The sequence below is a fragment of the Pseudonocardia xinjiangensis genome (genome assembly GCF_050948425.1).
Lineage (GTDB): Bacteria > Actinomycetota > Actinomycetes > Mycobacteriales > Pseudonocardiaceae > Pseudonocardia > Pseudonocardia xinjiangensis.
Window position 1 is genome coordinate 2,057,473 of the sequence record NZ_CP192009.1, and the last position, 55,250, is coordinate 2,112,722.

Genomic DNA, 55,250 nt, shown 5'->3' on the forward strand with positions numbered 1-55,250 from the left:
TGCAGACTGATCACGGTAAACGGAGCCGGGTGCTGACCCGGTTGCACGGAGCAGGTCGCCACGGCGCGAGGACGTAGGGGAAGACGATCCTCGTCGACGTTGGAGGTCTGCAGTGAACGCACGCGGCGTGGTCTTCGTCCACTCGTCGCCGACTGCGGTGTGTCCGCACGTCGAGTGGGCGATCTCAGGCGTGCTCGGGACCAAAGTGTCTCTGCAGTGGACTCCCCAACCGGCAGTGCACGGGCAGATGCGGGCCGAGTGCAGCTGGTCCGGTCCAGCCGGCTGCGGGGGCGCCATCGCGGGCGCCCTCCGGGCCTGGCCGATGCTCCGGTTCGAGGTGACGGAGGAACCGAGCCCGGGGGTGGACGGCGAGCGGTTCTGCCATGTCCCCACTCTGGGCCTGTGGTCCGGACGCACCAGTGCCAACGGCGACATCGTGGTGGCGGAGGACCGCCTGCGGGCCCTTCTCGCCGAGGTGCCGGCCAGCCAGCTGCCCGGCCGGATGCACGATCTGCTCGGTTCGGCGTGGGACGACGCCCTGGAGCCGTTCCGATGGGCCGGGGACGGTGCCCCCGCCACGTGGCTGCACCAGGTGGGGTAGCCGGCGAGGGAGAGCGTTGCCGCGGCCGCCGGGCCGCGGCAACGCTTCCGCTCAGGCGCCGGTGATGACGACGGCGGCGTTGTGGCCGCCGAACCCGAACGAGTCGCAGACCGCGGCGTCGAGGTCGACCTTGCGCGGCTCGCCCGCGACCACGTCGAGCTCGACACCCGGGTCGAGGTTCTCGAGGTTCAGCGTCGCCGGGATGACGCCCTCCTTGATCGAGAGCAGCGTGATGATGCTCTCGACCGCACCCGCGGCGCCGACCATGTGACCCAGCGCGGACTTCGGCGCGGTGAGCACCGGGTGGTCGCCCAGTGCCTTGCGCACCGCCCGCGTCTCGCCCACGTCGCCCGCCACCGTGGAGGTGGCGTGGCAGTTGACGTGTCCGATGTCGGACGGCTCCAGGCCGGCGTCGCGGACCGCCTTCGCGATGGCCCGGGACTGCCCGATGCCCTCCGGCTCGGGGCCCGTGATGTGGTAGGCGTCCGAGGTGAGGCCGGCACCGGCGAGCCTGCCGAGCACCGTGGCCCCGCGGGCCGCCGCGAACTCGGCCCGCTCCAGCACCATGATCCCGGCACCCTCACCGAGCACGAACCCGTCGCGGTCGACGTCGAACGGGCGGGAGGCCCGCTCGGGCTCGTCGTTGCGCTGCGACAGCGTGCGGGCCTGCACGAAGCCGGCCACCGTGATGCCGGTGATGCAGGCCTCCGCGCCACCGGCGATGACGACGTCGACCTCACCTCCGCGCAGCAGGCGCAGCGCCCACGCGAGGGCCTCCGCACCCGAGGCGCACGCCGAGACCGGCGCGTGCACGCCGCCCTGGGCGCCGTACTCGATGCCGACCCAGGCGGCGGGGCCGTTGGGCATGAGCATCGGCACGGTGAGCGGCGAGACCTTGCGCAGGCCGCCGGTCTCGAGCAGGTCGTCCTGGTCGAGCAGGGTGACGGCGCCGCCGATGCCGGTGGCCACCACCACGGCGAGCCGTTCGGGCTCCACCTGCATGTCGTCCCGGGGGCCCAGGCCCGCCTGGGCCCAGGCCTCCTTGGCCGCCACCAGCGCCACCTGCTCGCACCGGTCGAGCCGGCGCGCCTGGACGCGGGGGAGCACCTCGGTGGGTGCGACGGCCAGCGGCGCAGCGATCTTCACGGGCAGCTGGTGGCGCTCCACCCACTCGTGCTCGGCGTCGTCGATGCGCCGCACGCCGGACCTGCCGGCGAGCAGCGCCTCCCAGGTCGAGGCGACGTCCCCGCCCAGCGGCGTGGTCGCGCCGAGCCCGGTGACGACGACGTCGTGAGCGGTGCTCATAGGTCCTCCGGAGGAACGATCGTGATGGGGCCCGTCACTGGTTCTTCGCGATGTAGTCCACCGCGTCACCGACCGTCTTCAGCTCGGCGAGCTGGTCGTCCGGGATCTTGACGCCGAACTTGTCCTCTGCCTGGACCGCGATCTCGACCATCGACAGGGAGTCGATGTCGAGGTCGTCGACGAAGGACTTGTCGACGGTGACCTCGGCGGGGTCGATGCCGGCGACCTCCTCGACGATCTCGGCGAAGCCGCTGAGGATCTCGGTGTTGTCAGCCACGGTGGTTCTCCTTCTGGTGGGACGGGAGTCGTCGGATCGGACGGTCAGGGACAGACGACGACCTGGCCGGCATAGGACAGGCCCGCGCCGAAGCCTACGAGGAGCACGGTGTCGCCGGAGCGCACCCGTCCGTCGGCGCGCATGTGGTCGAGTGCGAGGGGGATCGAGGCGGACGAGGTGTTGCCGGAGTGGCGGATGTCGTCGGCCACCACCATGTCCTCGCGCGCGCCCTTGGCGCGCAGCCGCTTGGCCACTGCGTCGACGATGCGCAGGTTGGCCTGGTGGGGCACGAACACGTCGATGTCGGCGGGGGTGAGCCCGGCCAGCTCGATGGCCTGCAGCGCAACGGGGGCGATCTTCGTGGTGGCCCACCGGAAGACCGCCTGGCCCTCCTGGGCGAGCGCGTTGTTCTCCGGCTTGATGTGGATGGTCTGGGACATGTCGCCCGCGCTGCCCCAGGCCAGCGGGCCGACGCCGACGGAGGCCTCGTCGGGCGCTGCTCCGACGACCGCGGCGCCCGCTCCGTCGGCGAAGATGATGGCAGTGGAGCGGTCGGTCCAGTCCAGCCAGTCGGACAGCTTCTCCGCCCCGATCACGAGCACGTTGCGCGAGCTGCCCGCCCGCACGAGGTCGGCGGCGGCACCCAGGCCGAAGCAGAACCCGGCGCAGGCGGCGTTGAGGTCGAAGGCCCCCGGCGCCGGGATGCCGATGCGGTCGGCGGTCTGCGCGGCCGCGTTCGGGATCGGGGTGGGCATCGTGCACGTGGCGACGATGACCGTGTCGATCTCGTTCGGCTCCAGCCCGGCGTCCTTGACGGCCAGGGCTCCGGCCTCGGTGGCCATGTCGACCAGCAGCGTGCCCTCCTCCGCGATGCGGCGGCTCTCGATGCCCACGCGCTCGCGGATCCACTGGTCGTTGGTGTCGATCCGCTGGGCCAGGTCGTCGTTGGTGACGACGTTGTCGGGCTGGGCGCTGCCCAGTCCGAGGATCCGGGCGCCAGGGGCGGTGGGTGCGAGTCGGAGCTGTGTCATTTGTCTGCCCCCGCATGCTCGGTGATCAGGTCGACGGCCGCCTGGAGGTCGTCCGGTGTCTTCAGTGCCACGGTCGCAGTGCCGCGCAGGTCGCGCTTGACCAGCCCCACGAGCGCGCCCGCCGGCGGCAGCTCGATCACGGCGGTGACGCCCAGCTCGCGCAGGGTGAGCATGCAGGAGTCCCACCGGACGGGCCGCGTCACCTGGGCCACGAGGCGGTGCAACGCCTCCGCGCCGTCGGTGACGACCGCGCCGTCGGTGTTGGACAGCAGCGGCCGGGTGGGGTCGGTGGGGGAGATCCCGGCGGCGTGGATGCGCATGGCCTCCTCGGCCGGACCCATGAAGCGGGTGTGGAAGGCCCCGGCCACCGGCAGCGGCTTCACACGGGCCCGCTCCGGCGGGTCCTGCGCGAGCGCCGCCAGCGCGTCGACGGGACCCGCCGCGACGACCTGTCCGGCGCCGTTGCGGTTGGCGGGGTCGAGCCCCAGCTCGTGGAGCCTGGCGAGCACCTCGTCGGGATTCCCGCCCAGCACCGCACTCATGCCCGTGGGTTCGAGCGCACAGGCCGCGGCCATCTCCCGGCCGCGCACGGCGGCGAGCGCGACGGCGGCGTCCGGGGTGAGCACCCCGGCGACGGCGGCTGCGGCGAGCTCGCCGACGGAGTGTCCGGCGGAGGGGGCGGCCGCGGGAAGCTCGATGTGCGCGGTCAACCGCGCGGCGGCGAGCAGCGCGGCGGCGACGACCAGCGGCTGGGTGACGGCGGTGTCCTTGATCTCCTCGGCGTCGGCCTCCGTGCCGAGGTGGACCAGGTCGAGCCCGGTGGCGGCCGACCATCTGGCGAGTGTCTCCTCCGCCACCGGATCATCGAGCCAGGGAGCGAGCATGCCAGGGGTCTGGGACCCCTGACCGGGTGCGAGCAAGGCGATCACAAGGACCAGAGAACACCGGAGGGACGCTGCGGGGGGATACCGGCACGCACCAATCCCATGCTCCGGAATTGGAGGTTTCCTCCAAAGCGGCGCTGTTCGTCCGTGGAGTAGGCCACGTGATGCGGGCCGGTCGTTGTAGGCCTTCCGCAGCTCACGCCGGTGGTTCCGCGCTCTGCGAGGGGTCCAGCCGGGCCGCGATGACCGCGGTGCGCAGCACCAGCGCGTCCCGAGGGTCGAACGGGCTGCGGCCGGTGATGTCGCAGACCCGCCGCAGCCGGTAGCGCACGGTGTTCGGATGCACGAACAGGGCCCGTGCGCAGGCCTCGAGGGCCCCGCCGCCCTCCAGGTAGGCGGCCAGCGTGTGCAGCAGTTCGCCCCCCGCCGTCTCGAGCGGGGCGACGATCGAGTCCACCAGCATCCGGTGAGCGGCGGTGTCGCCGGCCAGCGCCCGCTCGGGCAACAGGTCGTCGGCGGCGACCGGGCGCGGCGCGTCGGGCCATCCCGGCGCGGCACGCAACGCGGACAGCGCGTCCCGCGCGCTGCAGTGGGCGGCGGCGAGCTCGGTGGCCACCGGACCGACCACCACCGGGCCGGGACCGAACCCGTCGAGGAGCCGGTCGATGTCGGCGCCCACCCCGCTGCCGAGCCGCTCGGGGCCGGGTGGCTCGGAGACCAGCAGGATCAACCGGCTGCCCTGCACCCCGACCAGCACCGACCGGCCCACCCTGGCGGCCTGCCTGCGCAGCTCTCCCAGCCGTTCGGCCGCCGTGTCGGGTGCCGGGCTCCCGGCCACCACCCGTACCGCCGCGTCCGGGTCCCAGCCCAGCGTGGACGCGCGGGACACGAGTGCGTCGTCGGACCCGTCGTCGACGTTCGGGCCGCGCACCACGGCGTCGACGACGAGGGCCTCGAGCCGGGCGTCCCACGCGCCGCGGGTCTCGGCCGCGCCCGCGTACACCGTGGCCGCGGCGAAGGCGATCTCGCGGCCGAAGCGCAGGATCCCCTCGACCAGCGCGTGGCGCTCGGCCTCGTCCGCGGCGAGCGGCGGGAGGTGGCGCTCGAAGACGTCCGTCGCGATCCGGACCAGGTCGACGGTCTGGCGCAGGCTGAGCCGACGGGCGAGGTCCCGGGGAGCGATGCGGAAGGCCTCCGCGGTGAGCCGGATCGACTCGCCACGCTCGCCGAGCCAGGCGACGAAGTTGGCGACGCCGGTCTGGGTGACGAGCAGTACTGCCGAGCGCTGCTCGGCCGGCAGCCGGGCGAACCACGGCTGGTGCTCCTCCATCGACTGCAGACAGGCGATGGCGAGGTCCCCCGCCGCGAGCTCGAGCTTGCGGAGCGTGGCAGGGGAGACGGCGGCAGGACCGTCCCGAACCGCCGCCGTGCTCGCTCCATCGCACGTCACGGGGGCAGCATCGCACGGGGGCAGGAACACCGCGGGCCCGCCGGACGTTCCGCAGGGGTCCCGACAGGAGGCTCGGATGGGCACCACCCCGGCTCCGGCCGTCGAGGTCCGGCGCGCTATCGACCGGATGCGCACGCGCACCGGTTGGCTCGACTCGCGCCACAGCTTCTCGTTCGGCGCCCACTACGACCCCGCCAACACGCACTTCGGGCTCCTCATGGCGAGCAACGAGGACGTGCTGGCGCCCGGCTGCGGGTTCGACCCCCATCCGCACCGCGACATGGAGATCGTCACCTGGGTGCTCGAGGGCACGCTCGTGCACGAGGACGACGCGGGCCACTCCGGCGTGATCCGGCCGGGCACGGCGCAGCGGATGAGCGCCGGCTCGGGGATCGTCCACTCGGAACGGGCCGGCGGCGGGGCGGCCGGGACGCCCGACGAGGGCACGGGCGTGCATCTCGTGCAGATGTGGGTGCTGCCCGACTCGCCGGGCGGGACCCCCGGATACGAGCAGGTCGACATCGGTTCGGCCCTGGACTCCGGCGAGCTGCTCGTGGTCGCCTCGGGCAGGCGGGAGCACGCGGCGGACCGCGCCGTCTCGCTGCGGCAGGAGAACGCGGCCCTGCTCGCCGCGCGGCTGCGGCCGGGCGCCACCGCCGAGTTGCCTGCCGCGCCACAGGTGCACCTGTTCGTGGCTCGCGGCGGCGTTGAGCTGGAAGGGTCGGGGCCGCTCACCCGCGGGGACGCAGCCCGGATCACGGCGAGTGAGGGGCAGCGGACGGTGGCAGGTCCGGACGGGGCGGAGCTGCTCCTCTGGGAGATGTACGCGGAGCTGCGATGACGTCACGCAGCGAGACGTGAGTGTGGGCACGGTTGCGAGGCATCCGTTCAGCTACGGGCATTTGCCGTCGACACACCGCATCACGCGCATGAAGCTGGAGCTCAGGGTCTCGCACCGAGGACGAGACGATCGGCGGAGGAAGGTATGACGGCATGACCGCCGGCAACGGCAGCCCGCGCCAGCGTTATCGGGACCAGGTGCGCGCCGAGATCAAGCAGGCCGCGCTGGCCCAGATGTGCGACGGCGGCCCCGCGGCACTGAGTCTGAACGCCGTGGCGAAGGAGCTGGGCGTCACGGGTCCAGCGCTCTACAAGTACTTCCGCAGCCGCGACGACCTGCTGACGGAGCTCGTCTTCGACTGTTATGCCGAGGCCGCGGCCGCTGTGCACGTCGAGTCCGAGCGCATCGGGGAGCTGTCGCCGCGGGAGCGCTTGCAGCACCTCGCCCACGCCTACCGACGGTGGGCCGTCGCCGCCCCCCACCTGTACCGGTTGCTCACGTCCATGCCCTCGCCGACGCCCGACTCGCCGCCCGAGACGGTCGACCGGGCCAAAGCGGTGCTCGGCCCGTTCCTGCCCGTGCTGGGCAGCGGCCACATCTGGCCCGCCGCCATCGAGCTCCGGGAGCAGGTGCAGGAGTGGATCAAGCGGAACGACAGACTGGCCGACTGGGTGGGCACCTACGCGCCTGACGCCGACCCCGCCACCGCGCTCACCGGCGCACTGCTCGTCTGGGTGCGGATGCACGGGGTGGTGAACCTGGAGGTCCAGGGCAAGTTCACCGGCATGGGACATCAACCGTCCACCCTGTTGACGGTGGAGATGGAGTCCCTCGCCGACCTCATGGCGATACCCGCAACCTGACGCTACGCAGGCGACCGTCCGGCGAGTGGGTGAAAGACCCACCCGCTCGTCGGCCTCAGCGAGCGCATCGCTACCGTCTGACACGAACGGACTGGGGTGCCGATCGCGACCCTCGACCGGAGGCCACGGGCAGTTGCAGGCCCACTGAGGGCGCACGGAGCGCCGAAGAAGGGTGGGCCGGATGCCGTGGACCCGGTCAGGGGCGACGCGAATCGCCGGTGGCCGTACGCGACCAACGGACGTCGGTAGGCGCCTCCGGCCCGGTGATGTCGCGATGGGCGCGGGGGCGATCAGGGCGTGGCGCAGCAGCGCCTGCGATTACCGGGTGATCCCGGCAGCCCGGCTCAGCCGAGCGGGGTGACCTTGGTTGCCTGCGGACCCTTCTGGCCCTGCTCGATGTCGAACGACACGCGCTGGCCCTCGTCGAGGCTCTTGTAACCGTTGGTCTGGATCGCCGAGTAGTGCACGAACACGTCCGCGCCACCACCGTCAGGAGCGAGGAACCCGTAGCCCTTCTCGCTGTTGAACCACTTGACGGTGCCCTCTGCCATTCTTGCTCTCCTCGTACCTGGTGCCGGGGCACTCGCCCCCAGCATCGCGCCGCCTGGCCGCTACGGTCCGCGCCCCGGTCGGGACCCCGATCCCGATCACACGGGCTCGGCGTCGGGCGGAGCGTATCGTGTTCCGGCCCCGCTGCCGAGAGCCAATAACCTGTGTGTTTTCCACGGCGTCGCAGGTCGGGCGCTTACAGGAGCCATGTCAGCACAGGCTGACACGTTGGGGCGACCGAAGTGGACCTGTCCGTGGCGACAACGCCACGCACTGTTCACCGATCATCCCGGCACGCGTCCCGCCCCGGGGCCGCTTCCGGCCCCGGGGCGGGACGACGTCAGGCCACGCCGCTGTCGGTGGTCTGCGGTCCGGCGGCCTGCGGGTCGTCGAGCCGGTACTTCGCCGCGGCCTCGACCATCTGGCCGCGGTCGAACTCGCCACGCTCCACGAGCGCCTCCAGTGCCGCCACCGTGATCGACTCGGCGTCGACGTTGAAGTGCCGCCGGACGGCCGGACGCGTGTCCGACAGCCCGAACCCGTCGGTGCCCAGCGTGGTGAACGGCGCGGGCACCCACTGGCGGATCAGGTCCGGTACGGCCCGCATCCAGTCCGACACCGCCACGACGGGCGCGCCCCCGTCACCGAGCGCGCGCGTCACGTACGGCACGAGCGCCTCCTCGTCGGGGTGCACGAGGTTGTGCTGCTCGGCCTCGACCCCGTCGCGGCGCAGTTCGCCCCACGACGTGACCGACCACACCTCGGCACCGACACCCCACTGCTCGGCCAGCATGTCGCGGGCCTGCAGCGCCCACGGCACCGACACTCCCGACGCGAGCAGCCGCACCTGCGGCCCGTCGGGCCGCGCGCAGCCCGCGTACCGGTAGATGCCGCGCAGCAGGCCGTCGACGTCGAGGTCCTCCGGCTCCGCCGGCTGGACGTAGGGCTCGTTGTAGACCGTCAGGTAGTAGATGACGTTCTCGCCGCCGAGCACCTCCGCGTCGGCCTCGGAGCCCTCCCCGTACATGCGACGCAGGCCGTCCTTGACGATGTGCGCCACCTCGTAGGAGAACGCCGGGTCGTAGGCGAGGACCGCCGGGTTGGTGTTGGCGAGCAGCAGCGAGTGCCCGTCGTTGTGCTGCAGGCCCTCACCGGTCAGCGTGGTGCGCCCCGCCGTGGCTCCGACGAGGAACCCGCGGGCCATCTGGTCGGCCGCGGCCCAGATCGAGTCGCCGGTGCGCTGGAAGCCGAACATCGAGTAGAAGACGTACACCGGGATCATCGGCTGGCCGTGCGTGGCGTACGAGGTGCCGGCCGCGGTGAACGAACCCACCGAGCCCGCCTCGTTGATCCCCTCGTGCAGCAGCTGGCCCTGCTCGGACTCGCGGTAGGCGAGCATGAGCGAGGCGTCGACCGAGGTGTACTGCTGCCCGTTCGGGTTGTAGATCTTCTGCGTCGGGAACATGGAGTCCATCCCGAACGTGCGTGCCTCGTCCGGGATGACCGGAACGAACCGCGCGCCCATCTCCTTGTCCTTGATCAGCTCCCGCAGCAGCCGGACGAACGCCATGGTGGTGGCGACCTCCTGCTTGCCCGAGCCCCGGCGGACCACCTCGTAGACCTTGTCGCCGGGCAGCACGAGCGGCTTGGACCTGACCCGGCGCGACGGTACGTCGCCGCCGAGGACGCGGCGGCGCTCCCGCAGGTACTGGATGGCCGGGTCGTCGTCGCCGGGGTGGTAGTACGGCGGCAGGTACGGGTCGGCCTCCAGCTCCTTGTCCGAGATCGGGATGCGCTGGGAGTCGCGGAAGTTCTTCAGGTCGTCGAGCGAGAGCTTCTTCATCTGGTGGGTGGCGTTGCGGCCCGCGAAGTGCGAGCCGAGGCCGTAACCCTTGATCGTCTTCGCCAGGATGACCGTGGGCTGGCCGTTGTGCTCCAGCGCCGCCGCGTAGGCCGCGTAGACCTTGCGGTAGTCGTGGCCGCCGCGCTTGAGGTTCCAGATCTCGGCGTCCGTCATGGGCTCGACCAGCGCCTTCGTGCGCGGGTCGCGGCCGAAGAAGTGGTCGCGGACGTACCCGCCGTCGTTGGCCTTGTAGGTCTGGTAGTCCCCGTCCGGGGTGTCGTTCATCAGGTTGATCAGCGCGCCGTCACGGTCGCCGTGCAGCAGGGCGTCCCACTCCCGGCCCCAGATCACCTTGATGACGTTCCAGCCGGCGCCCCGGAAGAACGACTCCAGCTCCTGGATGATCTTCCCGTTGCCGCGGACCGGTCCGTCGAGGCGCTGCAGGTTCGCGTTGACCACGAACGTGAGGTTGTCCAGGCCCTCGGTGGCCGCGATCTGGATGAGACCGCGCGACTCCGGCTCGTCCATCTCGCCGTCGCCGAGGAACGCCCAGACGTGCTGGTCGGACGTGTCGGTGAAGCCGCGGGCGCCCAGGTACCGGTTGAACCGCGCCTGCATGATCGCGTTCATCGGGCCGAGCCCCATCGAGACGGTGGGGAACTCCCAGAAGTCCGGCATCAGGCGGGGGTGCGGGTAGGACGGCAGCCCGTGACCCGGACCGCCGTGCGAGAGCTCCTGGCGGAACCCGTCGAGCCGGTCCTCCGAGAGCCGCCCCTCGAGGAAGGCGCGCGCGTAGACGCCGGGGGAGGCGTGGCCCTGGATGTAGACCTGGTCACCCCCGCCCGGGTGGTCTTTTCCACGGAAGAAGTGGTTGAAGCCCACCTCGTAGAGCGTGGCCGAGGACGCGTAGGACGAGATGTGGCCGCCGACGGAGATGCCCGGCCGCTGCGCGCGGTGCACGGTCATCGCGGCGTTCCAGCGGATCCAGCGCCGGTAGGTGCGCTCGACCTCCTCGTCGCCCGGGAACCACGGCTCGCGGTCGGTCGGGATCGTGTTGACGTAGTCCGTGCTGGTCAGTGACGGGACGCCGACGTGGCGCTCCCGTGCCCGCTGCAGCATGCGCAGCATGAGGTAGCGGGCCCGCTGCTGGCCTGCGGCATCGAGCACGGCGTCGAAGGAGTCCAGCCACTCGGCTGTCTCCTCGGGGTCGATGTCCGGCAGGTGCGCAGCGAGCCCGTCGCGGATGACGTGGACGCGCCGCGGCTGCGTCGGTTCCTTCTGGGTGCTGCTGCTGTCGGTGGTCTGCCGGGTCAAGGGGTTCTCCCTGGTGGCTCGTGCTGAGTAGAAGTCGGAGGTATCCCCTATCGTGCCCCTCGGCATGCGATCTCGTAACGAGTGGTTGCGCGTCGGTGAGTCATCGTGTTCGGATTCCGCAACCTGATGAGCAGGACCAGGGCTCTACGCCCGGGTGAGGCACGAGGAAAAGAGGTACACGCGTGGTCGCCGCGGATGATGCCGGACGTGCGTCCGACATCGCGGGCAAGCTCGGCGTCGAGCCGGGCATGGTCGTCCAGGAACTCGGTTGGGACGAAGACGTCGACGAGGCGGTGCGAGACGCCGCCGAGGAGAGAGCCGGGGACGAACTGCTCGACGAGGATGCCGACGAGGTGGTTGACCTCGTCCTCATGTGGTGGCGCGAAGGTGACGGCGATCTCGTCGACGCCTTGGTGGACGCCATCGGCCCGCTGGCCGACAACGGCGTGATCTGGGTACTCACCCCGAAGACGGGGCGCCCGGGGCACGTCGAGCCCAGCGAGATCGCCGAGGCCGCCCCCACAGCCGGGCTGTCCCAGACGTCGAACGTCACGGTCAGCGAGGGCTGGGCAGGCTCGCGCCTGGTGGCACCGAAGGCGGCGAAGTCACGGCGGTGAACAGGGCGCGGCGGCTGCCTGGCGCCGGTCACCACCGGTTGCGCGGGCGGCTGCGCCACGGCCGCCCGTCCGGGTCGTAGACGAGCCGGTACACGGGCACGGCCCACAGCTTCGTGCGTAGTGGCAGGCGTTCGGGCTCGTGACGGCGTAGTCGTCCCGGTGGTCGCGGTCCCACGCGGCCGCCCTGGTGCCAGGCGTCCAGGGCGTCGGCAGCGGCGTCCACGGCCCGCACGGCGCTGTCCGGGTCCACGAGGTCGTCGTCGTCGCCGGGGGCGCGGTCGAGGTGCTCGCGCATCAGCTCGAGCCGCAGCTCGCGGGCGAACGCCCGGGCCTCGTCGCCGCGGCCGCCGGGGTCGGTGGGCTCCCGGTCGTCGCGGGTCTCGTCGAGCACCGCGACGGACAGCTCGCTGTCGTGGCTCCACGAGCGCCGGTTGAGGTTGGCGCTGCCCGCGCACGCCCAGGTGTCGTCCATCACGGCCACCTTGGCGTGCACGTACACCGGGGTGCCCTCGTGGTTCTCGATGTCGAAGACGTGCACGCGGTCGGGTGCTGCCTTGCGGCACACCTCGATCGCCTGGAGCCTGCCGACCTGGTTGGGCGGCAGCGCGAACCGGCCGTCCACGTCGGGGTGGCGCGGCACGACCACCACGATGTGCAGCTGCGGGCTGCGGCGCAGGGCGTCGGCGAGCAACCGGGCGATGTGCGGGGACCACATGTACTGGTCCTCGAGGTACACGAGCCGCTCAGCGCGTCGCAGCGCTTTCGCGTACCCGCGGGCCACCGAGCGCTCCCCCCGGGGCGCGAACGGGTATCCAGGGCGCCGCGCGGGGTACGTCCGCAGCACCTGCACCAGCGCGGCGCCCGCCCGTTCCGGCTCGGGCGGCTGCGCCGGTAGCGGGTCGGCCACGAGATCGGCGTCCGACAGCGCGTCGCGCAGCCGGGCGGCGGGGTTGTGCGGGGCGAGCGCGTGCGGGTCCTCCCACCGTTCGCGGAACAGCCCGTCGAGCATCGCCACGGCCGGCCCGCGCACCTCGAGCTGGACGTCGTGCCACGGCGGCCGCGGCCCGTAGGTCTCGGCGATCGGGAGCGGCTGCGGGTCGCCGAGATGCTGCGCGTCGTCCCGGCGGGAGTGGCACAGGTCGATGCCACCGGCGAACGCGACGTCGCGCTGCGGGTCGTCCGGGTGGCGGATCACCACGAGCTTCTGGTGGTGGGAGCCCGCGCGGCGCACCCGCTCGTCGAGCAGCACCTCACCGCCCGCGGCGTTCACCTCGTCGCCGAGCCGGCGGTTCTCCTCCTCGCTGTAGGACAGGTCGTCGTTGTGCGAGCGCCACATGAGCCCTTTGACGATCACCCCGCGGCGGGCGGCGTCGCTGAACAGCTCTCCGACGGTGGGGCCGTCGGGGCACAGCCGCTCGTCGGCGTCGCCCCGCCAGTCGGTGAAGAAGAGGTGGTCGCCGGCCTTCAGCGCCCGGACCTCCGCCACCAGCCGCTCGAAGTACGCGGTGCCGTGCACCAGCGGCACCACGCGGTTCCCGGCGCACCACGACGGCAGCCGGTAGGCCGGGTTGCCGCGCTCGGCGTCGGTCAGGAACCAGTCCTCGACGCGCATCTCACCTCGTCCAGGTCGAATCGGGGGAAGGCCTGCTCAGCGTTCGGCGGTGCCGGACTAGGCTCGTGGCGTCGGCACCGCTCGAATCGGAGGAGACCAGCTCATGGCGCCCGAGGTCGGCACAGAGGCCCCTGACTTCACGTTGAAGGACCAGAACAACCAGGAGATCACGCTCTCGTCGTTCCGCGGGGAGCGCAACGTGCTGGTGGTCTTCTACCCGTTCGCGTTCTCCCGCACGTGCCAGGGGGAGCTCTGTTCCGTCCGCGACGACCTCCACAGCTTCCAGAACGAGGACGTGCAGATCCTCGCGATCTCCGTCGACCACACGTACACGCTCAAGGCATGGTCGGACGCACAAGGTTACGACTTCCCCCTCCTGGCCGACTTCTGGCCGCACGGCGAGGTCGCCCGGGCCTACGGGGTGTTCAACGAGACCCGCGGGATGGCCCTGCGCGGCACGTTCCTCGTGGACAAGTCGGGCATCGTGCGCTTCACCGAGGTGAACCAGCCGGGTGAGCCCCGCGAGCAGGAGGGCTGGAAGAAGGCACTGGCCGCAGTGGCCGCCTGACCCCTCCCGGGCCCGGATCCTCCAGCAGGACCGGGCTCCGGGCGCGTAGCTCAGCGGAAGAGCACTCGGCTTACACCCGAGCGGTCGCAGGTTCGAACCCTGCCGCGCCCACCGGTCTGACCAGGACATCTGCAGGGTTCTGACCTGCGGGTTCGCTCGCGTGGATCGGTTCGTGGATGATCAAACCGTCCCGAACAACACCGAGGCATCATGATCGCGTGGTCGTCGACGCGCGCCCGGCGGGCGCGCTGGACGGGCCGGCCTACCGGCCGACCGAGCCGTCGATCTGCTCGCGCAGGATGTCCGCGTGGCCCGCGTGGCGGGCCGTCTCAGTGATCATGTGCTGGAGGATCCAGCGCGCGGTGCAGCGAGGACGCGGGCTGTCTGGCGCCGCAACAACATGATCGAGATCGGTCCACGTCGCGATCACCGCGTCGGACTCCTGAATGGCGCGCCGGTAGCCGGCGATCAGGTCCGGCACCGTCGCGCCGGCGTCGAGTTGGGATGCGGCTTCCCATTCGTCGAAGGTCGCTCCGCCGAACCAGAGCCGCTCCGACGCGGTCAGATGCTTGATCAGCCACGCGAGACTGGTGCCGGACGGGACGCCGACGCGGTGCGCAGCGTCGTCGGACAGGTCGAGCGCCTTCCTGATGACGGCTTCCCGCTTGTACCCGAGGAACTCGACGAGCGTCGCGGCCTCACCGCCGACGCCGAAGGCGGGCTGCGAAGCGCCGCTGAGTCCGTCCACGGTGACGAACCTACGGCCGACCCGGCGCAGGCCCTCATCGGAGGCCCGCTGTGCTGAGCATCGCCACGGGGCACTCCATCCGCTACTTCACCGACCCCGTCGCGAAGGGCCGCGAGAGCTACTACACGGGCGCCGTGGCCGCGGGCGAACCGCCGGGCCAGTGGTACGGCGGCGGCGCCGCTGCGCTCGGCCAGGAGGGCGAGGTGGACGCCGACCTGATGGAGGCCGTCTACACCCGGCTGCTCGACCCGCGCGACCCGGCCGCGCACTTGCGCGACACGTGGGACGAGGCCGCGCCGCTCGCGGCCGGACACCGCAGGTACCGCAGCGCGGACGAGGTCTACGAGACGCTACTCGAGGCAAACCGCGACGCCGCCCCCGAGCAACGGGCCGAGCTGCGCGCGCAGGCTAGCGGTCGGCGCGGCAGGCCGTGTCCTCGCAGGTTCGAACCTGCCGCGCCCACCAGCCTCGCCCCGCAGATCACGGCTCGCCGAGCGTCAGTGCGAGTCGGTAGACCAGTCAGTCTTTGTGGGGGTGCCCAGCCAGAATCCGCCGAGGGCTGCGTGGCCGGGTCGGTTGGTGAACTCAACGACGGTGCGTACCGCGCCGGGCGGCAGGGCGGCGGGCAGCGCTCTTCTTCGTGGGGGCGGGTCTGACCGGTGCCGGGGTTGCGTCCCGGCGGGGGGTGCGTGAGCTGTTGACCGTGCGCCCGCGGACGATCCCGATGAACTCTTCCATCAGGTCGGTGTTCTCCGCGTCCGGCCAGGCGAGACCGACGCCCGACCCCGGCGCGTCGGTCAGCGGTCGGTAGACGAGGTCCCGGCGGTGGTGGAGGCGGGCCAGCGACTGGGGGACGACCAGTAGGCCGACGCCCGCGGCGACGAGCTCGATCGCCGCGGCCGTCGTGGCGGGGGTGATCGCCGCGGGCAGCCCCGGCCGGTCACCGGGCCAGGCGAGTGTGTCGTCCTGCGGGCGGAGGACGATCTCGTCGGCCAGGTCCGCGACCGTGGCCTCCTCGGTCGCGGCGACCACGTGTTCCTTCGGGACGACGGCCACCGTGGTCTCGGTGTAGAGCGGGATCATGTGGAGCCCGGTCCGGTCGATCGGCAGCCGGAGCACGGCAGCGTCCACGGCGCCGGTCCGGATCAGCTCCAGCGCCTCGTCCGTGGTCGCCGTGACGAGCTCCAGGGCGACGTGGGGACGGCGCTCGGCCCACATCCGCGCCCACTTGCCCGGCGTGACGCCGGGAACGTAGCCGAGCCTGAACGCTGCGGTGTCGCCCGGCTCGGTCACCGGCCCAGGCTATCGGCCGGTCCGGCCCCGATATCCTGGGTGTATGACGCGGCAGAGGTCGACCCAGACGATGAAGCCCGCGACGGCGGCGAAGAAGCTGGGCGTGCACCCCGACGCGACGCCCGACGAGTTCCGGGCCGGGGTGGTCTCGCGCGACGAGCTCGACGCCCTGCAGGCCGATCCGCCCGAGTGGTTGCGCGAGCTGCGACGCAACGGCCCGCATCCCCGTCAGGTCGTCGCGGACCGACTGGGGGTGTCGATCTCCGGGCTGGCCCGTGCCGAGATCACCGAGCCGCTGACCACCGCCCAGATCGCGGCGTTGAAGGAGGAGCAGCCGGAGTGGCTGCGCCGCGAGCGCAACACCCGGGCCGAGGCGCAGCGCGCGGAGGCCCGACTGCGGGCCGAGCGGTCCGGGCGGCGTCCGGACGATCCGGTCCGGGGATGAGCGGGGCCCCTTTGGCGTCGGTCCGCTGCAGAGCACGAGTCGACACCTGTTATCGCTGGTAGAGGCTAGATGCGGCGCTGGCCGCCCCTCTTGCACCCGAGCGGTCGCAGGTTCGGACCCTGCGGCTCCCACCACACTCGGCCTGCGGTGTCACAGAGGTTCCGGTGCTCCCGGCTGGGCGAGCCGGTCGCGCAGGAACTCCGTCACCCGGGTCCGGGCGGCCAGGGTCGGATGGCCGGGGGTGTCGCGGACCTCCCTCGTCAGTACGGAGTGCGCGTTGCTGGGGAACCCTGCGGCGTTGCCGGGTGACGCGTCGAGCTCGATCACCTCGAACGCCTCACCGAGGCGGCTGCGCAGCCCTGCGAAGCGCTCGGGCGGGGCGAGGCGGTCCCCGCTGAACCGCAGCCCGAGCACGCACAGGCCGTCGGTGGTGGTGCGTTCGGCGACCCGGTCCAGCTCGTCGGCCGACAGGCCCGGGTCGGCGCGGCGCGCCGCGCCGAGCGGGAGCGGTAGGGACGGCTGGCTGAGCACGGAGGCGAGCACCGTGTCGTCGACGGCGGCCGCGAGCGCGAACCCGCCGCTGAAGCACATGCCGATCACCCCGACCCCCGCTCCCGGGGTCCGGCCTGCGAGGTCGCGGGCGAGCGCGCGGACGTAGTCGGCGACCGGGCGGCGGGCGTTGGTGGCGAACGCGCGGAACTCGGCGGCGACACACAGCCTGGCCATCACCGGCAGCGCGTACCCCGTCGTCTCGGTCCGGCCCGGCGTTCCGTACAGGGACGGGACCACGACGGTGAACCCCTCGCCGACGAGGTGTTCGGCCAGGGCGAGCACCTCCGGGGTGATCCCCGGGACCTCGGGGAGCAGCACGACGCCGGGGCCCGCGCCCTTCTCGTAGCACTCGTGGGTGATCCCGGAGCCGGTGAAGGACGTGCGGTTCCATCCGGTCAAATCGGAAACCGGAGCTTTCGAGGACATGGCGCGATCATCCCGGCCCGGACCAGGATGATCCGGGCCGGGCCGGGACTCGGCTGTCGATCAGCTCACCACGGCGGCGAACATGCCGGGCTCGTAGGAGCCGGCGGGGTTGCGCACGATCACGTTGAGCCGGTTGGCCGCGTTGACCAGGGCAACCAGCGCGACCAGCGCGCCGATCTGGTCGTCGTCGTAGTGCTTGCGCACCTGGGCCCAGGTCTCGTCGGACACGCCGTCGTGGGCGTCGGCGAGCCGGGTGCCCTCCTCGGCGAGGGCCAGCGCGGCCCGTTCGGCCTCGGTGTAGACGGTGGCCTCGCGCCAGGCGGCGACGAGGGTGAGCCGGACCGTGGTCTCGCCCGCGGCCATGGCCTCCTTGGTGTGCATGTCGATGCAGAAGCCGCAGCCGTTGATCTGGCTGGTCCGCATCGCCACGAGCTCCTGGGTGGCCTTGGGCAGCGTCGACTGCTGGATCACCAGGCTGGCATTGGCGAACCGCTTGGCGAACTTGACGGCGAGCTCGTTGTCGAACAGGTTGAACCGGGCGTCCATGATGTCGTCCTCACTCGTGGTGGCACGTGCTTCCGCACTGGGCGACCACGAGATGCCGGCGACGCGATCTCTGTGACAGCCTCGCGGCTGTGACGTGCGACATAGCGCTCCGATGTCACAGAACGGCCTGCTCCGGTGTCTGGGGGATGGCACAGTCCAGAGTGAAGAGGAGCTCCCCATGGCCGGCGCGTCGCTGATGAACCAGGACGACCGCCCGGACCCCGCCACCGCGGCGTTCCTCGCCCACCGCAACCTGCTGTTCACCGTCGCCTACGAGATGCTCGGCTCGGCCTCCGACGCGGAGGACGTCCTGCAGGAGACCTGGCTGCGGTGGGTGGGCGTCGACCTCGGCATCGTGCGGGACCAGCGGGCCTACCTGGTCCGGATCGCCACCCGCCAGGCGCTCACCCGGCTGCGCACGCTCGGGCGGCGCAAGGAGTCCTACGTCGGCTCCTGGCTGCCCGAGCCGCTGCTCACCGCACCCGACGTGGCCGAGGACGTCGCGCTGGCCGACAGCGTCTCGATGGCGATGCTGCTGGTGCTCGAGACGCTCGGGCCGATCGAGCGGGCGGTGTTCGTGCTGCGCGAGGTGTTCGACCTGGACTACGACGAGATCGCGGAGGCGGTGGACAAGAGCCCGGCCGCGGTCCGTCAGATCGCGCACCGGGCGCGGGCGCACGTGGCGGCGCGCCGGCCGCGCGGGGTCGTCTCCCCGGCCGAGACCCGAGGCGCCCTCGAGGCGTTCCAGCGGGCGGTCGAGACGGGCGACCTGCAACGCCTGCTCGACATCCTTGCGCCGGACGTCGTCCTGCTGGGTGACGGCGGCGGAGTCAAGCAGGCCGTGCCGCGGCCCATCGTGGGGGCCGACAAGGTGGCCCGCCTGCTGACGGTCGGGCTGGGCCGGGTCGCCCCCGTGGCGTCGTGGCAGCCGGCACAGGTCAACGGCCACCCGGCGCTGATCGTCCGGCTGGACGGTGAGCTCGACACCGTCATGGCGGTGCGCGTCGACGACGGCCTCATCACCGGGCTCTACGCCGTGCGCAATCCCGAGAAGCTGTCGCGCATGGAGCAGGAGACCGCCCTGAGCCGCTGACCCAGGCGCGACATGGACACATCACGCTGTCCTGACGCCGCTGCGGCAGCGACATGTGTCCATGTCGCGGACGGGCCTCAGGCGAGCACCTCCCGCAGCCTGCGCGCGAAGGCCTCCGGTTGGCCCGCGTAGCCGAACTCGCCACCGAGGAAGCCGCCGTGATGGCTCGGGAACACCGTGGCCCGCTGACCGAGCAGCTCCGCGACCGCCACCGCGGTGCGTCCGGTGACAGTGCCCTGGGACTCCTCGCCCACGGCGACCACGATTCGCGTCGGCGCCGCGGCCAGCGCGTCGACGTCAGGACGGTAGCCGGTGACGGCCGAGGACCGGTCGGAGAGCAGTGGGTCGTCACGCGAGCCGTCGTCCTCGGCCGGCATCCCGAACGCGGCGGGATCCGGCGCGGGCCGGGCGAAGTAGTCGTCGGTGAACTCGCCGACCCACGACGTCATGGTGATGAAGGCCGCCATGGCGGCACCCCACCCCTTGGCCTCGTAGGTCTCCCGGATGTCGGCACCGGCGCGCGCGGCGGCCCGGGCGTCGGGGAGCAGGGTGATGAGCGGCGGCTCGTGCGCCACCAGGGTGACCACGTCACCGGGGTGGGCCGTCACGAGGGCGAGGGCGGTCACCGCGCCACCGCTGCTCGCGAACATCTCGACCGGGCCCGCGCCGAGCGCCTCGATGACGGCGTGCACGTCGGCCGCCTGGACGTCGGGCACATGGTCGACGCGGCCGTCCTTGCGGATGCTGCGCCCGAGGCCGCGTGGGTCGTAGGTGACCACGGTCCGGTCGGGGAAGTGCGACCGCAACGCCTCGAACCCGCGGGCGTCCATGGGCTGGGCGATCATGACCAGGGGCGGGCGTCCGTCGGCGGCCGGCAGCGGGCCGTGGACGTCGTAGGCGAGCGTGACCTCGGGGGTCTCGAGCAGGTGCGTCGGCATGACCGTTCCGACTCCTCCCGAGCCGGGAACTCAGCGGTTCACCTCTAGGGCCGGACCCGCAGGCCCGGGGCGATGGTGGCGGCGACGAGCAGGACACAGACGGCTGCGGTCGCCGCCACCACGGCGGCCACTCCGAGCGGTGCCGCCCCGAGCGGCAGCAGCAGGATCACGACGACGCAGCTCACGAGGACGACGGGACGGATGACGGGCTGCGCGACGAGGCACACGTGGACCGCCCGGAGCAAGGCGATGAACACGGCGACCGGGATCGCGACGGCGTAGCCGATCACCAGCGGTGATGCCGCGAGGGCGTGCCCGCTCTGCTCGACCGCGACCTCGAGGCCGGCACCGAGGGCTGCCAGGCACGCGAAGATGCCGTAGTGGCCGTAGCCCCACAGGTAGGACCGGTGGCGGCGATCGCTCAGACCTTCCCCCGCCGGCTGGAGGAAGTAGAGCCACCACAGGGCGAACAGCAGCACGAGACCGGAGAAGGCGACGGTGACGAAGGACCCGCTGACGCCGCCCGCCGCGAGCGCTCCTTCGACCGCCGTGGTCGCGGAGAGGACGCTCTCTCCGAGCAGGATGATCGTGAACAGGCCGTAGCGCTCGCCGATGTGGTGCGGGTGCCACGTGGTGGCCCCGGTCCGTTCCGCCCACGGCGGCACGGCGAGCTCCAGGACGACCAGGCCGACGAAGAACAGCAGCAGGGCGGACCAGGACGTCAGGACACCCGTCTCCACGATGACGAGCCGCAGCACCCAGCCCGCCTGCAGGATCGTGATGCCGGCGGCGTAGCGCAGCGCGGTGCGCCGGCGCGGCGGATCCTCGACGGCCGCCCGCAGCCACTGGGCGACGAGCCCGATCCTCATGATGAGGTAGCCGAGCGTGACGATGCGGAAGTCGTCGTGGTCGGCCGCGGCGGGCACGCCGGCGGCGAGGACCAATACGCCGGCCATCTGCACCATGGTCAGCAGCCGGTAGGGCACGTCGTCGGTGTCGTAGGACGAGGCGAACCAGGTGAAGTTCATCCACGCCCACCAGATCGAGAAGAAGACCAGGAGGAACAGCACGAGCCCGTCCAGGGCGTGACCGGCGGCGATGCTGTGCGCGAACTGGGCGGTGACGGCCGCGATCGCGACCACGAAGGTGAGGTCGAACAGCAGCTCGAGCGGGCTGGACACGCGGTGCGGCTCGTCGATCGGACGGGCGGTCATCCGGACCCGGATGCGGCCCGGGATACCTGCTGGTGGCACGAGTTCGCTCCTGTCGGTCCGAGAGTCCGTCCCCCGGAAGGACAGCACAGCGGCCCCGTTCGTGACAGGAAGGCGAGGATCGTCCGCCGGACTCAACACTGCGACGATCGAGGTGAGCCGGCCACCGCACTGTCCGAACCGCCCTCCCCGGTGAACCGGCGCAGCTCGGGGCTGGTCGCGGCGCCCGCGGCGGTGAGCACCAGCGCTGCGCCGAGCACCACGAGCGTGCCCGCGGCGCCCAGCGTCGCGGCCAGCGCGCCACCGAGCACCGGTTCGAGCGGGGCGAGCCCCCGCGCCACGGTGGTGAGGCTCCCGTTCATCCGGCCGAGCATGTCCTCCGGCACCAGCTGGGCGTTGACCGCGCTCACCACCACGTTGATCGACGGGGTGGAGAGCGCGATGACGATCAGCGGGACCATCGGCCACCACGGGCCGAACGGCAGAGCCATTGCCGCCACCGCGGTGCCGAAGACCGCGACGATCGTGATCATCATCGCGCCGACCGGAAGGAGCCGGCCGATCAGGGTGGAGCCGAGCGCGCCGACCAGGCCGCCGATCCCGGCGCCGGCGAGCACGGTCCCGGTGCCCAGCGCCCCGCCGCCGCGCTCGCCGACGAGCACGATCAGCGGGATCATGAACGCCCCACCCAGCAGGTTGAGGGCGGTGAGCACGCCGTAGACCTCGCGCAGGCCCCGTCGGTGCCACAGCCAGGCGAGCGCGCCGCCCACCTCCCGCCGCATGCTCGGCCGGGTGGGCTCGCTTCCCGGTCCGTCATCCGACGGAACCGCGGACGCCCGCCCGGGCCGCCGGGGGACCTTCGAGAGAACGCCGCTGACGAGGGCGACCACGAAGGTGACCGTGTCGACCACGAAGGGAACCGCCGGGGCCAGCCCGTAGAGCAGGCCGCCCAGTGGCGGTCCGGCCAGCCTTGCCGCGTGGCTGCGCGACTCCTCCTGCATGTAGGCGGTGCGCAGCTGGGCCACGGGCACCAGGCCGCGGATCGCCGCGTACCGGACCAGGTCGGTGAATGCGGCGCAGACGCCGTCGACCACGCCGAACAGCACGAACTGCCACACCTGCACGTGGCCGGAGAGGACCAGAGCGGACAGGCATGCGGAGTTGACCACCCGCAGCGCCTGTCCGGTGACCAGCGTGCGGCGGCGGTCCCACCGGTCGACCCAGACGCCGGCCGGCATCAGGACGAGGATGCTCCCGGCGACACCCGCGCCGGCGATGATCCCCGCCCAGGCCGGCGATCCGGTGAGCGCGAGCACGAACAACGGCACCGCGAGCTTCGTGATCTCCGTGCCCAGCTGGGAGACCGTGGTGCCGAACCAGAGGAGCTGGAACCCGGTGTTCCGGCGCAGCGGCGGGTGATCGACCACGGCAGGAGATCATGCCCGCCCGGGCGATCAGCCGGTGATGATCCTGTTCTCGACCAGGAACTCCTTGGCGACGTCCTCGGGCGTCTCGCCGTCGATGTCGACCTTCGCGTTGAGCTGGGTGGCGCGCTCGGTGGTGAGCGCCGCGGCGATCGCGCCGAAGAGGGTGTTGTAGGCGTCCGGGTTGGCCGCGTACGTCTGCGTCCGCATGCTGACCGCGACGTTGTACGTGGCCAGGGCCTGCTTGTCGTCCTTCAGGACGACGAGCTTGTTCTGGAGTACCTGGGCGTCGGTGCCGAAGACGACGGCGAAGTTGCACGGCTCGCGCGCGGCCACGCTCGTGTAGACCAGTCCGAAGTCGAGAACGGCCACGTCGGCGTCGGGGAGGTCGAAGCCGTAGGTCTTCTCGACGGCGGGCAGGCCGTCGTTGCGGGTGGGGAACTCGGCGGCGGTGCAGAGGGTGGCGGCCGTCGGGTTCTGCTGCGCCAGCCGGGCGTAGTCGCTGATGGTGGCGACGCCGAACTCCCTCGCGGCGTCGGGGTTCGCGGCGAGCGCGTAGGCGTTGTTGGCGCCCGCCATGGCGAGCCAGGTGATCCCGTTGGCGGCGTCGGCGTTCTTGACCGCGTCGAACTGGGCCTGCTCGCCCGCGACCGGGTCGGTGTTGCCGAGCGGCCCGAGCCATGCGGTGCCGGTGTACTCCCAGTACATGTCGATCTGGTCCGACAGCAGCGCGCCGCGCACGACCGGGGTGCCGACGAGTGCCGTGCGGTCCTCCACCGTGGCGCCCGCCGCCCGCAGCGCCTGCACGGTGATCTGCCCGAGGATCAGCTGCTCGGTGAACTCCTTGGAGCCCACGGCGATCTGGGTGCCCGCCAGGTGGACGCGGGCCGCCACCGAGTCGCCGGTGTCTCCACCGCCCGCGCCGCCCGACCCGCTGCTGCATGCTGTCAGGGTGAGCGCACCGACGAGGGCCAGCGCGCCCAGCACACGGTGCGATCGGGATGTGGCTCTGGAAGTCACAGCGCCTCCTTCGGCGGATGTTGGGCGTTGAAGCTAGAGGCCACGGGGCCGCAGGACGTCTTCCGCCACGCCGAGGACGTGGTCGACGAGCAGGGCGAGCACCGCGGTGAGGATGCTCGCCACCACGATCACCGGGGTGCGGCTCTGCACGATGCCGCCGTAGACGACGCTGCCGAGCCCCCCGGCGTTGGTGAGCGCTCCGATGGTGGCCGTGCCGACGCCGATCACGGCCGCGGTGCGCACGCCGGCGAGGATGACCGGCACGGCGAGCGGCAGCTCGATCTCCCGCAGCACCCGGTTGCTCGACATGCCCATGCCGCGGGCGGACTCCACGACGAACGGGTCGATCTGCTGCAGTCCGACGATCGTGTTGCGCAGGATGGGCAGGAACGCGTAGACGACCAGCGCAACGACGGCGCCGCCGAAGCCGGGGGCGAACAGGATCGCGAACAGCACGATCACGCCGAGCGAGGGCACCGACTGCGCGATGTTGCCCAGCCCGACGACGACCGGGGTGAGGCGGCGCGCCCACGGCCGCGAGACCAGGATTCCCAGCGGCACCGCGAGGACGATGACGAGCAGCGTCGAGAGGCCGACGAGCTCCAGGTGCACGAGCGTGGCCGTGCGGAGACCGTCGAAGGTGAGCAGGCGGCGCTCGACGTCGTCGAGGTCGGCGAACGCGACGAAGACCACCACGCCGACGCAGACGAGGGCCAGCAGCGCGGGCACGCCGAGGTAGCGGCGCCACCGCGCGGTCCGCGAGCCGGGCGGCCGCTGCTCGGCGACCACCGGGTCGGTGCGGGCGTACGGGTCCTCGAGGCCCAGGCTCACCGCGACGGCACCTCCTCGCGGTCCTGCTCGTGCGCGTCGGTGCGCATGGTGTCGACCGCGGCCATGATCACCCGCATGTCGACGGTGCCCAGCAGGGCCCCGGAACCGTTGACGACGACCACGGCCCCCACCCGGCTGCCCACCATCGCGTCCAACGCGTGGGCCAGCGTCGTGGTGGGCTCGACGGTGCCGCGCACCTCCACGCCCAGCCGCTCCAGCGAGCCGGGTTGCTCCAGCTCGTCGGCCCGCACCCAGCGCAGCGGCCGGCGCCGGTCGTCGAGCAGCAGCACCGATCCGTGCTCGGACGACGCGAGCGCGCGCAGCGCCGCCTCCCGCCCGGAGCCGATCGGGGAGGTCGGACACTGCCCGAGCTCGACGTCGCGCACCCGGGCGAGACCGAGGCGCTTGAGCGCCGCGCCGGAGCCGATGAACTCCCGCACGAAGTCGTCGGCAGGTGCCGCGAGCACCGTCTCCGGGGTGTCGTACTGCGCGACCGTCGACCCCTCCCGGAGGATCGCGATCCGGTCGCCCATCGTGATCGCCTCGTCGATGTCGTGGGTGACGAAGACGATGGTCTTGCGGATCTCCTCCTGCAGGCGGAGGAACTCGTTCTGGAGCCGTTCGCGGCTGATCGGGTCGAGCGCACCGAACGGCTCGTCCATCAGCATCACCGGCGGGTCCGCGGCGAGCGCGCGCGCCACCCCGACCCGCTGGCGCTGGCCACCGGAGAGCTCCTTGGGGTAGCGGTCCCGGTAGGTCCCGGGGTCCATGCCCACGAGGTGCATGAGCTCGTCGAGCCGGTCGTCTATCCGCTGCTGCGACCACCCGAGCAACCGGGGGACCGTGGTGATGTTGCGTCCGATCGTGTGGTGGGGGAAGAGGCCGACCTGCTGGATGACGTAGCCGATGCGGCGGCGGAGGTGGTCGGGGTTCGCCCTGGTCACGTCCTCGCCCTGCAGGCGGATGATCCCCGACGACGGCTCGATGATCCGGTTGATCATCTTGAGGGTCGTGGTCTTCCCGCAGCCCGACGGCCCGACGAGGATGACGATCTCGCCCTCGGCGATCGTCAGGTCGAGGGAGTCGACCGCGGGAGCGGACCGGCCCGGGTAGTGCTTGGTCAGCTGTTCGAGCTCGATCATGGCGGGCATCAGCGGACTCCCCTCGACGTCGTCACGCGGGTCAGGACGAGGAACGCGCCGTCGAGGAGCATGCCGACGAGCACGACACCGAGCGTGCCCATGAGGGCGAGGTTGACCGCGTTGGGGCTCGTGATCACCCGTAGCCCGGAGAAGATCAGCTCACCCAGCCCCGGGCCGCCGATGATCGGGCCCAGCGCCGCCACCCCCACCAGCAGCACCGCGGACACCCGCACCCCGGTGACCACGACCGGCCACGCGAGCGGCAGCTCGATGCTCACCAGCCGGCGCCAGCGCCCCATCCCGACCCCCTGGGCGGCCTCGACGACCGCGGGGTCGACCCCGTTGAGCCCGGTGACCGTGTTGCGCACGATCGGCAGCAGCGAGTAGAGCGCCAGCGCGACGATCACCGGCAGGGTCCCGATGGTGCCGAGCAGCGCGAGCAGCAGGGCGTACATCGCCAGCGACGGCACGGTGAGGATCAGCCCGCAGACGTGGACGGCCGCGGAGCGTGCCCGCGGCGTGCGGTGCACCGCCATACCCAGTGCCAGCCCGACCACGCTGCCGACGAGGAGCCCGGCGAGCACGACGGCGAGGTGCTCGAGCGACAGCTCGAGAAGCCGGTCGTAGTGGTCGAGGACGTACTCCGGGAAACTGATCGAGGCTCCTTGCGGTGGTGCGCGTGGCAGTTGTGCGGATCGGCGCATCGGCGGCGATCACCGGAACCTACCTACCGGACGCACCGGCCGCCGCATGTCGGGACGAACCGTTACGCCCGTTCGAGGGAAAGCCGCCCCGGCGCGGGTTCGGCGACGGCTCTCGTGACAGAGGGTCCGACAGTGACGGGTCGACGGACGGTGGTGGCTGTGCTCACGGTGGGAGTGCTGTGCGCTGTCGCGGGAACGGCCGCGGCGGCTCCGGCGCCGGGCGGGCTCGGGCCCGGCGACCACGCCTTCGTGAACGTGAGCGTGGCGACCCTGTGGGTGGCCCCGGACCGCCCGCGCGACCTGGACGCGCCTGCCCTCGGTAACCCGGTCGAGCTGGACCGGTGGAACCGGAGGATGGAGGACACCGGGACGCGCCGATGGCTCACCGGCAACCTGGAGACCCAGGCGGTCCTCGGCTCCGAGGTCGAGGTCACCGAGGTCGCAGGCGACTGGGCGCACGTGGTGGTCCTGGACCAGGCGACCCCACGCGATGCCCGGGGCTATCCCGGCTGGGTTCCGGTCCGCCAGCTCGTGGCGAACGCCGGGTTCGCCGCCGAGGCGAGGAACCGGGACCGTGCGGTCGTCACCGCCACGAGGACCTGGCTCAGTGCCACCCCGGACGGGACGACACCGCACCTGGAGGTCAGCGTCACCACGCAGCTACCGGTTCTCGTGCAGACCACCGACGGCGTCCGGGTCGTCCTGCCGGACGGTTCCGCCGCCTGGCTCCGCCGGGACGCCGTGGACGTCCACGCGCCGGGCGAGCAGCCCGCCACGCCGACGGGCGAGGATCTCGTCGCCACCGCGACGACGTTCCTGGGCCTGCGGTATCTGTGGGCGGGAGCCTCCGCCTACGGGCTCGACTGCTCGGGGCTCATCTACACCGTCCACCGCGCCCACGGGATCGCCGTTCCCCGCGACTCCGGGCCCCAGTCGACGTTCGGCACGGCAGTGCCCGCCGGCGAGCTGCAGCCGGGCGACCTGCTGTTCTTCGCCCGGCCGGGCGGGGTCGGCAGCGTGCACCACGTGGGCATGTACGTCGGTGCCGGCCGGATGATCCACTCACCGAACGCCGCCGCGTCGGTGCAGATCGTCGACTGGGAGCAGTGGGACACCGGCCACGAGTTCGCCGGCGCCAGGCGCATCCTTCCGGGCGCGCCCGCTGCCGGTCAGCGGACGCCCTGACCGATTCCGAGCATGTTGCCCTCGCTGTCGCGGAACCAGACCGCCCGCTCGCCGGTGCCCGTGCTCGGGTAGTTGCCCGACACCGTGGTGATCCCGTCGACGGTGCGGCCGGGCAGGTTCACGTCCTCGAACTCCACGCCACGAGACCGCAGGTCGGCAACCGTCGCGTCGATGTCGTCAACGTCCCAGCCCATCTGGGTGTGCGTCCCCGAGGGAGCCCCGGTGGAGGCGAACAGGGCGAACGTGCCCTCCGCGCAGCGGTAGAGCAGGCCGCCCGGTCGTTCCTCCGCCGGTTCGAGGCCCAGCTTCTCCGCGTAGAACGCCCGCGCCCGGTGGAGGTCCTGCGCGGGCAGTCTGGTGGCCACGCGACCGTCCGCCAGCGGTCGCGCAGCCGTCTCCCGTCGTCCTGCTGTCGGCCCCATGCCAGGTAGACCACGGGGAGGCCGGGGACTCATCGGCCGCGTCATGCCCCGCTCTCCGCAGGTCGCCCCGCCACTGAACCGCCGGCGCGCAGCGCGCGTTTCCTCCAGCAACGAGACCGGGGACACACGGGCGCGGTCGGCGCCTCGCCGCACGACAGTCGGTTGTCCTCCCCGGGGTACGGAAGGAGATCGGCGATGATCTGCGGGCGCTGTGGGTGGTTCCTGCCTGCCGACTGCACGTGTCGGCAGGTCGCCGACCCCGCCTCGATGGAGCGGCTGCGGGAGGCCGTCGAGCGGCGTCATCGGGAGTCGAGGGACCGGGCGCACAAGACCATGGCGGCGGTCCGCCGTCCGCCTGCGGAGCAGGACTGAGAACCACCGCTGCTGCCGGTCCCCACGACCGTCGCGCATCAGGCGCGTCCCGGTGCGCGAGCGGAGCCGGTCAGGCCGTCGACGACGTGATCGACGGCGTGGGCCAGCGGCTCCGGTTCGCCGTGCAGGTGGGCGAGCATGATCCCGCCCTGCAGCGCGGTGAGCAGGGCCCGGCCGGCCGCGGCCGGGTCGGTGTCCGGGATCACCCCACCCGCCCGGACGGCCCGGTCGACCAGCCCGGCGAGGGCGTCCTGCCAGCGCCGGAAGAGATCGGCGAGCGTGTCGCGCAGCACCGGGTCCTGGTCGACCTGGCCGACGAACACCCCGAGGGGGCAGGTGCCCATACCGCTCTCGCGGTGAGCCAGCAACACCTCGGCGCGCCACTGCCCGAGGTCGGCGCACGCCGGGTCACCCAGGCTGGGCTGCGCCGCCATCACCCGGTCGAACTGGTGGTGCAGGACCGCGACGGCCAGGTCCTGCTTGCCGTCGAAGTAGTGGTAGAGCTGCGACTTCCCGGCGTTGCTCGCGGCGAGGACGTCGTCCATGGACGGGGAGGCGAGGCCGCGCTCCTGCATCAGCCGCGCCGCGGCGGTGACGATGGCGGCCCGGGTCCGGCGCCCGCGTTCGGTGGACGGCAGCGGCTTCATGGTGCTCCTGTCGTTCTCCTGGACTGTACCGCTCAGTACAATATGGGTCCGGCGCGTCGCGTAGCGTCGGCGGGATGCGAGGGGACGCTGGACACGGGGAGGCGTCATGACCGGCCCGCGGGACGCGATCGTCGTCGGTGCCGGCATCAACGGGATGGTCGCTGCCGCGGAGCTGGCGAAGGCCGGCTGGACGGTCACCCTCGTCGACGGGAACGACCGGCTCGGCGGGTTCATCGACTCCGCCGAGCTGACGGTGCCGGGCTACCGGCACGACACGTACTCCTCGTGGCACCCGCTGTTCGTCTCCGGCGGCGCGTACGCGGCGCTCGGCTCCGACCTGCATCGGCACGGTCTCCGCTACCGCAACTCCGACGGCGAACTGACCGCCAGCGTGGCGGGCGACGGCCGGGTGACCATGGGGTACCGCGACCCGGTCCGCACCGCCGAGGCGTTCGGGAGTGCCGCCGACCGGAGTGCGTACCTGGCCGCGCTGGCCGAGCTCGATCACCTGCTGCCGCTGGTCGGCGCGGTGCTGGGCACCGAGCCGCGCTCGACCGGCACGGTGCGAGCACTCACCGACAGCAGGCGCAGGCTCGGCCGTGGCCATCTCGAGGAGCTGCTGCGCGCCACGGTGACCGGCGGCCGGGCCTGGGCGCGCAGCCGGTTCACCGGCGGCGAGGTCGACCATCTGTGGGTGCCGTGGCTGCTACACGCCGGCCTCGCCCCCGACCAGGCGCAGGGCGGGCTGATGCTGCCGTTGCTGGCCGCAACCCTGCACGGCGTCGGACTGCCGGTGGTCGAGGGCGGTGCCGCAGCCTTCGTCGCGGCCTTCCGCGGGCTGCTCGACGAGCTCGGCGTCGAGGTGCGGCTCGGCACGCCCGTCGAGGAGATCGTGGTGGCGGGCGGCCGGGCGATGGGGGTGCGGCTCGCGGGCGAGTCGATCTGGGCGAGCCGGGCGGTACTGGTGTCGGTGCCGCCGGACGCCCTGTACGGCGAGCTCCTCCCCGAGGTGAGAACCGAGGTGGCCGGGCTGGAGCAGGCCCGTCGCGAGGCCGCCCGGTTCCGGTACGGACGCGCCGCCATGCAGATCCACGTCGCGCTGTCCGGCCCACCGGCCTGGCGCGACCCCCGCCTCGCGGCCGTGCCGCTCATCCACCTGACCGACGGTTCGGCCGGCACGGCGATCGCCTGCGCGCAGGCCGAGGCCGGCCTGCTGCCCGCGGTCCCGACCGTCGTGGTGGGACGCCAGGACGTGCTCGATCCCTCCCGGGTGCCCGACGGCGGCGCCGCGCTGTGGGTCCAGCTGCAGGAGCTGCCCTTCGTCCCGGTCGGGGACGCGGCCGGTGAGCTGGACACCTCCGGCGGCTGGACCCGGGAGCTGGCGTCCGCCTACGCGGGCCGGGTGCTCGACCGCATCGCCGCGCACGCGCCCGGCCTCACCGGCACGGTGCTGGGCACGACGGTCATCTCCCCGGTGGACCTCGCGGCGGCGAACCCGAACGCCCGCTTCGGCGACCCGTACAGCGGCGCCTGCGACCTCGACCAGGCCGTGCTGTGGCGACCCCTGCCCTCGAACCGGTCGCATCGCACACCGATCGCGGGTCTGTGGCACATCGGTGCGTCCACCCACCCCGGCCCCGGCCTCGGCGGCGGGTCCGGGCACATCGTGGCCCAGCGGCTCGCCGCACCACCGTTGCTGCAGCGGGTGCAGGACCGGGTCGCGGCGTTCCTGCCGGTGCGCTGAGGGCCGCCGCCCGGTACCTCCTCAGGACCCGCCGATCGGGGCGGCGTCGGCCCTCGATGTCCCGAGTCGGCCTCCGAACTCGATGCCCTTCGCCTCCTTGCCTGCCAGGGTGAGCCCGGCGACCGCGATCAATACCGGGACGACCGTCGCGACCAGTGCGAACGGGTACCCGTGCGATGCGGCGAGACTCTGCTGGATCGGCAGGTTGAACGCGGCCAGGCAGTTCCCGAGCTGGTAGGTGACGCCGGGATAGAAGCCGCGGATGGTGTCGGGCGACATCTCGGTGAGGTGTGCCGGAATCACGCCCCAGGCGCCCTGCACCACCACCTGCATGAGGAACGACCCGAGCACGAGGAACCCGGCCGTCCGGGAGAGCGCGAACAGCGGCACGATCGGCAGCCCGAGTATCGCGCAGAAGACGATGGTGTACCGGCGGCCGAACCGTTCCGACAGGGTGCCGAACACGATCCCGCCGATCATCGCGCCGACGTTGTAGACCACCGCGATCCACGTCGACGCGGCGACGGAGAGGCCCGCTCCGCCGTCGTCGGTGGCCTTCAGGAAGGTGGGGTAGAGGTCCTGCGTCCCGTGGCTCAGCCAGTTGAACGCGGTCATCAGCAGGATCAGGTAGCCGAACCGGCGCAGCACCACGGGGTTGAGCAGGACGTCGCGGAACGTGGAGTTCGTCGCGCGCATCCGCTGCTGGGTGGCGCTCCACACCTCGGACTCGCGCACCCGCGCCCGGATGAAGAGGCTGATCAACGCCGGGATGATGCTGAGGGCGAACAGCCAGCGCCAGGACAGCCCGAGTGCGGTGATCACCACCAGCGAGGCGAGTGAGGCCAGCAGGTATCCCAGCGAGTAGCCCTGCTGCAGCAGGCCGGAGAAGAAGCCGCGGCGCTTCACCGGGATCTTCTCCATCGCGAGCGCGGCGCCGAGACCCCATTCGCCACCCATTCCGATGCCGTAGAGCAGGCGTAGCACCAGCAGCACGGTGAAGTTCGGAGCGAACGCGCAGAGGAACCCGACGACCGAGTAGAAGCACACGTCGACGAGCAGGGGGATGCGCCGGCCCCTCCGGTCGGCCCAGATGCCGAACACGATCGCGCCCACCGGCCGCATGATGAGGGTCGCGGTGGTCAGGAAGGCCATTCGGGTCAGCGATACACCGAAGTCGTGCGCGATGTCGGCATAGACGAACACGACGATGAAGTAGTCGAACGCGTCCATCGTCCAGCCGAGCAAGGCGGCGAGAAAGGAGTTCCGCTGGTCGGGTGTGAGTGACGTACTCGCCGAATCGGTCATTCCGGATGCTCGGCCTGCCATTTACCTGGTCCTTCCCCCGCCAACTGGTCGCACGATACGCGTAAGCAATTGTTCGGGGCGACCCGGAGAAATAGGTAATTGTCGAGATGGCCCCTTATGGGTGGAATGGTGGGGATGCCGGTCCGGCGGCGCCCGGGGCGGCGGCTGTGCGGCCGCGCTCGCAGGGCTTCTGCCGCAGGGCGTCCGAAGCTATAGTGTCTGTTGTAGATTCTCTGTCTCGTCCTCGGAGAGTCGTCCGACGATCCGGAAGGGGCGGGCTGCGCGGGTGGGGGGCGCGCCGTGGTTGCCCGGAGGTGATCATGAGCGGATATGGTCGGATGCGGGAGCGTCCCGTCCTGGTAGCGCAGATGGCCGCGCTGAAGGCCCGGGAGGACGCGGGCACGCCGAACTTCCGGCGGGGCGCGCTGGACGCGCTGCAGTGGCTGTGCGCGGGTGGTCCGGGGCCACTGACCGGGGTGCTCACCGGGCTCCCGGTGTCGTCCAGGGCGATCGTCCGTGAGCTGGCCGGGGCCGAGGCGATCATCTACGGCAGACCGTCGGGCTGCCGGGACTACGCGTGCGGGCTCGAACACGCCTTGATGTGGGCCCAGTTCGCCACTGCGGCGCCCCCCGCGCCCGACAGGCGCGCCGGGGCGGGCGCGGGCTCCTGACTCCAGCGCCGGTGGGACGCTCCGCCTCAGCCCGCTGTCGCCGGTCGGCCTGCCTGGTCCACGGGTACCTGCTCGGGGCCGACCGTGGGCTGCGGTTTGGGCCTGCCGCGGCGGTGGTCCCAGACGTCGCGCAGGATCACCTGGACGATGCCGGCTGCGGGAATGGCGAGCAGGGCACCGAGGATCCCGGCCAGCTCCACCGCCACCAGGATCGCCACGAGAACGGTGAGCGGGTTGAGCTTGACCGTGCGGGCGAAGATGAGCGGCTGCAGCAGGTGGTTCTCCAACTGCTGGTAGAGCACGAAGAACACGAGGACCGCGATCCCGGCGGGCACGGAGTGCACGAACCCTGCGATCGTTGCGACGACCGCTCCGATCGTGGCGCCGACCAGCGGGATCAGGTCGGTGATGGCGACGAAGAGCGCGATCAGCCCGGCGAAGGGCACCCCGGCGATCTTGAGGACGGCGTAGGTGAGCAGCCCGCAGATCACGCTGATCAGCAGGTTGCCGGAGATGTAGCCGGTGACCGTCTTCGCGCAGTCGTGGGTGACCCTGCGGATCCGTTCGGCGCGGTCCGGCGGGAACAGGGCCAGCGACCCGTCGACGACCTTCGGGCCTTCGAGCACGGCGAGGTAGGCCAGCACGAAGATCGTGACGGTGGCGACGACGGCCGTGCCGGCGGCCTGCACCACGCCGAGCGCAGGCGTGCCGAGGCCCGTGGCGAACTCGCGGATCCGGTCCTGGTTGTTCTGCACCCATTCCAGGGCGTGGACCCTCGTGAGAAGGTCTCCCACGGGGCCGCGGCCCGCGCGCGCGTCGGCGATCAGTGGCGGCAGCTGCCCCGCGACCTGCGTGCCCTCCTGCGCCAGCGGCACCGCGAACACCGCGAGCAGCCCGCCCAGTACGACCAGCACCAGCACGAACACCAGCAGCGTGGCGAGCGACCGGCGGCCGCGGGTGACGTGGCGCTGCACCCAGTCGACCACCGGGTACAGCGCGACCGCGAAGAACAGTGCCACCACCATCCAGATCAGCACGCGTTCGACCCGCATCACGAGAAGCACCGCGACGCCGGTGGCCAGCACCAGCCCGATGGTGGTCAGGATCGTCCGCACCGGAACCCGGGAGCGGGCTTCCTCGGTTGTCGCATCGGTCACCGGGCCGGGGTTCACCGCCACGGCTCAGCGCAAACAGTCCGGCCGGCTCCGGGGTTCGGGCTCAGCCCCGGTCCGGGTCGGTCTGGTAGACGTCCGGCACGCCGTCGGCGTCGGTGTCGAGCTCCTCGGCGGCGCGGATGCGGCGGTAGTAGCGGTTGCGGATGCGCAGCACCACCGTGGCCAGCAGCGCCGACAGCAGCGACCCGGCCAGCACCCCGATCTTGACGTGGTCGTCGCGCACGGTGCCCGCGCCGAAGGCGAGCTCGCCGATGAGCAGGGACACGGTGAACCCGATCCCGGCGAGCAGGGCGAGCCCGAGCACGTCCCACCACGACAGGCCCTCGTCGAGGGTGGCCCGGGTGAAGCGCTGCACGGTCCACGTCGCGCCGAGCACCCCGATCGGTTTGCCGACCAGCAGGGCGATGACGACGCCGAGCGTGACGCTGTCGGTGAGGCTCGAGCCGAGCCCTCCGGACCCCGATACGGACACCCCGGCGGCGAAGAACGCGAAGACCGGCACGGCGAAACCCGCCGAGATCGGCCGGAAGCGGTGCTCGAAATGCTCGGCGAGGCCCGGGCCGGGGCCGTCGGCGCGCCGGAGCACCGGCACGGCGAACCCGAGCAGCACTCCGGCCACGGTGGCGTGCACCCCGGAGGCGTGCACGAGCGCCCACGTGACCGCGGCGAGAGGCAGCAGCAGCCACCAGGACCGGACCCGGCGCTGCACCAGCACCGTGAACAGCCCGAGCGGCAGCAGCGCGAGCGCGAGCGGAACCAGCTGCAGGGAGTCGGTGTAGAAGACGGCGATGATCGTGATCGCGAGGAGGTCGTCGACCACGGCGAGGGTGAGCAGGAACGTCCGCAGCGCCGACGGGAGGTGGGTGGCGATGACGGCCAGCACGGCGAGGGCGAAGGCGATGTCGGTGGCGGTCGGGACGGCCCATCCGGCCAGCGCACCTCCGCCCGCGCCGGAGTTGAGGGCCACGTAGATCACGGCGGGGGCGGCCATCCCCCCGACGGCGGCGGCGACCGGCAGTGCCGCGCGCCGTGGGTCGCGCAGGTCGCCTGCCACGAACTCGCGTTTGAGCTCCAGCCCGGCCACGAAGAAGAAGATCGCCAGCAGGCCGTCGGCCGCCCACTCCGCCAGTGTCAGGTCGAGGTGCAGCGCGACCGGGCCGACCGTGAGGCCGGCGAGTCCGGTGTAGATGCCGGACCACGGCGAGTTCGCCCACACGAGCGCGATGACCGCGGCGCCGACCAGCAGCGCGCCACCCACGGTCTCGGTGCGCAGGATCTCGGCGACCCGGCTGACCTCGGGCCAGCTGCCCCGGCCGAACAGACGGGGTGACGGACGGCCGGTCGGCGTGGTCACTGGGCCTCCACAGGGGTCGGGAACGAGACCGCCGACCAGACTTCCCGGCACACCGCCCGTCATCGTAGGGCCCACCCGGGTGGAGCACCGGGCAGCTGCCGCTGCGCCGCAGGCCGTGGGCGGGCGCAGAGCGTGTGACGACCGGGGTGAGGAGTTCCTCCGACCGGGGTTCGCCCTGTTCAGACGGGGTGGACGCCGCTACAGTCAGGCCACGACGCAGGCCTGGCCCCTGCTCCGCGTCCGCTGGACAAGCCGCGCCGGATCAGCAACCGCATCCGGGGCGACCTGGCTCGGAGCTCGTCGGGTACGAGGTTCGCGGAGTGCCACCGAAGCTGTCGGCTCCGAGTCTCCTGGCCCTTCTCACGCAGATCGATGGCCTCCGCCGGCGAGGCCGGGAAGTGCGGGTGTGTGGCATGGACGTGTTCGCAGGCGGTCGAGAGGCGCCGTCGCCAGAAATCGACACCGCACGGATCCGGATCGTCAGCGTGAGCGGGCCGGCCACGGAAGTGACCGTGCACGTCAGCGGCGAGATCGACCTGTTCACCGAGCCGGCACTGACCTGCTGCCTGACCGAACAGCTCCGGACCGGCCCAGGCCTCTCGAGCCTGGTCGTCGACCTGTCGTCGGTGACCTTCGTGGGCGCGCGTGGCCTCTCCGCACTCCTGGAGGTGGCGAGCATCGCCACGCGCCACGACGTCGCGTTCCGCGTGGTCGGGTGCAGCCGGCAGGTCCTCCGGTGTCTCGACATCATCGACCCCCACGACACGCTGCCGCGCCAGGCCGACTGCGCCCCACCGGCGTCGGGCCGTCATCGCGGCGACTGGGGGAGCCGTCGCCGCAGAGCCGGTGACACGCCGCAGCGCACCGTGTTAATCCCGGCCCAGACGCGTCGTCCGGTTTCGGGATCGTGAGCAGTGACCTGCGGGTTCTCACCGGAATGGGGTAGCTGGCGGGTCTCCGCCCGTGGTACCCCGCGGACGAGCCGGCATCCCGGGCACGGGCCCGGGAACCGGTCGAGGAGGTGGCTGTTGTGAGCTTCACGAGCAAGCTCGGCAACAAGGCCCAGGAACTGCGCGGACGCTTCAAGCGGAACACCGGCGAGGTCACCGGCAACAGGCGCCTCCAGGCCGAGGGCAGATCGGACGAGGTGAAGGGGCGCTTCAAGCGAATGGTCGAGAAGGTCAAGGACATGTTCCGCGGGCGGGGCCGTCGCCGTCACCATCCCTGACCGCCGCCCGGGCCGCGCTGTGATCTCGCGGACGCGGGGGAGCCACCTCCGCAGGTGAGGGCGGGTCGGCCTCGGGCAGCCGCCCGGCCGCGTCCTTGACGTGCCCGGCGCATGGCGGTCTGCTGATCCCCAGCTCGTCGATCGGGGGATTGGCCATGACGGAGCCGGTTGCGGCGGCTGTGGACTCGTTGCGGCTCGTGGACCACCACGTCCACGGCGCGGCGAGCGGCGGTCTCGACGCCGCCGGTTTCGCTGCCGGGCTCTCCGAGTCCTCCTGGCCCGCACCTGCGGGCACCTCGCATCTGGACTCGCAGATCGGCTTCGCCGTCCGCCGCTGGTGCGCCCCGGTGCTCGATCTGCCCCCGCACGTCGACGTGCCCGACTACCTGGAGCGGCGCCGCGTGCTCGGCCCCGCCGAGGTGACCCGCCGCTTCCTGACCGCGAGCGGCATCGGGTGCTTCCTCGTGGAGACGGGCTACCGCGCCGACGAGATTCTCGGGCCCGCGGAGATGGCCAGTGCCGCGAGCACGCCCACCGAGCCGGCATCGGCCGAGGAGGTCGTCCGGCTGGAGTCGGTGGCCGAGGACGTGGCAGCGGCGGGGACCGACGCGTCCGGCTTCGCGGCCGCGTTCGCCGCCGCCCTCGACGAGCGGGCGCGCGGCGCCGTCGGGCTGAAGTCGGTGATCGCCTACCGGTACGGCCTCGACTTCGATCCCGAGCCACCCAATCCCGGCGAGGTGCGGCGAGCCGCCGGGCAGTGGCTGCGGGCCGGGGGACGCCTCACCGACCCGGTGCTGCTGCGCCACCTGCTGTGGGTGGGCGTGGAACGGGGGCTCCCGCTGCAGTTCCACGTCGGCTACGGCGACACCGACCTCACCCTGCACCGCAGCGACCCGTCGTTGATGACCGGGTTCCTGCGCCGGGTGCAGGACCGCCAGGTGCCGGTCATGCTGCTGCACTGCTACCCGTACCACCGCACGGCGGCCTACCTCGCCGCCGCGTTCCCGCACGTCTACCTCGACGTCGGGCTGGCGATCAACTACACCGGCTCGCGGAGCGCGGCGGTGGTGGCCGAGTCACTGGAGGTGGCGCCGTTCGCCAAGGTGCTCTTCTCCTCCGACGCATGGGGGCCCCCGGAGCTGCACCACCTGGGCGCGCTGCTGTGGCGCCGCGCGATGACCGAACTCCTGGGTGCGTGGGTGTCGTCGGGCGACTGGTCCCCGGCCGACGCGGCCCGCGTCGCCGAGATGGTCGGCGCGGGGAACGCGCGGCGCGTCTACGCGCTGGGGGAGCGGTGACGGACGCCCCACCGGGGCACACCGAGCTGCTCGGCCGGATCGCGGCCGACGGCGTGCGGCTGCTGCGGTTCCTCTACTGCGACCCGAGCGGGGTGATCCGCGGCAAACAGGCGCACGCCTCGCGGCTGGACGGGGCGCTCACTTCCGGGCTCGGGCTGACGCGGGCGCAGAACGCGATCAACGTGCTCGACGACCTCGTCGCGGTCGAGGACATGGAACCGGTGGGCGAGATCCGCATCGTCCCCGACCTCACGACCTATGTCCGGCTGCCCTGGCTGGCCGGGGTGGGCAGCGTGCTGTGCGACCAGGTGGGCCACGACGGGCGGGACTGGGGCTGCTGCCCACGAGCGTTCCTGCAGCGCGCCGTGGCGGCGGCAGACGAGGCGGGGCTGCGCGTCCGTGCGGCGTTCGAGAACGAGTTCTACCTGGCCGAACGCACCCCCGACGGGCCACGGCCGTGGGCCGACGGGCCCGTGTACTCCTCGTCGGGCCTGGACCGGGCCGCCCCCGTCATGCACGACATCGTCGACGCGCTGGTCGAGCAGGGTCTCGTGGTCGAGCAGGCCATCAACGAGTACGGGCCGGGACAGCAGGAGATCTCCGTCCGCTACGCCGACGCGCTGGCCGCCGCCGACAACCAGCTGCGGCTGCGCGACACCGTCCGTGGGGTCGCCGAGTGCGGGCACGGCCTGCTGGCGTCGTTCGCGCCGCGGCCGTGGCCGGACGCGATCGGCAGCGGGACCCACGTGCACTTCTCCCTGTGGGACGCCGAGGGCACCACGAACCTGCTGCCCGAGCCCGCCGACCCGTTCGCCGTGTCGGAGCGGGCCCGCGCGTTCCTGGCCGGCGTGCTCGACCACCTCCCCGCTCTCGTCGCGCTGACCTGCCCGTCCTACCTGTCCTACGACCGGCTCCGGCCGAGCGCCTGGGCCGGGTCGACCGTCTCGTGGGGCTTCGACAACCGGGAGGCCGCGCTACGGGTCGCGTCCCCGTTCCGGGGCCGGGAGCAGGAGAGCGCCAACGCCGAGCTGAAGGCGTGTGACGCGAGCAGCAACCCCTACCTCGCGCTCGGCGGCCTGATCCTCGCCGGGCTCGACGGCGTCGCCCGTGAGCTCGACCTGCCCGAACCGGCCCCGCGCGATCCGGCGTCGTTGAGCTGGGAGGAGGCCGGCCGTTGCGGGGTCCAGCCGCTGCCCACCGACCAGCGGACCGCCCACGCGCTGCTGGAGGCCGACCCGGTGCTGATGGAAGGCCTCGGAGACCTGCTGGGCCGGTGCATCCTCGCCACCCGCCGGGCGGAGTACGACCGGTGCGCCGAGATGGGTGACGACGCCGTGCGAGCGGCCACCTTCACCACGTTCTGACCGGGCGACTCGGGGGTCGGAAACGGGCGACTCGCGGGCGAGGCGGGGTTGATCGCCGCGAGATCCGGTTGTCGGCCCCGCGAAGGGCCGGATGGTGCATCTCGCAACATCACGCGCTGCAGCGCCCGCGCACCGCACCCCTTGGCGTTCCTCGCGGAGGGCGTGGGTTCCTCGCAGATGCTGTGGGGTCTGCGAGGAGCATGCTCGCTCTGCGAGGACGAACCTGGTGGTGGCCCTGTGCTCCGGACGGGCGACGGTGGCTGCGCTTCAGTGACACCCGGCCTTTCCTGACCGACGATCTCCTGATCGCGTGAGGGGAGGCGCCGTGGCGCAGAGGTCGATCTCCGGTTCCGGGCTCCGGCGCGAACTGAGCGTGTGGGAGGCCATCGGGCTGTCACTGGCGCTGATGGCGCCGTCGATGGCGGCGAACATCAACCCTCAGGGCACGGCGGGCACCGTCGGGCGGGCCGTGCCGCTCGCCTTCGCGCTGGCGACGGTCGGGGTGCTCCTCATCGCGTACACGTTCGTCCGGCTGAGCCAACGCTTCCATCACGCCGGGAGCGTCTACGGCTTCGTCGGCGCGACGCTGGGCCCGCGTGCCGGGGTGGTGGCGGGATGGTCGCTGCTGGGCACCTACATCTTCTACGGCGTCGTCACCTCGACGGCGGCCGGCATCTTCGGCGCCGCTGCCTTGGAGGCCCTGGGCATCTGGCCGGACCAGCCGCCGTGGGCGGGTTTCGCCGTCGGCGCGGTGGCGCTGCTCGGGGTGCTGGCGCTCGCCGTCGCGCCCGTGCGCGGGGGCACGAGGGTGTTGCTGTCGATCGAGGTCGCGACCGTCGCGCTGATCCTGGTCGTCTCGGTGGTGATCCTCGCGCGACTGGCGACGGGGAGCGCGCCGGGCGGCCGGTCGGTCGACCTCTCGGTGTTCACGGTCGCGCCCGGCACCGAGATGTCCGCGGTGTTCCTCGGCGTCGTCTTCGGATTCCTGTCCTTCGCCGGGTTCGAGGCGGCGGCGACCCTGGGCGAGGAGACCCGGGAACCGCGCCGGAGCATCCCGCGGGCGATCCTCGGCACCGCGATCTTCGGCGGCGTCTACTTCGTGTTCGTCACCGCTGTGGAGGTGATGGGCTTCGGCACCGACGAAGCCGGGGTGGCCGCGTTCACGGCATCGTCGTCGCTGCTCGGGGACCTCGGCGCGCAGTACGTCGCCGCGTGGGTGGGAGACCTCATCACCGTCGGCGCTGCGATCAGCGCGTTCGGCTGTGCGCTGGCCTGCGCGGTGAGCGCCGCCCGCATGCTCTTCGCGCTCGCCCGCGACGGCATCGGCCCGGCGGCGTTCGCGGAGGTCTCCCCGGCACGGGCCACCCCCACGCGCGCGACGATCGCCGTGGTCGTCGCGATGTACGTGGTGATCGGAGTCGCGTGGTTCGTTGTGGGCGGCGCGCCCTTCGACCTCTTCGTGGCCTCGGGCACGATCGGCACCCTGATCCTGCTGGTCGTGTACGCGCTGGCCACTGTCGGCGCGGCCCGCCTGCTGTTCTTCACCGGACGGCGGGAGGTGGCCGCCTGGGAGGTCGTCGTCCCCGCGCTCGCGCTGGTGCTGATCGGATACACACTGTTCCGCAACATCGCGCCCTACCCGGAGGGGGCAGCGGGTGTGTACCCGCTGGTGTCGGCGGCGTGGATCCTGCTCGGCGTCGTCGTCGTGCTCGTCGTGCCGGGAGCCGCTCGCCGGGCGGGACGGCGCCTCACGGCCAACGAGGGACTGGGCTGAGCGTCAGCCCTCCGACACCACCCGGGCGTCCGGGCCGGGGAAGTAGACCGACTCGTGGCCGTCCTGCCAGCGGACCCGGTAGTGCTCCCGCTCGCCGTCGCCGATCACCTCGACCACCTCACCCCGTCGAGGCCGGGTGTCGAGCGTGGTGGTCTCGACGACGATCTGGTCTCCCGTGCAGCAACGCATCGCGCGTCCTCCTCCACTGGTACCCGTGCCAAGTCTGGGACCGCGCCGGTCCGCCGACAAGGCCGAAGGGCCTCCGATCCTCAGGAACCGTGCCGGGGCAGTGGGGCCCGGGGGGTGAGCAGCACCGAGCACGGCGCGTGGTGCAGAGCGCTGCAGGCGACGAGCCCGAGCGGACCGGGTGGGGACGTACGTGAGGCGCCGACGACCAGGAGGTCGGCGTCGAGTCCTTCGCCGACCATCTCGTGCGGGTGGACGCGGAGCAGCCGCTGCTCCACGGTGAGCCCGGGGACGGCGTCGAGCACGTCGGCCTCGGCCCGGTGCAGGAGGCTCCGGGCGCGGTCGAGTGCGGCGTCGAGCCCGACGCTGCGCGCGCCGAACGAGGTGGGCACCCCGTGCGCGACGACCAGTTCCGCACCCATGTGCTGGGCGGCGGTGGCGGCGGCCGCCAGCACGGGCGCGTCGTCGGGCAGGGACTGCACGGCCGCGACGACCCGGCGCGGCCCCGAGCGGGCGGCGGTGCCGGGCTCGGAGACGACGGCGAGGACGGCGACGCCCTGGCGGGCCGCGTCCGCCGCGGTCTCGGCGATCGTTTCGATGCGCTGGGCCGACGCGGGGAAGTCGCCGGGTGCGGCCTCCGGGAGGTGCTGGCGGCGCAGCCACCGGCCGGACTGGCGGCACCACTGCACCACCCAGTCCGGTGCTTCCGAGCCGTCGCACACGATCACCACGCCGCTGCGCTCCACGGGATCGGCGTGTCGGATCGGCAGGGTGGTCACGTGGACGCTCACTAGTGCGACCCTTCTCCGGAGAGCGGCCCCCGGTCCATTACATGATGGTGGGAACCTGCGCCCCCGGAACGACCCGGTGCAACCGGCCGACGGGTCGCCCTGGACCCGATCGGCCGCCGCCGGCACCCGGGCGGGCACACGGCCGTCACGCAGCGCGGTGACCGCCCTCGGGGCGCCGGCCGCTGGCGTGCCTTGACCCGGGAAATCCGGCGTCGCAGAGTGATCGGATGAGCGGCGCGCCGATCAGCAGTTCGTTCCGGCAGGGCACCCCGTGACCGCGGAACCGCAGCCGTGGCAGTGGGACGAGACCACGTGGCGAGGGCACGTCGACAGGGTGCGCGCCGGGGCCCGGCTGGTGCCGGAGAGCTGGCCGGGCGGCGCCCGGGTCGCGGTGGCGATCTCCTTCGACCCCGACCACGAGACGATCCCGCTGCGCGACGGCGAGACCCGGCCGGGGAAGCTCTCGCAGGGCGAGTACGGCGCGCGGGTGGCCGCGCCGAAGGTGCTCGCGCTGCTCGCCGAGTTCGGCGTTCCGGCCAGCTTCTTCATGCCCGCGGTGTCGGCGTTGCTGCACCCGGACGAGGTCACCGCCTACGTCGCGGGCGGGCACGAGGTGGGCGTGCACGGCTGGATCCACGAACGCAACATGACGTTGGAGCCCGCCGCCGAGCTCGATCTCACCGCCCGTGCCATCGGGGTGCTGGAGAAGCTCAGCGGCGTGCGTCCGGTCGGTATCCGCACTCCGAGCTGGGACTTCTCCGATCGGACGCTGGCGATCATCGAGCAGCTCGGGCTGGGCTACGACTCGTCGCTGATGGCCGACGACGAGCCCTACGAGCTGGTGGCCGCCGGCCGCCCGACGGGGATCGTGGAGATCCCGGTGGAGTGGATCCGCGACGATGCCCCGTACCTGATGATGGAGCGCTACGGCGCGCTGCGGCCCTACACCCGGCCGCGGGCCCTGCTGGAGATCTGGCGTGACGAGTTCGACGCCGCCTACGCCGAGGGCGGGCTGTTCCAGCTCACCCTGCACCCGCACATCATCGGCCACCGGTCCCGGCTGGTGGTGCTGCGTGAGCTGCTCGCGCACATCGCCGGGCACACCGGAGTCTGGTTCGCCACCCACGCCCGGATCGCGGAGGTGGCCAGGACCCAGCTGACCCCGCCGAGCCCCGGGCCGTGAGCCGGCCGGGGTCTCCCGCCACTGCGTTCGGGCGACAGCGGGTTCCAGGGGCGGCTGGGCGGGTATCGGCAGTTCCATGGCCGACCCGGTGGAACACGACCTGGAGCTCACGACCAGTGCCCTGCAGTCCGGACCCCTCGCGCTCGGTATCGCCGGCGGGCTGGTCGAGGTGCAGCGCTGGCAGGACCGGTTGGACGGCACGGCGGCCGTCGCGTTGCAGGAGATCGGGGCGATGCTGGCCGAGCTACGCGGCGAGCTGGAGAGCGATGAGCCCGACAGCGCCGTCCTCGCCGACCTGATGCGCCGCCTGGGGGAGCGCACTCTCGCCGTGGCCGACGAGCAGCCGGAGGGCGAGGTGCGCTCCCGTCTCGAGGAGCTCGGCCACCTGCTGGTCCGCGGCGCGGCCGAGGCGGGCTGACCCCGGCGCGGCACCGGTCAGGTGTGCTGCGACAGCACCCGGCACAGCGCGTCCACCGCGGCGTCGAAGGCCTGGTCGGACGGGGCGCCGTAGCCGACGACCAGGCCGTCCGCCGCGGCCGTCGGTGCGTCCGGGTGGCGGAACGCGGACAGCCCGTCGACGGCGATCCCGGCCGCGGTCGCCGCCTCCACGAGCGTCCGTTCCGTGCCCGGCGGCAACCGCAGCACCAGCTGGAGGCCCGCGGCGATCCCGGTGGGCCGCAGCCGGCCGCCCCGCTCGGCGACGGCCGTGACGAGCTGGTCGCGGCGACGGCGGTAGCGCTGACGCATGCGGCGGACGTGGCGCTCGTAGGAGCCGGAGGCGATGAAGTCGGCGAGCGTGAGCTGGGTCAGGACGCAGGCACACGGCTCCTGCTCGCTCTGGGCTGCGAGCACGGGTTCCACGAGCTGCTCGGGAAGGGCCATCCAGCTCAGGCAGATGCCCGGTGAGAGGGCCGCGCCGGCCGAGCCGATGTACACGACGTGCTCGGGATCGAGCCCCTGGAGAGCACCCACCGGATGGCGGTCGTAGCGCAGCTCCCCGTCGTAGTCGTCCTCGATGAGCAGCCCGTCCCGGGACCCCGCCCAGTCGAGGACCCACTGCCGCCGGGCCGGTGCCAGCGGGGCGCCCGTGGGGAACTGGTGGGCGGGTGTGAGCAGGACGTGGTGCAGCTGCGGATGGCGCCCGAGCTCCTCGACCCGCGCACCGTCGTCGTCGACGCCGAGCGGCACGGTGGTCACGGGCGTGTGGTGCGCGTACCCGTAGGACTCGACGGCGAGCCGGCGGTCCGCCGTCCCGGGGAACAGCAGCCGCAGCGCGTGGCCGAAGCCGGAACAGACGACGATCCGGTCCGGCGTGGTGCGCACCCCGCGGGCCTGCCCGAGGTGCTCGGCGAGTGCCTCCCGCAGCTCGATCCGCCCGCGGGGGTCACCCGGGCCGAACGCGTCGCCGGGCGCCGTCGCCAGCGTCCGCCGTCCCGAGGAGAGCCAGGCGCTGCGTGGGAACGAGGACGCGTCGGGTTGCCCCTGGGCGAGGTTGTGCACCGGGCGCGGTCGGGCGGCCGGTGCCGCCTGCGCCACCGGTGCCGCCGGCTGGCCCTGGCGTGGGACGGGTGGCGCGGCACGGCGGGCGACCTGCGTACCCGCCCCCTGCCGGGCGGTGAGCCACCCCTCGGCGACGAGCTCCGCGTAGGCGTCCGCCACGGTGTTGCGCGCCAACCCCAGCTCGGCCGCGACCGACCGGTACGGGGGCAGCCGGCTGCCCGGCGCGAGCCGTCCCGAGCGGACGGCCTCCCGGAGTGCCCGGATGAGCGCTGCGCGCCGGCTCCCCCGACCGGCCAGCTCCCGATGTACGTCCGAGCCGAGCTGCTCGGTCAGATTGACCCACGGATTCCCCACCGAATTGCACCTACAGAAGGTCGATTCATCCCCCATGTTTATGTCACGACGAACTGCGGGCCATTCCGGTTCAATCCTTGGTCATCCGGCGCGGCGGATCAGCCGGGCAGCCCCAGGCGCCGCAACCGATCCACCCGGGCCGTCAGGCGGGCTGGGTCCGCGGGTCGCAGCCGTCCAACCTCCGCCTCGACCGCCGCGGCGAGGCGCCGGCTGAACGCACCCGGCTCGTCCGCGGCGTCCGGGAGCTCGGGGACGACGGTGTCGACGGCCCCGACGCGGTGGAGGTCACCGGCCCGGACGCCCTGCAGCTGAGCCACCTCGGGCGCGCGGCCCGCGTCGCCGTGCAGGATCGCGGCGGCGCCCTCCGGCGGCAGGGGGGCGAGCCAGGCGTTGCCCGCGGCGAGCACCCGGTCGGCGGGCAGCAGGGCCAAGGCCCCTCCGCCGGTGCCCTGCCCGAGCAGCACCGACACCGTCGGGACCGGCAGGTCGACGAGGTCGGCGATGCAGCGCGCGATCTCGCCGGCGAGGCCGCCCTCCTCGGCGGCGGGGTCCAGGGCGGCCCCGGGGGTGTCGATCATCGTGACCAGCGGCAGCCGCAGCTCGGTGGCCAGCCGCATCCCCCGGCGGGCGACGCGCAGGTCGGCCGGGCCGAGCGGGTTGCGGGCGCCCCGGTCCTGCCCGAGCAGCACGCAGGGCTGCGCGCCGAACCGGGCGAGCGCGAGCAGCAGCCCGTCGCCCGCCTCCCCCTCCCCGGTGCCGGCCAGCGCGACGTGGTCGACCGTGGCCAGCCGCAGCACGTCGTGCACGCCGGGCCGGTCGGGCCTGCGGGTGGCGGTGATCGCCTGCCAGGCCGTGAGCTCGGGCGCCACCGGCCCCCGGGACGGGGTGGGGGCCGGTGGCGTTCCCGGCTGGGGAGGGTCCAGGAGCGCGAGCACGTGCGTGACGACCCCGGCGAGCTCGTCCGGCGCCAGCACCGCGTCGACGAGCCCGTGGGCCTGCAGGTTCTCCGCGGTCTGCACCCCGGACGGGAACCGCTCGCCGTGCAGGGCGGAGTAGACCTTCGGTCCGAGGAAGCCGATCAGCGCGTGGGGTTCGGCGACCGTGATGTGGCCGAGGGAGCCCCACGAGGCGAACACGCCGCCGGTCGTGGGGTGGCGCAGGTAGACCAGGTAGGGCAGGCCCGCCGCCTTGTGGGCGGTCACGGCCGCGGTGATCGCGGCCATGCGCAGGAACGCGACGGTGCCCTCCTGCATGCGGGTGCCGCCGGACGCGGTGGCGGCGAGCAACGGCAGCCGTTCGGCCGTGGCGCGCTCGATTGCCTGGACGAGCCGCTCCGACGCGGCCACCCCGATGGAGCCGCCGAGGAAGGTGAACTCGCTGCAAAGCACGGCGACCCGGCGGCCGTCGATGCGGCCCTCCCCGGTGATCACGGACTCGTCGGTGCCGCTGCGCGAACGGGCGGCCGCCAGCTCGGCGAGGTAGCGCGGGTCGGTCGACACCGCGACCGGAGTCGAGTCCCAGCTGCGGAACGACCCGGCGTCGAGCACCGTGGCGAGCAGGGCGCCCGCTCCGGTGGATGGTGCCCCGGTGGATGTCGCCGCGGTCACGGTTGCACCCCCTCGGGCCGGTCGAGACCGAGCTCGGCGCGCAGTGCGGGGCCGTGCTGGTCGAGCGTCGGCGGGGCGCTGTGGCTGCGGCGCGGCCGTTCCCGGTCGTCGCCGTCGAAGAACCGCAGCGGGGGACCGGGGAGCGTGAGGCGGCCGAGGGTGGCGTGCTCGACGTCGACGAGCAGCCCCTGGCTGGCCGTCTGCTCCCACGCGTAGACCTCGTCGATCGAGCGGAGCCGGCCCGCCGGCACTCCCGCGCGGGCGAGGCGGACGAGCAGCGCGTCGGGCTCGTCAGCGGCGAAGGCGTCCTCGACGACCTTGCGGACCAGGTCGGGGTGGCGGACGCGGTCCCCGTTGGTGCGCAGCCCCTCGGCCGCGGGGTCGAGCCCGAACTCCGTGCACAGCCGTCGCCACAGGCCCTCGCTGCCGCACGAGATCTGGACCGCGCCGTCCTTGCAGTGGAACAGGCCGTAGGGGGAGATCGACGGGTGGTGGTTGCCGCGGGCGTGGCCGACCTCGCCGGCGACCGTCCACGCCGTGCCCTGGAAGCCGTGCACCCCGACGACGGCCGCGAGCAGCGAGGTGCGGACCACCGTGCCCACCCCCGTCCGGTCGCGCTCACGCAAGGCGGCGAGCACCCCGTACGCGCCGTACATGCCCGCGAGGATGTCGGCGATCGGCACCCCGACGCGCTGCGGGTCGCCCGGACCTGACCCGGTGACCGACATCAGCCCGGCCTCGCCCTGCGCGATCTGGTCGTAGCCTGCGCGGCCGCCTTCGGGCCCGTCGTGCCCGAAGCCGGAGATCGACAGGACCACGAGGCGCGGGTTGAGCCGGTGCAGCTCCGGTATCCCGAACCCGAGCCGGTCGAGCACGCCGGTGCGGAAGTTCTCCACCAGCACGTCGGCGCGGCGGACGAGCGATTCGAGGGCGGCGTGCCCCTCGCCGGACTTGAGGTCGAGCGCGATCGACTCCTTGTTGCGGTTGGCCGACAGGAAGTAGGTCGACTCCACGCCGTGCTCGTCGTCGCCGACGAAGGGAGGGCCCCAGCCCCGGGTGTCGTCGCCGCCCGCGGGCGTCTCGATCTTGATGATGCGCGCTCCCAGGTCGCCCAACATCATCGTCGCGTGCGGGCCGGCGAGGGCCCGGCTGAGATCGACCACGATCAGGCCGTCGAGCGGGGCGGACATGCGGTGCTCCCTCGTGTCGGTGCGCCGAGGCCTCGAGGAGAGGTCTGGTGGCTCAGTGGACTAGCCAATAAGAGGAATATACTCCTGTCCACCCAGCACGTGGAGGAGCCGATTCCTGTGTCCGCTGCACCGAAGCGCGGTCAGTCCCTGCGCCCCTTCAGCCGGCCGCGGCTCTACGAGCAGCTGGTCGAGCGCCTGCTCGACCACATCAGCGCCGAGGGCCTCCGACCCGGTGACCGGCTGCCGCCGGAGCGTGAGCTCGCGGCCCAGCTCGCGGTGAGCCGCGCCTCGGTGAGCCAGGCCCTCATCGCGCTGGAGGTGCAGGGCGTCATCGACGTCCGCCACGGCGACGGAGCGGTGATCCTCGACGTCCCGCCGCGCCAGCAGGTGCTCGCCGCGCTGGACGCCCGGCGCAACCAGCTCCGCGAGGTGATCGAGGCCCGGGAGGCGCTGGAGGTGCAGCTGGCGGCACTGGCCGCCCAGCGCCGCACGGAGCACGACCTCGCCGCGATCGACGCCGCCCTCGACGACATGGCCCGCGAGGTCGCCCGGGGTGGCCGCGGTGTGAGCGGGGACGAGCGCTTCCACGCCGCCGTCACCGCGGCCGCGCACTCCGGGCTGCTCGCGGACCTGATGGTGAAGATCTCCGAACTGGTGCGCGAGAGCCGCATCGAGTCGCTCTCCCAGCCGGGACGCCCGGAGCAGTCGCTGGCCGGGCACCGGAAGGTGGCCGACGCGATCCGCTCGGGCGACGCCGCCGCAGCCGCGGCGGCGATGGGCGCCCACATCGCCGCGGTGTCGGACGTGGCGCTGCTGCGGAAGAGCTGAGCCCGGGGGCTCAGCCCGGCGCGGCCGTCAGGTGCCACCCGCTCGCAGCTCTTCTCGCCACTGCTCGAAGAACGAGCGGAGCTCGTCCAGGCGTACCGCGTCGACCGGGATCTCATCGTCTCGGAATCGGCTGAGTGAGCCCAGCATCGTGGAGAGGATGACGGGATCGAAGCCGGCGTCGACTTCGGCCGCCCGGTGCATCAAGAGGTCCTTCGAGTAGCGCTGCGCGAGGGCGAACACGTCGGCGAAATCGCGTGCCTCGGCTCGGTCGAACAATGCGACCACCTTGCGGGCGGCGAGCTCCTCGAGCCCGAACGTGGGACCAGCGATACTGGCTACCGGAGGCATGGTGGGCGGGGCGTCCAGGGCGAGATCGACGAGCAGGTCGTCGTCACCGTGGACGACGAAGCGACAGAACGTCTCCGTGTCCCGTATCCGCTCGACGGTCCATCCTCGATCGCGGGCCGCCGCTTCGAACGCGTCGCGGGCCTCAGGGACACTGCTCGCCCCGGCACGGGTGAACAGGTCGAGGTCGTGGGTCGGGCGCGATGTGAGTTTCTGAGCCGCCAGCGCGGCGCCTCCGGCCAGGAGGAATCCTTCGCTGGCCGGCAGTGAGAAGAACAGTGCAGCGACCGATATCTGGAACGCGGTCAGCACGGGTGGGCCGTAGCTCACGCCGCCTCGGTCATCGCCTGGTCCACCACCGTCGCCCACGCGGCTCGGACCTCCCGCGGAAGGACGAGGTCGGGCCAGAGCTCTGTCAGGAGCACGCCGTCGACATAGGTCAGGACGTCCATCGGCCCGCCTTCGCGGAGCACGATCTCGTACACACGGGCGCGTTGAGCGCGGTCCCGGAGGTCGAAGGATCGGCGTGGGGCCGACCAGTGGAGGTGGAGGGGGAGTCGGACGGTGGCCAGCGCCTGCGCCGGTGGCAAGCGGGGCAGGTGTGACGGGACGGCGACCGTGCGGCCCCGGCGCGTGGTGCGCTCCTCGAAGCGCACGATCGGCACCGCGGTCAGTTCGTGGTCCGCAGCGGCGAGTATCCGTGCGGCAGTGCTCAAGGTCGGGGAGCGGTGGCCGTGTTCGTACGACGAGAGGGTCGGTCGCGAGGTACCGGCTCGCTCGGCCAGCTCGCCCTGGCTGAGCTGTGCGCGGTGGCGGACCACGGCAATCAGCGAACCTGGTTCCACGCCAACCTCCAATGTATCCGATCGGATACGTTAGGCGTCGGAGCTGTGCGGCGCAAGAACCGCGCATCCGGCATGCGCCCGCGCCTGTCCGTCGACCTCGTGCCGTGCCCGTCGCATCGTCGCACCGCACCGGTCGCACCCGCCGTCCGAGTACCGGCCGGACCTGGCAGGCTGGGTGGCTGACCTGGTCTCCTGGAGGGTGACGTGAGCAGCGACGACGACCGCACGGACGGTTACGACAACGACTCCGGGCTGCTCGAGCCCGAGGACAGCCTCGACGACCGCGGCGTGGCGGACGTGCTGGACGAGGGCTACTCGCCGCCGGAGCGCCCGCTCGGGCTCGACGAGTGGGGCACCACCCCGCGGGAGGAGCACGAGGGCGAGAGCCTCGACCACCTGCTCGCCCGGGAGGTGCCCGACCGCGCCGACCCCGACTGGGACGGCCTCGGTGACACCAGCGACACCGACGGCGAACTGCTCGACGACGAGGTCGGCGACGCCCGTTCCGGGCGGCTCGTGGCCACCGACAACGGCGGGAGCTTCGACGAGGACGAGGAGCTCTTCGCCCAGGACATCGGCGTCGACGGGGCTGCGGCCTCCGCGGAGGAGGCGGCGGTCCACATCGTCGCCGACCGCGACGGCGGCTTCGACGACGACTCCGATGTGGACGACGAGGAACCGAGCCCGGGACGGTGACACCGCCCAGGTGACGGCGGGACCTGCGCCGGGCCGGTTATCGTCGGAACGTGGCGAGGCCTCCCTCCGCCCGGCTGGCGAACCTGGACCTGAACCTGCTGGTCGCGCTCCGTGAGCTGATCCGCGAGCGCAACGTCACCCGCGCCGCGGCGCGGATCGGTGTCTCCCAGCCGGCGGCGAGCGCGTCGCTGTCGCGGCTGCGGCGCCACTTCGACGACGACCTGCTGGTCCGGAGCCGGGGCGGCTACGTGCTCACCCCGCTGGCGATGCAGCTCGCCGACCAGGTCGAGGCGGTGTGCGCCGCCGCAGAACGGCTCTTCGCCACCGGCACGTCCTTCGACCCCGGCTCCACCCGCCGCGAGTTCACGGTCCTCATGGCCGACTACACGGTGGCGGTGCTCGGCAGGCGGCTGTCGGCCGAGCTGGCCACCCGGGCCCCCGGCATCGACCTCCACGTCCGGCTCGTCCGCGAGGCCTTCTCGGCCGACGCCGCCACCACCATCCGGCTCATCGACGGCATGATCGCGCCTCCGGTACGGGGTTTCGACCTGCCGGGCGTGCGGTCGGTCGAGCTGTTCGGCGACCGCTGGGTCTGCGTGGTCGACGCGGCCAACGCGCACGTCGGCGACGAGCTGAGCCTCGAACAGCTGGCCGGGATGTGCTGGGTGGCCCCGTTCCAGCCCGACCGCGGTTTCCCGGGCGCCGCGCCGCTGAGCCGGCAGCTGTTGCTGTTCGGCATGCAGCCGCGGATCCGGGTCCGGGTGGAGAGCTACCAGGCGGTGCCGTACTTCGTCGCGGGGACCGAGCGGGTGGCGCTCCTGCAGGAACGGCTCGCGCGGCAGGTGGCGCAGCCGCTCGGCCTGCGGGTGCTGCCCTGCCCCGGCGAGCCCGAGCCGATCGTGGAGAGGTTCTGGTGGCACGCCGACCTGGACGGCGACCCCGCCCACCGGTGGTTCCGGGAGACGCTCGTCGGCCTCGCCGCGGACGCCTGACCACGGTCTATAGGTCCGGTTGATGGGTCGGCAGCCCGAATCTCTATTTCCACGCCCGGGTCGTGGCTGCCTAGCGTGTGATCCATGCCGCACCCCCTCACCGACCTGAAGGTCCGGACCGTCACCAAACCGGCCGAACCCGTCGGGCACGACGTCAGCGCCGACGTCTGCATCATCGGCGCAGGTATCGCCGGGATCTCCGCCGCCGTGGAGTCGGCCCGGCTGGGACGGCGGGTGGTCCTCGTCGACGCGCTGCCCGTGCTCGGCGGCCAGATGGTCAACTCGCTGATCGGGCTGTTCTGCGGCGTCTTCGGCAACGCCCCGGAGCACCACCAGCTCACCCACGGCGTCTTCGACGACATCTTCCGCGACCTCGACGCCACCGGCGACCTCTACTTCCGGCGCCACCACACCACCGTCGTCGGCTACGACGAGGTGGCGCTCGGCCGCTGGGTGGAGAACACGGTGGCCGGGCTCGACATCACGGTCATCACCGGCGCGGTGCTCGCCGACGTCACGCGCGACGACGAGCGGGTCCGGGCGGTCCGGCTCGGCACCCGCTACGGCACGGTCGAGGTGACCGCCACCGGGTTCGTCGACGCCAGCGGCGACGCCTCCCTCGCCTGGGAGTCCGGGCTGCCCTGCCACCTGCCGGAGCGGGAGATCTACGGCTCGCAGCAGCTCGTCGTGGAGAACCTCGACGAGAACCACCGGCCCGACCCCCAGGACCTGGCCGCCCGGGTCGCGGAGAAGGCCGAGCAGTACGGGCTGCGCCGCCGCGACGGTCTCGCGTTCTTCTTCCCCGGCCGCGGCACCGCGGTGCTCAACATGACCCACATCGAGGCGCCGCTGGACCCGATGGGAGCGGCGCGGGCGCAGCTCGAGGGCAAGGCGCAGGCCGACCGGGTGGTGGCGTTCCTGCGCGCCGAGTACCCGGAGGTGTTCGGCAAGGCGCGGGTGCGGGCCTACGGGTTCCCGGGCCGGCGCCAGACCCGCTGGGTGCAGGCCGTGCACCAGCTGACCACGGAGGAGGTGCGGGCCGGCACGCGCTTCCCCGACGCGGTCGCGCGCACCGCGTGGCCGATCGAGCTGCACGACACCCCGCAGGGTTACGTGTGGGAGACCTTCGGCCCCGAGCACGTGCACTACGTCCCGCTGCGCTCGATGACGCCGCCGGGCGTGCACAACCTGCTCGTCGCGGGCCGCTGCGTGGACGGCGACGCGGCCGCGCTCTCGAGCATCCGCGTGATGGGCCCGTGCGCGGCGATGGGTGCCGGCGCGGCGCACGCGCTGGCGCTGGCGGGCGCGCACGGCAGCGTCCACGAGATCGACCACGCCGAGCTCGCGGGCAGGCTGTCGCACAACCTCGACGGCTGACCCGACCCGCACGGACGGGCTACCGGCGCGCGGCGGCCCGTCCTGACGCTCCCACCACATTCCGAGGAGGCCGGCGATGACGCTGTCCGAAGACCGACGCACCACCATCACCGAGGCAGACGAACGACGATCCGCGCGGGGCGGGGCGTTCTCGATGTTCGTCGACAGTTTCGACGTCTACCTCCCCGCGCTGGTGCTGCCCGCCGCCATGGCGTACTTCATGCCGGCCGACCTGCCCGCACCGCTACGGGCGACGATGACCACGGTGCTGTTCACCGTCGGCCTGCTGGGGCGCCCGATCGGCAGCGTCATCTTCGGCAACCTCTCCGACCGGATCGGCCGCAAGCGCGTCACGATGATCAGCGGGTGGGGCTTCACGGTCGTCACCCTGCTGATGGGCCTGATGCCCGGCTACCCGCAGTGGGGCTACGCCGCGATCGTCGTGTTCGCCCTGCTCCGGCTCGTCGGCGGGATCTTCCTGGCGGGCGGGTACGCCGCGCCGATCCCGCTCGCGCTGGAGCAGGCGCACGTGTCGCGGCGCGGGCGCGTCGGCGGCCTGATCGGCATCGGCGCGCCCGCCTCGTTTCTCGTCATGAACGCGCTGCTGCTCGGCGTGCTGGAGGGGGTGCCGCAGGACAGCTTCCTGACGTGGGGCTGGCGGATCCCGTTCTTCCTCGGGGTCGTGCTCGGCCTGGTGTACCTGTGGCACTACCGCAAGGTCGTCGAGGACGACTCGGTGTACGCCGAACGCCGGAGCGAGACCCGGCGCCAGCCCGTCGTCGAGCTGTTCACCGAGCACCGGGCCCTGATCACCAGCGTCTTCCTGTTCACCTGCGGCTACTGGTTCGCCACGCAGATGTCGGTGTCGTTCCTGCCGACCCTGATCGTGCAGGTGCTCGGACACAGTGCGCAGCTGAGCAGCACGCTGGAGATCATCTCCTCCGTACTGACCATCGGCATGATCCTGGTGCTCGCCGCCGTGGGGCAGCGGATCGGCCGCCGCGCGCTGCTGATGCGCTGGGCGCTGGTGATGGCGTTCGTCGTCGCCGCCGCGTTCCTGCTGCTCGCGCTGACCGCGGGGACCGCGGCGCCGGCCTGGGTCGTGGGGGTGCTCTACGTGGTCGCCAAGGTGATCCCCTCGGCGCCGCTCGGCGTGATCCTGGTCTACCTCAACGAGCGCTTCCCGGCGTCGGTGCGGGCCAGCGGCTACGGCATCGGCTACATGTTCGGGCTGATCCTGCCCGGGCTGTACAGCGTCTGGCTGCTCGCGCTGAGCACGATCATGCCCTACGAGTTCGGTCCGGTGGTCCTCATCCTGGGCGGCGGGCTGCTGATGTTCGCGGCGGTGCGCAACGGCCCGGAGACCAACCCGGTGGCGCGCGGCGCGACCACGGCGACGGCCGCGAAGGAGGCCACCGCATGATCCTCACCGACGAGGAGAAGGGCATGCGCGACGGTGCCGAGGGTCCGGCCGTCGCCGCGGCGATGGACCTGCTGGTCCGCTACGGCGAGGCACTCGACGCCGAGCGGTTCTGCGACACGCGCAACGTGGCGGGCACGACCACTCAGCCCTCGCCCGCCAAGGCCCGGCTGGTGGCCGAGGGCGGCTGGAACAGGGCGTTCGCGGTGATCAACCTCGACCACGACGAGCCGCTCGAGATCCCCGACATGAAGGTGCCGACCTGCCAGCTCCAGCACGGGTTCGGCCCCGACTCCGTGGGCACCGTGCCCTACCCGAAGGAGTTCGTGGAGCTGCAGACCGACGCCGAGGCGTTCTACGGGCGCCGGGGCGTCAACATCCTCGCCACATGCACGCCCTACCAGGTGGGGAACCTGCCGGTGCGCGGCGAGCACATCGCCTGGATGGAGTCCTCCGCCGTCGTCTACGCCAACTCCGTGATCGGGGCGCGCACCAACTGCGAGGGCGGCGCGTCCACCGGTGCCGCGAGCCTCACGGGCAAGATCCCGTGCTGGGGCAACCACCTCACCGAGAACCGGTACGGGACCCACCTCGTGCACGTCGACGGCCCGGTCCGGGACTTCATGGACTGGGGGATGCTCGGCTACTTCGTGGGCGACGTCGTGCAGGACCAGCGCCCCGTCGTCGTCGGCGACTACGCCCACCCGGACCTGGTCGACCTCAAGCACTTCGGGGCCGCCGCCGCGTCGTCGGGCGGGGTCGAGCTGTACCACGTGCCCGGCATCACCCCGGAGGCCCCGACCGTCGAGGCGGCGTTCGGCGCCGCCGCCGTGCCCGAGGCCGTGCGCTACGGGCCCGCGGAGCGGCGCGCGATGTACGAGACGCTGAACAACCAGGGCACGTCCACCGACGTCGACTTCGTCCTGCTCGGCTGCCCGCACGCCTCGGTCGACCAGATCCGGGCGGCCGCGAGGGCACTCGACGGGAAGCGCCTGCACTCGGGGACCCAGCTGTGGATCATGGCGCCGCGCGCGCTCAAGGACGTCGCCGACCGCAGCGGCTACACCGCCGTGATCGAGGCGGCGGGCGGCAAGATCCTCGCCGACTCCTGCCCCGCGATGTCGCGCACCGCGCCGGCCGGCACCAAGGTCTTCGCCACCGACTCGGCGAAGCAGGCGCACTACCTGCCCGCGATCCTCGGCATCGAGGCCTGGTTCGGCACGCTCGAGGACTGCGTGGACGCCGCCGTCACCGGACGCTGGAGGGGAG

General features: G+C 72.6%; 56 protein-coding genes and 1 tRNA gene (1 of these 57 running past the window's edge). 26 read left to right on the plus strand and 31 right to left on the minus strand.

Annotated features, from left to right (window positions below):
• The first annotated feature begins 112 nt into the window (after positions 1–112).
• Positions 113–601, plus strand: a complete 489-nt coding sequence (locus tag ACQPZA_RS09715) for a DUF3145 domain-containing protein (protein ID WP_169395139.1) — start codon at positions 113–115, stop codon at positions 599–601.
• Positions 602–652: 51 nt separating this feature from the next.
• On the opposite strand, the gene ACQPZA_RS09720 is transcribed toward ACQPZA_RS09715, so the two are convergent.
• From ACQPZA_RS09720 to ACQPZA_RS09740, 5 genes are all read right to left on the minus strand, one after another.
• Complete coding sequence (locus tag ACQPZA_RS09720) at positions 653–1,906, minus strand: beta-ketoacyl-[acyl-carrier-protein] synthase family protein (RefSeq protein ID WP_169395138.1); 1,254 nt, start codon at positions 1,904–1,906, stop codon at positions 653–655.
• 34 nt (positions 1,907–1,940) lie between these two features.
• A complete protein-coding gene (locus ACQPZA_RS09725; protein WP_169395137.1) occupies positions 1,941–2,183 on the minus strand; it encodes an acyl carrier protein in 243 nt (80 codons plus the stop codon).
• A gap of 44 nt (positions 2,184–2,227) precedes the next feature.
• Entirely contained in the window at positions 2,228–3,214 is a 987-nt protein-coding gene (locus ACQPZA_RS09730) for a beta-ketoacyl-ACP synthase III (RefSeq protein ID WP_433279885.1), read from the minus strand.
• Positions 3,211–4,143: an ACP S-malonyltransferase gene (locus ACQPZA_RS09735; RefSeq protein ID WP_433279886.1), complete on the minus strand. Its 933-nt coding sequence runs from the start codon at positions 4,141–4,143 to the stop codon at positions 3,211–3,213. The genes ACQPZA_RS09730 and ACQPZA_RS09735 overlap by 4 nt, the downstream gene beginning before the upstream one ends.
• A gap of 151 nt (positions 4,144–4,294) precedes the next feature.
• On the minus strand, positions 4,295–5,548 hold the full coding sequence (locus ACQPZA_RS09740) for a PucR family transcriptional regulator (protein ID WP_312859007.1): 1,254 nt from the start codon (positions 5,546–5,548) through the stop codon (positions 4,295–4,297).
• Between the two features lie 76 nt (positions 5,549–5,624).
• On the opposite strand from ACQPZA_RS09740, the gene ACQPZA_RS09745 reads away from it, so the two are divergent.
• On the plus strand, positions 5,625–6,389 hold the full coding sequence (locus ACQPZA_RS09745) for a pirin family protein (protein WP_433279887.1): 765 nt from the start codon (positions 5,625–5,627) through the stop codon (positions 6,387–6,389).
• A gap of 152 nt (positions 6,390–6,541) precedes the next feature.
• A complete protein-coding gene (locus tag ACQPZA_RS09750; protein ID WP_433279888.1) occupies positions 6,542–7,252 on the plus strand; it encodes a TetR/AcrR family transcriptional regulator in 711 nt (236 codons plus the stop codon).
• A 344-nt stretch (positions 7,253–7,596) separates the two neighbouring features.
• Here the strand turns inward: ACQPZA_RS09750 and ACQPZA_RS09755 are convergent, their stop codons facing one another.
• Positions 7,597–7,803: a cold-shock protein gene (locus tag ACQPZA_RS09755; protein WP_075941971.1), complete on the minus strand. Its 207-nt coding sequence runs from the start codon at positions 7,801–7,803 to the stop codon at positions 7,597–7,599.
• 338 nt (positions 7,804–8,141) lie between these two features.
• Entirely contained in the window at positions 8,142–10,958 is a 2,817-nt protein-coding gene (gene aceE / locus ACQPZA_RS09760) for a pyruvate dehydrogenase (acetyl-transferring), homodimeric type (protein ID WP_433279889.1), read from the minus strand.
• 182 nt (positions 10,959–11,140) lie between these two features.
• On the opposite strand from aceE, the gene ACQPZA_RS09765 reads away from it, so the two are divergent.
• The gene (locus ACQPZA_RS09765) at positions 11,141–11,575 is read left to right on the plus strand and encodes a DUF3052 domain-containing protein (RefSeq protein WP_169395130.1); all 435 of its coding nucleotides are present in this window, start codon (positions 11,141–11,143) and stop codon (positions 11,573–11,575) included.
• A 28-nt stretch (positions 11,576–11,603) separates the two neighbouring features.
• Here the strand turns inward: ACQPZA_RS09765 and ACQPZA_RS09770 are convergent, their stop codons facing one another.
• On the minus strand, positions 11,604–13,187 hold the full coding sequence (locus ACQPZA_RS09770; RefSeq protein WP_433279890.1) for a phospholipase D family protein: 1,584 nt from the start codon (positions 13,185–13,187) through the stop codon (positions 11,604–11,606).
• Positions 13,188–13,290: 103 nt separating this feature from the next.
• Here ACQPZA_RS09770 and ACQPZA_RS09775 point away from each other — a divergent pair, with 103 nt between their 5' ends.
• Together ACQPZA_RS09775 and ACQPZA_RS09780 are read left to right on the plus strand one after the other, a co-directional pair.
• Positions 13,291–13,755 (plus strand): peroxiredoxin, encoded by a 465-nt coding sequence (locus tag ACQPZA_RS09775; RefSeq protein ID WP_169395128.1) that lies wholly within the window; start codon positions 13,291–13,293, stop codon positions 13,753–13,755.
• Positions 13,756–13,794: 39 nt separating this feature from the next.
• Positions 13,795–13,866: transfer RNA gene (locus tag ACQPZA_RS09780), tRNA-Val, on the plus strand.
• A gap of 151 nt (positions 13,867–14,017) precedes the next feature.
• On the opposite strand, the gene ACQPZA_RS09785 is transcribed toward ACQPZA_RS09780, so the two are convergent.
• The gene (locus ACQPZA_RS09785) at positions 14,018–14,503 is read right to left on the minus strand and encodes a DinB family protein (protein ID WP_433279891.1); all 486 of its coding nucleotides are present in this window, start codon (positions 14,501–14,503) and stop codon (positions 14,018–14,020) included.
• A gap of 50 nt (positions 14,504–14,553) precedes the next feature.
• Between ACQPZA_RS09785 and ACQPZA_RS09790 the strand changes: the two genes are divergently transcribed.
• Positions 14,554–15,159 (plus strand): relaxase domain-containing protein, encoded by a 606-nt coding sequence (locus tag ACQPZA_RS09790; RefSeq protein ID WP_433279892.1) that lies wholly within the window; start codon positions 14,554–14,556, stop codon positions 15,157–15,159.
• Here ACQPZA_RS09790 and ACQPZA_RS09795 read toward each other — a convergent pair.
• Positions 15,089–15,796, minus strand: a complete 708-nt coding sequence (locus tag ACQPZA_RS09795; protein ID WP_433279893.1) for a LysR family substrate-binding domain-containing protein — start codon at positions 15,794–15,796, stop codon at positions 15,089–15,091. The genes ACQPZA_RS09790 and ACQPZA_RS09795 overlap by 71 nt on opposite strands.
• Positions 15,797–15,839: 43 nt before the next feature.
• On the opposite strand from ACQPZA_RS09795, the gene ACQPZA_RS09800 reads away from it, so the two are divergent.
• Positions 15,840–16,241 carry a DUF5997 family protein gene (locus tag ACQPZA_RS09800; RefSeq protein ID WP_433279894.1) on the plus strand — a complete coding sequence of 134 codons (402 nt, stop codon included), beginning with the start codon at positions 15,840–15,842 and terminating at the stop codon, positions 16,239–16,241.
• A 150-nt stretch (positions 16,242–16,391) separates the two neighbouring features.
• Here the strand turns inward: ACQPZA_RS09800 and ACQPZA_RS09805 are convergent, their stop codons facing one another.
• Positions 16,392–17,192, minus strand: a complete 801-nt coding sequence (locus ACQPZA_RS09805; protein ID WP_433279895.1) for a dienelactone hydrolase family protein — start codon at positions 17,190–17,192, stop codon at positions 16,392–16,394.
• A gap of 87 nt (positions 17,193–17,279) precedes the next feature.
• Positions 17,280–17,765, minus strand: coding sequence for a carboxymuconolactone decarboxylase family protein (locus tag ACQPZA_RS09810; protein WP_433279896.1), 486 nt, complete (start codon positions 17,763–17,765; stop codon positions 17,280–17,282).
• Positions 17,766–17,943: 178 nt separating this feature from the next.
• On the opposite strand from ACQPZA_RS09810, the gene ACQPZA_RS09815 reads away from it, so the two are divergent.
• Positions 17,944–18,858 (plus strand): RNA polymerase sigma-70 factor, encoded by a 915-nt coding sequence (locus ACQPZA_RS09815; protein WP_433279897.1) that lies wholly within the window; start codon positions 17,944–17,946, stop codon positions 18,856–18,858.
• A gap of 77 nt (positions 18,859–18,935) precedes the next feature.
• Here the strand turns inward: ACQPZA_RS09815 and ACQPZA_RS09820 are convergent, their stop codons facing one another.
• From ACQPZA_RS09820 to ACQPZA_RS09850, 7 genes are all read right to left on the minus strand, one after another.
• On the minus strand, positions 18,936–19,796 hold the full coding sequence (locus ACQPZA_RS09820; protein ID WP_433279898.1) for an alpha/beta fold hydrolase: 861 nt from the start codon (positions 19,794–19,796) through the stop codon (positions 18,936–18,938).
• Positions 19,797–19,840: 44 nt separating this feature from the next.
• Entirely contained in the window at positions 19,841–21,049 is a 1,209-nt protein-coding gene (locus ACQPZA_RS09825) for a low temperature requirement protein A (protein ID WP_433279899.1), read from the minus strand.
• Positions 21,050–21,141: 92 nt separating this feature from the next.
• Complete coding sequence (locus ACQPZA_RS09830) at positions 21,142–22,434, minus strand: MFS transporter (protein WP_433279900.1); 1,293 nt, start codon at positions 22,432–22,434, stop codon at positions 21,142–21,144.
• 27 nt (positions 22,435–22,461) lie between these two features.
• Entirely contained in the window at positions 22,462–23,451 is a 990-nt protein-coding gene (locus ACQPZA_RS09835; RefSeq protein ID WP_433279901.1) for a glycine betaine ABC transporter substrate-binding protein, read from the minus strand.
• A 33-nt stretch (positions 23,452–23,484) separates the two neighbouring features.
• Complete coding sequence (locus tag ACQPZA_RS09840) at positions 23,485–24,282, minus strand: ABC transporter permease (protein ID WP_433279902.1); 798 nt, start codon at positions 24,280–24,282, stop codon at positions 23,485–23,487.
• On the minus strand, positions 24,279–25,433 hold the full coding sequence (locus tag ACQPZA_RS09845; RefSeq protein ID WP_433279903.1) for a betaine/proline/choline family ABC transporter ATP-binding protein: 1,155 nt from the start codon (positions 25,431–25,433) through the stop codon (positions 24,279–24,281). The genes ACQPZA_RS09840 and ACQPZA_RS09845 overlap by 4 nt, the downstream gene beginning before the upstream one ends.
• Positions 25,433–26,128 (minus strand): ABC transporter permease, encoded by a 696-nt coding sequence (locus tag ACQPZA_RS09850; protein ID WP_433279904.1) that lies wholly within the window; start codon positions 26,126–26,128, stop codon positions 25,433–25,435. The genes ACQPZA_RS09845 and ACQPZA_RS09850 overlap by 1 nt, the downstream gene beginning before the upstream one ends.
• A gap of 132 nt (positions 26,129–26,260) precedes the next feature.
• On the opposite strand from ACQPZA_RS09850, the gene ACQPZA_RS09855 reads away from it, so the two are divergent.
• Complete coding sequence (locus ACQPZA_RS09855) at positions 26,261–27,313, plus strand: NlpC/P60 family protein (protein WP_433279905.1); 1,053 nt, start codon at positions 26,261–26,263, stop codon at positions 27,311–27,313.
• Here the strand turns inward: ACQPZA_RS09855 and ACQPZA_RS09860 are convergent.
• Positions 27,298–27,678, minus strand: a complete 381-nt coding sequence (locus ACQPZA_RS09860) for a VOC family protein (RefSeq protein ID WP_433279906.1) — start codon at positions 27,676–27,678, stop codon at positions 27,298–27,300. The genes ACQPZA_RS09855 and ACQPZA_RS09860 overlap by 16 nt on opposite strands.
• Before the next feature lie 252 nt (positions 27,679–27,930).
• Here ACQPZA_RS09860 and ACQPZA_RS09865 point away from each other — a divergent pair, with 252 nt between their 5' ends.
• Positions 27,931–28,107, plus strand: a complete 177-nt coding sequence (locus tag ACQPZA_RS09865; protein ID WP_169395113.1) for a hypothetical protein — start codon at positions 27,931–27,933, stop codon at positions 28,105–28,107.
• A 38-nt stretch (positions 28,108–28,145) separates the two neighbouring features.
• Here the strand turns inward: ACQPZA_RS09865 and ACQPZA_RS09870 are convergent, their stop codons facing one another.
• A complete protein-coding gene (locus tag ACQPZA_RS09870; RefSeq protein ID WP_433279907.1) occupies positions 28,146–28,754 on the minus strand; it encodes a TetR/AcrR family transcriptional regulator in 609 nt (202 codons plus the stop codon).
• A 106-nt stretch (positions 28,755–28,860) separates the two neighbouring features.
• On the opposite strand from ACQPZA_RS09870, the gene ACQPZA_RS09875 reads away from it, so the two are divergent.
• The gene (locus ACQPZA_RS09875; protein WP_433279908.1) at positions 28,861–30,498 is read left to right on the plus strand and encodes a phytoene desaturase family protein; all 1,638 of its coding nucleotides are present in this window, start codon (positions 28,861–28,863) and stop codon (positions 30,496–30,498) included.
• A gap of 21 nt (positions 30,499–30,519) precedes the next feature.
• Here the strand turns inward: ACQPZA_RS09875 and ACQPZA_RS09880 are convergent, their stop codons facing one another.
• On the minus strand, positions 30,520–31,803 hold the full coding sequence (locus tag ACQPZA_RS09880; protein ID WP_433279909.1) for an MFS transporter: 1,284 nt from the start codon (positions 31,801–31,803) through the stop codon (positions 30,520–30,522).
• Positions 31,804–32,123: 320 nt separating this feature from the next.
• Between ACQPZA_RS09880 and ACQPZA_RS09885 the strand changes: the two genes are divergently transcribed.
• Complete coding sequence (locus tag ACQPZA_RS09885) at positions 32,124–32,474, plus strand: hypothetical protein (protein WP_169395110.1); 351 nt, start codon at positions 32,124–32,126, stop codon at positions 32,472–32,474.
• A 26-nt stretch (positions 32,475–32,500) separates the two neighbouring features.
• Here the strand turns inward: ACQPZA_RS09885 and ACQPZA_RS09890 are convergent, their stop codons facing one another.
• Both ACQPZA_RS09890 and nhaA read right to left on the minus strand, forming a co-directional pair.
• Positions 32,501–33,631, minus strand: coding sequence for an AI-2E family transporter (locus tag ACQPZA_RS09890; protein WP_433279910.1), 1,131 nt, complete (start codon positions 33,629–33,631; stop codon positions 32,501–32,503).
• A 61-nt stretch (positions 33,632–33,692) separates the two neighbouring features.
• Positions 33,693–35,003, minus strand: coding sequence for a Na+/H+ antiporter NhaA (gene nhaA / locus ACQPZA_RS09895; RefSeq protein WP_433279911.1), 1,311 nt, complete (start codon positions 35,001–35,003; stop codon positions 33,693–33,695).
• Positions 35,004–35,416: 413 nt separating this feature from the next.
• Here nhaA and ACQPZA_RS09900 point away from each other — a divergent pair, with 413 nt between their 5' ends.
• The 5 genes from ACQPZA_RS09900 to ACQPZA_RS09920 all read left to right on the plus strand — a co-directional run bounded on the left by ACQPZA_RS09900 (position 35,417) and on the right by ACQPZA_RS09920 (position 40,667).
• Entirely contained in the window at positions 35,417–35,914 is a 498-nt protein-coding gene (locus ACQPZA_RS09900) for an STAS domain-containing protein (protein WP_433279912.1), read from the plus strand.
• A 119-nt stretch (positions 35,915–36,033) separates the two neighbouring features.
• Positions 36,034–36,231, plus strand: coding sequence for a CsbD family protein (locus ACQPZA_RS09905; RefSeq protein WP_433279913.1), 198 nt, complete (start codon positions 36,034–36,036; stop codon positions 36,229–36,231).
• A 155-nt stretch (positions 36,232–36,386) separates the two neighbouring features.
• Positions 36,387–37,529 carry an amidohydrolase family protein gene (locus ACQPZA_RS09910; protein WP_433279914.1) on the plus strand — a complete coding sequence of 381 codons (1,143 nt, stop codon included), beginning with the start codon at positions 36,387–36,389 and terminating at the stop codon, positions 37,527–37,529.
• A complete protein-coding gene (locus ACQPZA_RS09915) occupies positions 37,526–38,893 on the plus strand; it encodes a glutamine synthetase family protein (protein ID WP_433279915.1) in 1,368 nt (455 codons plus the stop codon). The genes ACQPZA_RS09910 and ACQPZA_RS09915 overlap by 4 nt, the downstream gene beginning before the upstream one ends.
• 325 nt (positions 38,894–39,218) lie before the next feature.
• Positions 39,219–40,667 carry an APC family permease gene (locus ACQPZA_RS09920; protein ID WP_433279916.1) on the plus strand — a complete coding sequence of 483 codons (1,449 nt, stop codon included), beginning with the start codon at positions 39,219–39,221 and terminating at the stop codon, positions 40,665–40,667.
• A gap of 3 nt (positions 40,668–40,670) precedes the next feature.
• Here ACQPZA_RS09920 and ACQPZA_RS09925 read toward each other — a convergent pair whose 3' ends face one another.
• Both ACQPZA_RS09925 and ACQPZA_RS09930 read right to left on the minus strand, forming a co-directional pair.
• Entirely contained in the window at positions 40,671–40,856 is a 186-nt protein-coding gene (locus tag ACQPZA_RS09925; RefSeq protein WP_169395103.1) for a DUF1918 domain-containing protein, read from the minus strand.
• A gap of 80 nt (positions 40,857–40,936) precedes the next feature.
• Positions 40,937–41,632 (minus strand): universal stress protein, encoded by a 696-nt coding sequence (locus tag ACQPZA_RS09930; protein ID WP_433279917.1) that lies wholly within the window; start codon positions 41,630–41,632, stop codon positions 40,937–40,939.
• A gap of 283 nt (positions 41,633–41,915) precedes the next feature.
• On the opposite strand from ACQPZA_RS09930, the gene ACQPZA_RS09935 reads away from it, so the two are divergent.
• Both ACQPZA_RS09935 and ACQPZA_RS09940 read left to right on the plus strand, forming a co-directional pair.
• On the plus strand, positions 41,916–42,827 hold the full coding sequence (locus tag ACQPZA_RS09935; RefSeq protein ID WP_433279918.1) for a polysaccharide deacetylase family protein: 912 nt from the start codon (positions 41,916–41,918) through the stop codon (positions 42,825–42,827).
• A 76-nt stretch (positions 42,828–42,903) separates the two neighbouring features.
• Entirely contained in the window at positions 42,904–43,245 is a 342-nt protein-coding gene (locus tag ACQPZA_RS09940; RefSeq protein WP_169395100.1) for a hypothetical protein, read from the plus strand.
• Positions 43,246–43,262: 17 nt separating this feature from the next.
• Here the strand turns inward: ACQPZA_RS09940 and ACQPZA_RS09945 are convergent, their stop codons facing one another.
• The 3 genes from ACQPZA_RS09945 to ACQPZA_RS09955 all read right to left on the minus strand — a co-directional run bounded on the left by ACQPZA_RS09945 (position 43,263) and on the right by ACQPZA_RS09955 (position 47,478).
• The gene (locus ACQPZA_RS09945) at positions 43,263–44,681 is read right to left on the minus strand and encodes a PLP-dependent aminotransferase family protein (protein WP_433279919.1); all 1,419 of its coding nucleotides are present in this window, start codon (positions 44,679–44,681) and stop codon (positions 43,263–43,265) included.
• 98 nt (positions 44,682–44,779) lie between these two features.
• Positions 44,780–46,288, minus strand: coding sequence for a carboxyl transferase domain-containing protein (locus tag ACQPZA_RS09950; protein WP_433279920.1), 1,509 nt, complete (start codon positions 46,286–46,288; stop codon positions 44,780–44,782).
• Positions 46,285–47,478, minus strand: coding sequence for a CaiB/BaiF CoA transferase family protein (locus ACQPZA_RS09955; RefSeq protein ID WP_433279921.1), 1,194 nt, complete (start codon positions 47,476–47,478; stop codon positions 46,285–46,287). The genes ACQPZA_RS09950 and ACQPZA_RS09955 overlap by 4 nt, the downstream gene beginning before the upstream one ends.
• 117 nt (positions 47,479–47,595) lie before the next feature.
• On the opposite strand from ACQPZA_RS09955, the gene ACQPZA_RS09960 reads away from it, so the two are divergent.
• Positions 47,596–48,306 (plus strand): FadR/GntR family transcriptional regulator, encoded by a 711-nt coding sequence (locus ACQPZA_RS09960; protein WP_433279922.1) that lies wholly within the window; start codon positions 47,596–47,598, stop codon positions 48,304–48,306.
• A 27-nt stretch (positions 48,307–48,333) separates the two neighbouring features.
• On the opposite strand, the gene ACQPZA_RS09965 is transcribed toward ACQPZA_RS09960, so the two are convergent.
• Complete coding sequence (locus tag ACQPZA_RS09965) at positions 48,334–48,963, minus strand: nucleotidyl transferase AbiEii/AbiGii toxin family protein (RefSeq protein WP_433279923.1); 630 nt, start codon at positions 48,961–48,963, stop codon at positions 48,334–48,336.
• 14 nt (positions 48,964–48,977) lie between these two features.
• Positions 48,978–49,496: a helix-turn-helix transcriptional regulator gene (locus tag ACQPZA_RS09970; RefSeq protein ID WP_433279924.1), complete on the minus strand. Its 519-nt coding sequence runs from the start codon at positions 49,494–49,496 to the stop codon at positions 48,978–48,980.
• A gap of 204 nt (positions 49,497–49,700) precedes the next feature.
• Here ACQPZA_RS09970 and ACQPZA_RS09975 point away from each other — a divergent pair, with 204 nt between their 5' ends.
• The 5 genes from ACQPZA_RS09975 to ACQPZA_RS09995 all read left to right on the plus strand — a co-directional run.
• On the plus strand, positions 49,701–50,192 hold the full coding sequence (locus tag ACQPZA_RS09975) for a DUF5709 domain-containing protein (protein WP_433279925.1): 492 nt from the start codon (positions 49,701–49,703) through the stop codon (positions 50,190–50,192).
• 50 nt (positions 50,193–50,242) lie between these two features.
• The gene (locus ACQPZA_RS09980; protein ID WP_433279926.1) at positions 50,243–51,184 is read left to right on the plus strand and encodes a LysR family transcriptional regulator; all 942 of its coding nucleotides are present in this window, start codon (positions 50,243–50,245) and stop codon (positions 51,182–51,184) included.
• 84 nt (positions 51,185–51,268) lie between these two features.
• Positions 51,269–52,561, plus strand: a complete 1,293-nt coding sequence (locus ACQPZA_RS09985) for an FAD-dependent oxidoreductase (RefSeq protein ID WP_433279927.1) — start codon at positions 51,269–51,271, stop codon at positions 52,559–52,561.
• A 76-nt stretch (positions 52,562–52,637) separates the two neighbouring features.
• Complete coding sequence (locus ACQPZA_RS09990) at positions 52,638–53,984, plus strand: MFS transporter (protein ID WP_433279928.1); 1,347 nt, start codon at positions 52,638–52,640, stop codon at positions 53,982–53,984.
• Positions 53,981–55,250 carry the 5' portion of an aconitase X gene (locus ACQPZA_RS09995; RefSeq protein WP_433279929.1) on the plus strand. 11 nt of this gene lie beyond the right edge of the window, so only the first 1,270 of its 1,281 coding nucleotides appear in the window; the start codon lies at positions 53,981–53,983; the stop codon falls past the right edge of the window. Before ACQPZA_RS09990 ends, ACQPZA_RS09995 begins: the two co-directional genes overlap by 4 nt.

What these genes read in the sequence shown, in the direction of transcription:
- ACQPZA_RS09720 (WP_169395138.1), bottom strand. Translation starts at nt 1,906, where the DNA reads ATGAGCACCGCTCACGACGTCGTCGTCACCGGGCTCGGCGCGACCACG.
- ACQPZA_RS09730 (WP_433279885.1), bottom strand. Translation starts at nt 3,214, where the DNA reads ATGACACAGCTCCGACTCGCACCCACCGCCCCTGGCGCCCGGATCCTC.
- ACQPZA_RS09745 (WP_433279887.1), top strand. Translation starts at nt 5,625, where the DNA reads ATGGGCACCACCCCGGCTCCGGCCGTCGAGGTCCGGCGCGCTATCGAC.
- ACQPZA_RS09750 (WP_433279888.1), top strand. Translation starts at nt 6,542, where the DNA reads ATGACCGCCGGCAACGGCAGCCCGCGCCAGCGTTATCGGGACCAGGTG.
- ACQPZA_RS09755 (WP_075941971.1), bottom strand. Translation starts at nt 7,803, where the DNA reads ATGGCAGAGGGCACCGTCAAGTGGTTCAACAGCGAGAAGGGCTACGGG.
- ACQPZA_RS09770 (WP_433279890.1), bottom strand. Translation starts at nt 13,187, where the DNA reads ATGCGCGTCGAGGACTGGTTCCTGACCGACGCCGAGCGCGGCAACCCG.
- ACQPZA_RS09775 (WP_169395128.1), top strand. Translation starts at nt 13,291, where the DNA reads ATGGCGCCCGAGGTCGGCACAGAGGCCCCTGACTTCACGTTGAAGGAC.
- ACQPZA_RS09800 (WP_433279894.1), top strand. Translation starts at nt 15,840, where the DNA reads ATGACGCGGCAGAGGTCGACCCAGACGATGAAGCCCGCGACGGCGGCG.
- ACQPZA_RS09810 (WP_433279896.1), bottom strand. Translation starts at nt 17,765, where the DNA reads ATGGACGCCCGGTTCAACCTGTTCGACAACGAGCTCGCCGTCAAGTTC.
- ACQPZA_RS09815 (WP_433279897.1), top strand. Translation starts at nt 17,944, where the DNA reads ATGGCCGGCGCGTCGCTGATGAACCAGGACGACCGCCCGGACCCCGCC.
- ACQPZA_RS09820 (WP_433279898.1), bottom strand. Translation starts at nt 19,796, where the DNA reads ATGCCGACGCACCTGCTCGAGACCCCCGAGGTCACGCTCGCCTACGAC.
- ACQPZA_RS09845 (WP_433279903.1), bottom strand. Translation starts at nt 25,433, where the DNA reads ATGCCCGCCATGATCGAGCTCGAACAGCTGACCAAGCACTACCCGGGC.
- ACQPZA_RS09850 (WP_433279904.1), bottom strand. Translation starts at nt 26,128, where the DNA reads ATGCGCCGATCCGCACAACTGCCACGCGCACCACCGCAAGGAGCCTCG.
- ACQPZA_RS09865 (WP_169395113.1), top strand. Translation starts at nt 27,931, where the DNA reads ATGATCTGCGGGCGCTGTGGGTGGTTCCTGCCTGCCGACTGCACGTGT.
- ACQPZA_RS09870 (WP_433279907.1), bottom strand. Translation starts at nt 28,754, where the DNA reads ATGAAGCCGCTGCCGTCCACCGAACGCGGGCGCCGGACCCGGGCCGCC.
- ACQPZA_RS09875 (WP_433279908.1), top strand. Translation starts at nt 28,861, where the DNA reads ATGACCGGCCCGCGGGACGCGATCGTCGTCGGTGCCGGCATCAACGGG.
- ACQPZA_RS09880 (WP_433279909.1), bottom strand. Translation starts at nt 31,803, where the DNA reads ATGACCGATTCGGCGAGTACGTCACTCACACCCGACCAGCGGAACTCC.
- ACQPZA_RS09885 (WP_169395110.1), top strand. Translation starts at nt 32,124, where the DNA reads ATGAGCGGATATGGTCGGATGCGGGAGCGTCCCGTCCTGGTAGCGCAG.
- ACQPZA_RS09900 (WP_433279912.1), top strand. Translation starts at nt 35,417, where the DNA reads ATGGACGTGTTCGCAGGCGGTCGAGAGGCGCCGTCGCCAGAAATCGAC.
- ACQPZA_RS09910 (WP_433279914.1), top strand. Translation starts at nt 36,387, where the DNA reads ATGACGGAGCCGGTTGCGGCGGCTGTGGACTCGTTGCGGCTCGTGGAC.
- ACQPZA_RS09925 (WP_169395103.1), bottom strand. Translation starts at nt 40,856, where the DNA reads ATGCGTTGCTGCACGGGAGACCAGATCGTCGTCGAGACCACCACGCTC.
- ACQPZA_RS09940 (WP_169395100.1), top strand. Translation starts at nt 42,904, where the DNA reads ATGGCCGACCCGGTGGAACACGACCTGGAGCTCACGACCAGTGCCCTG.
- ACQPZA_RS09955 (WP_433279921.1), bottom strand. Translation starts at nt 47,478, where the DNA reads ATGTCCGCCCCGCTCGACGGCCTGATCGTGGTCGATCTCAGCCGGGCC.
- ACQPZA_RS09985 (WP_433279927.1), top strand. Translation starts at nt 51,269, where the DNA reads ATGCCGCACCCCCTCACCGACCTGAAGGTCCGGACCGTCACCAAACCG.
- ACQPZA_RS09990 (WP_433279928.1), top strand. Translation starts at nt 52,638, where the DNA reads ATGACGCTGTCCGAAGACCGACGCACCACCATCACCGAGGCAGACGAA.